Source organism: Paenarthrobacter sp. NPDC091711 (assembly GCF_044756605.1).
GTDB lineage: Bacteria > Actinomycetota > Actinomycetes > Actinomycetales > Micrococcaceae > Arthrobacter.
On sequence record NZ_JBIVTF010000011.1, the window covers coordinates 56558 to 112735 of the forward strand.

55 protein-coding genes (2 of these 55 only partly in view) are annotated in these 56178 nt (G+C 62.7%); 31 read left to right on the forward strand and 24 right to left on the reverse strand.

The genetic code is table 11. The annotated features are described in order from the left end of the window. From ACIQH5_RS16110 to ACIQH5_RS16135, 6 genes are all read left to right on the forward strand, one after another. Nucleotides 1–119, forward strand: the final stretch of a protein-coding gene (locus ACIQH5_RS16110) for a saccharopine dehydrogenase (RefSeq protein WP_400405169.1). The gene continues 928 nt to the left of window position 1, outside the view; only the last 119 of its 1047 coding nucleotides appear in the window; its start codon lies beyond the left edge, outside the window; the stop codon is at nt 117–119. Next, nucleotides 116–715: a TetR family transcriptional regulator gene (locus tag ACIQH5_RS16115; protein WP_400405171.1), complete on the forward strand. Its 600-nt coding sequence runs from the start codon at nt 116–118 to the stop codon at nt 713–715. The genes ACIQH5_RS16110 and ACIQH5_RS16115 overlap by 4 nt, the downstream gene beginning before the upstream one ends. An 11-nt stretch (nt 716–726) precedes the next feature. Then, on the forward strand, nt 727–1980 hold the full coding sequence (locus ACIQH5_RS16120; protein WP_400405174.1) for an alpha-L-fucosidase: 1254 nt from the start codon (nt 727–729) through the stop codon (nt 1978–1980). A 98-nt stretch (nt 1981–2078) separates the two neighbouring features. Further along, entirely contained in the window at nt 2079–3623 is a 1545-nt protein-coding gene (locus ACIQH5_RS16125; protein WP_400405176.1) for an HNH endonuclease, read from the forward strand. A gap of 344 nt (nt 3624–3967) precedes the next feature. Next, a complete protein-coding gene (locus ACIQH5_RS16130; protein WP_400405340.1) occupies nt 3968–4522 on the forward strand; it encodes an RNA polymerase sigma factor in 555 nt (184 codons plus the stop codon). Next, nucleotides 4519–5415 carry a hypothetical protein gene (locus ACIQH5_RS16135; RefSeq protein WP_400405179.1) on the forward strand — a complete coding sequence of 299 codons (897 nt, stop codon included), beginning with the start codon at nt 4519–4521 and terminating at the stop codon, nt 5413–5415. Before ACIQH5_RS16130 ends, ACIQH5_RS16135 begins: the two co-directional genes overlap by 4 nt. Before the next feature lie 19 nt (nt 5416–5434). Here the strand turns inward: ACIQH5_RS16135 and ACIQH5_RS16140 are convergent, their stop codons facing one another. Genes ACIQH5_RS16140 through acs form a run of 4 tightly spaced genes read right to left on the reverse strand, consistent with a single transcriptional unit; the run spans nt 5435 to nt 10588 of the window. Next, nucleotides 5435–5929: a CoA-binding protein gene (locus tag ACIQH5_RS16140; protein WP_090824563.1), complete on the reverse strand. Its 495-nt coding sequence runs from the start codon at nt 5927–5929 to the stop codon at nt 5435–5437. Next, a complete protein-coding gene (locus ACIQH5_RS16145) occupies nt 5926–7284 on the reverse strand; it encodes an O-acetylhomoserine aminocarboxypropyltransferase/cysteine synthase family protein (protein ID WP_400405182.1) in 1359 nt (452 codons plus the stop codon). The genes ACIQH5_RS16140 and ACIQH5_RS16145 overlap by 4 nt, the downstream gene beginning before the upstream one ends. Beyond that, nucleotides 7284–8474 carry a dimethylsulfone monooxygenase SfnG gene (sfnG, locus tag ACIQH5_RS16150; protein WP_400405185.1) on the reverse strand — a complete coding sequence of 397 codons (1191 nt, stop codon included), beginning with the start codon at nt 8472–8474 and terminating at the stop codon, nt 7284–7286. The genes ACIQH5_RS16145 and sfnG overlap by 1 nt, the downstream gene beginning before the upstream one ends. After that, nucleotides 8471–10588: an acetate--CoA ligase gene (gene acs / locus ACIQH5_RS16155; RefSeq protein WP_400405187.1), complete on the reverse strand. Its 2118-nt coding sequence runs from the start codon at nt 10586–10588 to the stop codon at nt 8471–8473. The genes sfnG and acs overlap by 4 nt, the downstream gene beginning before the upstream one ends. A gap of 218 nt (nt 10589–10806) precedes the next feature. Between acs and ACIQH5_RS16160 the strand changes: the two genes are divergently transcribed. From ACIQH5_RS16160 to ACIQH5_RS16170, 3 genes are all read left to right on the forward strand, one after another. After that, nucleotides 10807–11232 (forward strand): CoA-binding protein, encoded by a 426-nt coding sequence (locus ACIQH5_RS16160; RefSeq protein WP_400405189.1) that lies wholly within the window; start codon nt 10807–10809, stop codon nt 11230–11232. 140 nt (nt 11233–11372) lie between these two features. Beyond that, nucleotides 11373–12173 (forward strand): polysaccharide deacetylase family protein, encoded by an 801-nt coding sequence (locus ACIQH5_RS16165; RefSeq protein WP_400405192.1) that lies wholly within the window; start codon nt 11373–11375, stop codon nt 12171–12173. Nucleotides 12174–12211: 38 nt separating this feature from the next. Continuing rightward, a complete protein-coding gene (locus ACIQH5_RS16170) occupies nt 12212–12622 on the forward strand; it encodes an MmcQ/YjbR family DNA-binding protein (protein ID WP_400405194.1) in 411 nt (136 codons plus the stop codon). A gap of 31 nt (nt 12623–12653) precedes the next feature. Here the strand turns inward: ACIQH5_RS16170 and ACIQH5_RS16175 are convergent, their stop codons facing one another. After that, nucleotides 12654–13736 (reverse strand): acyltransferase family protein, encoded by a 1083-nt coding sequence (locus ACIQH5_RS16175; RefSeq protein WP_400405196.1) that lies wholly within the window; start codon nt 13734–13736, stop codon nt 12654–12656. Between the two features lie 506 nt (nt 13737–14242). Between ACIQH5_RS16175 and ngcE the strand changes: the two genes are divergently transcribed. The 4 genes from ngcE (at nt 14243) to ACIQH5_RS16195 (ending at nt 18004) form a co-directional block, all read left to right on the forward strand. Next, on the forward strand, nt 14243–15652 hold the full coding sequence (ngcE, locus tag ACIQH5_RS16180) for an N-acetylglucosamine/diacetylchitobiose ABC transporter substrate-binding protein (protein WP_400405198.1): 1410 nt from the start codon (nt 14243–14245) through the stop codon (nt 15650–15652). A gap of 5 nt (nt 15653–15657) precedes the next feature. Next, a complete protein-coding gene (locus ACIQH5_RS16185; protein ID WP_400405200.1) occupies nt 15658–16674 on the forward strand; it encodes a carbohydrate ABC transporter permease in 1017 nt (338 codons plus the stop codon). Beyond that, nucleotides 16674–17567: a carbohydrate ABC transporter permease gene (locus ACIQH5_RS16190; RefSeq protein ID WP_024819417.1), complete on the forward strand. Its 894-nt coding sequence runs from the start codon at nt 16674–16676 to the stop codon at nt 17565–17567. Before ACIQH5_RS16185 ends, ACIQH5_RS16190 begins: the two co-directional genes overlap by 1 nt. A gap of 116 nt (nt 17568–17683) precedes the next feature. After that, entirely contained in the window at nt 17684–18004 is a 321-nt protein-coding gene (locus tag ACIQH5_RS16195) for a putative quinol monooxygenase (RefSeq protein ID WP_400405202.1), read from the forward strand. 17 nt (nt 18005–18021) lie between these two features. Here the strand turns inward: ACIQH5_RS16195 and ACIQH5_RS16200 are convergent, their stop codons facing one another. The 6 genes from ACIQH5_RS16200 to ACIQH5_RS16225 are packed head-to-tail and all read right to left on the reverse strand — an operon-like array spanning nt 18022 to nt 23238. Next, nucleotides 18022–18546 (reverse strand): flavin reductase family protein, encoded by a 525-nt coding sequence (locus tag ACIQH5_RS16200; RefSeq protein ID WP_105693877.1) that lies wholly within the window; start codon nt 18544–18546, stop codon nt 18022–18024. A gap of 1 nt (nt 18547) precedes the next feature. After that, nucleotides 18548–18919, reverse strand: coding sequence for a cupin domain-containing protein (locus tag ACIQH5_RS16205; protein WP_400405204.1), 372 nt, complete (start codon nt 18917–18919; stop codon nt 18548–18550). 2 nt (nt 18920–18921) lie between these two features. Next, complete coding sequence (locus tag ACIQH5_RS16210) at nt 18922–20394, reverse strand: 4-hydroxyphenylacetate 3-hydroxylase family protein (protein ID WP_400405206.1); 1473 nt, start codon at nt 20392–20394, stop codon at nt 18922–18924. Next, entirely contained in the window at nt 20391–21077 is a 687-nt protein-coding gene (locus tag ACIQH5_RS16215) for a DUF2848 family protein (protein ID WP_400405208.1), read from the reverse strand. The genes ACIQH5_RS16210 and ACIQH5_RS16215 overlap by 4 nt, the downstream gene beginning before the upstream one ends. An 8-nt stretch (nt 21078–21085) precedes the next feature. Continuing rightward, the gene (locus ACIQH5_RS16220; protein ID WP_400405211.1) at nt 21086–21880 is read right to left on the reverse strand and encodes a carbon-nitrogen family hydrolase; all 795 of its coding nucleotides are present in this window, start codon (nt 21878–21880) and stop codon (nt 21086–21088) included. Further along, the gene (locus ACIQH5_RS16225) at nt 21877–23238 is read right to left on the reverse strand and encodes an MFS transporter (RefSeq protein ID WP_400405214.1); all 1362 of its coding nucleotides are present in this window, start codon (nt 23236–23238) and stop codon (nt 21877–21879) included. The genes ACIQH5_RS16220 and ACIQH5_RS16225 overlap by 4 nt, the downstream gene beginning before the upstream one ends. Before the next feature lie 221 nt (nt 23239–23459). Between ACIQH5_RS16225 and ACIQH5_RS16230 the strand changes: the two genes are divergently transcribed. Further along, nucleotides 23460–24101 (forward strand): GntR family transcriptional regulator, encoded by a 642-nt coding sequence (locus ACIQH5_RS16230; protein ID WP_400405217.1) that lies wholly within the window; start codon nt 23460–23462, stop codon nt 24099–24101. Here ACIQH5_RS16230 and ACIQH5_RS16235 read toward each other — a convergent pair. Further along, nucleotides 24098–24391, reverse strand: coding sequence for a DUF503 domain-containing protein (locus tag ACIQH5_RS16235; RefSeq protein WP_400405219.1), 294 nt, complete (start codon nt 24389–24391; stop codon nt 24098–24100). The two genes, ACIQH5_RS16230 and ACIQH5_RS16235, sit on opposite strands and share 4 nt — an antisense overlap. A gap of 161 nt (nt 24392–24552) precedes the next feature. Between ACIQH5_RS16235 and ACIQH5_RS16240 the strand changes: the two genes are divergently transcribed. The 6 genes from ACIQH5_RS16240 (at nt 24553) to ACIQH5_RS16265 (ending at nt 32937) form a co-directional block, all read left to right on the forward strand. Next, nucleotides 24553–26610 (forward strand): cellulose biosynthesis cyclic di-GMP-binding regulatory protein BcsB, encoded by a 2058-nt coding sequence (locus ACIQH5_RS16240; protein WP_400405220.1) that lies wholly within the window; start codon nt 24553–24555, stop codon nt 26608–26610. Continuing rightward, nucleotides 26600–28294, forward strand: a complete 1695-nt coding sequence (locus ACIQH5_RS16245) for an ArnT family glycosyltransferase (RefSeq protein ID WP_400405223.1) — start codon at nt 26600–26602, stop codon at nt 28292–28294. The genes ACIQH5_RS16240 and ACIQH5_RS16245 overlap by 11 nt, the downstream gene beginning before the upstream one ends. Then, nucleotides 28291–30249 carry a glycosyltransferase gene (locus ACIQH5_RS16250; RefSeq protein WP_400405225.1) on the forward strand — a complete coding sequence of 653 codons (1959 nt, stop codon included), beginning with the start codon at nt 28291–28293 and terminating at the stop codon, nt 30247–30249. The genes ACIQH5_RS16245 and ACIQH5_RS16250 overlap by 4 nt, the downstream gene beginning before the upstream one ends. 150 nt (nt 30250–30399) lie before the next feature. Next, nucleotides 30400–31824, forward strand: coding sequence for a glycosyltransferase (locus tag ACIQH5_RS16255; protein WP_400405228.1), 1425 nt, complete (start codon nt 30400–30402; stop codon nt 31822–31824). Between the two features lie 41 nt (nt 31825–31865). Then, nucleotides 31866–32546, forward strand: coding sequence for a hypothetical protein (locus tag ACIQH5_RS16260; protein WP_400405230.1), 681 nt, complete (start codon nt 31866–31868; stop codon nt 32544–32546). A 10-nt stretch (nt 32547–32556) separates the two neighbouring features. Continuing rightward, nucleotides 32557–32937 (forward strand): response regulator transcription factor, encoded by a 381-nt coding sequence (locus tag ACIQH5_RS16265; protein ID WP_400405233.1) that lies wholly within the window; start codon nt 32557–32559, stop codon nt 32935–32937. Here the strand turns inward: ACIQH5_RS16265 and ACIQH5_RS16270 are convergent. Beyond that, nucleotides 32926–33741 (reverse strand): response regulator transcription factor, encoded by an 816-nt coding sequence (locus tag ACIQH5_RS16270; protein ID WP_400405236.1) that lies wholly within the window; start codon nt 33739–33741, stop codon nt 32926–32928. The genes ACIQH5_RS16265 and ACIQH5_RS16270 overlap by 12 nt on opposite strands. Nucleotides 33742–33979: 238 nt before the next feature. Between ACIQH5_RS16270 and ACIQH5_RS16275 the strand changes: the two genes are divergently transcribed. Genes ACIQH5_RS16275 through ACIQH5_RS16285 form a run of 3 tightly spaced genes read left to right on the forward strand, consistent with a single transcriptional unit; the run spans nt 33980 to nt 37088 of the window. After that, nucleotides 33980–35158, forward strand: a complete 1179-nt coding sequence (locus tag ACIQH5_RS16275; protein WP_400405239.1) for a GGDEF domain-containing protein — start codon at nt 33980–33982, stop codon at nt 35156–35158. Continuing rightward, on the forward strand, nt 35155–35658 hold the full coding sequence (locus ACIQH5_RS16280) for a hypothetical protein (protein ID WP_024819424.1): 504 nt from the start codon (nt 35155–35157) through the stop codon (nt 35656–35658). The genes ACIQH5_RS16275 and ACIQH5_RS16280 overlap by 4 nt, the downstream gene beginning before the upstream one ends. Further along, on the forward strand, nt 35655–37088 hold the full coding sequence (locus tag ACIQH5_RS16285; RefSeq protein ID WP_400405241.1) for a putative bifunctional diguanylate cyclase/phosphodiesterase: 1434 nt from the start codon (nt 35655–35657) through the stop codon (nt 37086–37088). Before ACIQH5_RS16280 ends, ACIQH5_RS16285 begins: the two co-directional genes overlap by 4 nt. 67 nt (nt 37089–37155) lie before the next feature. Here the strand turns inward: ACIQH5_RS16285 and purL are convergent, their stop codons facing one another. Genes purL through purS form a run of 3 tightly spaced genes read right to left on the reverse strand, consistent with a single transcriptional unit; the run spans nt 37156 to nt 40485 of the window. Beyond that, nucleotides 37156–39465, reverse strand: coding sequence for a phosphoribosylformylglycinamidine synthase subunit PurL (purL, locus tag ACIQH5_RS16290; RefSeq protein WP_400405244.1), 2310 nt, complete (start codon nt 39463–39465; stop codon nt 37156–37158). Then, on the reverse strand, nt 39462–40232 hold the full coding sequence (purQ, locus tag ACIQH5_RS16295) for a phosphoribosylformylglycinamidine synthase subunit PurQ (RefSeq protein WP_400405247.1): 771 nt from the start codon (nt 40230–40232) through the stop codon (nt 39462–39464). Before purQ ends, purL begins: the two co-directional genes overlap by 4 nt. A 1-nt stretch (nt 40233) precedes the next feature. After that, nucleotides 40234–40485 (reverse strand): phosphoribosylformylglycinamidine synthase subunit PurS, encoded by a 252-nt coding sequence (gene purS / locus ACIQH5_RS16300; protein ID WP_011773385.1) that lies wholly within the window; start codon nt 40483–40485, stop codon nt 40234–40236. A 306-nt stretch (nt 40486–40791) separates the two neighbouring features. On the opposite strand from purS, the gene ACIQH5_RS16305 reads away from it, so the two are divergent. Further along, nucleotides 40792–40974, forward strand: coding sequence for a hypothetical protein (locus tag ACIQH5_RS16305; protein WP_024819428.1), 183 nt, complete (start codon nt 40792–40794; stop codon nt 40972–40974). 165 nt (nt 40975–41139) lie between these two features. Then, nucleotides 41140–41430, forward strand: coding sequence for a DUF1540 domain-containing protein (locus ACIQH5_RS16310; protein WP_054808888.1), 291 nt, complete (start codon nt 41140–41142; stop codon nt 41428–41430). A 62-nt stretch (nt 41431–41492) separates the two neighbouring features. On the opposite strand, the gene ACIQH5_RS16315 is transcribed toward ACIQH5_RS16310, so the two are convergent. Both ACIQH5_RS16315 and ACIQH5_RS16320 read right to left on the reverse strand, forming a co-directional pair. Further along, entirely contained in the window at nt 41493–42461 is a 969-nt protein-coding gene (locus tag ACIQH5_RS16315; RefSeq protein ID WP_400405250.1) for a manganese catalase family protein, read from the reverse strand. Between the two features lie 144 nt (nt 42462–42605). Further along, entirely contained in the window at nt 42606–43544 is a 939-nt protein-coding gene (locus tag ACIQH5_RS16320; protein ID WP_400405253.1) for a phosphoglycerate dehydrogenase, read from the reverse strand. A 182-nt stretch (nt 43545–43726) separates the two neighbouring features. Here ACIQH5_RS16320 and ACIQH5_RS16325 point away from each other — a divergent pair, with 182 nt between their 5' ends. The 3 genes from ACIQH5_RS16325 (at nt 43727) to ACIQH5_RS16335 (ending at nt 50252) form a co-directional block, all read left to right on the forward strand. Beyond that, nucleotides 43727–46318, forward strand: coding sequence for an exo-alpha-sialidase (locus ACIQH5_RS16325; protein ID WP_400405256.1), 2592 nt, complete (start codon nt 43727–43729; stop codon nt 46316–46318). 281 nt (nt 46319–46599) lie between these two features. Further along, on the forward strand, nt 46600–49686 hold the full coding sequence (locus tag ACIQH5_RS16330; protein ID WP_400405342.1) for a S8 family serine peptidase: 3087 nt from the start codon (nt 46600–46602) through the stop codon (nt 49684–49686). Between the two features lie 143 nt (nt 49687–49829). Beyond that, on the forward strand, nt 49830–50252 hold the full coding sequence (locus ACIQH5_RS16335) for a hypothetical protein (protein WP_400405258.1): 423 nt from the start codon (nt 49830–49832) through the stop codon (nt 50250–50252). A gap of 3 nt (nt 50253–50255) precedes the next feature. Here the strand turns inward: ACIQH5_RS16335 and ACIQH5_RS16340 are convergent, their stop codons facing one another. From ACIQH5_RS16340 to ACIQH5_RS16355, 4 genes are all read right to left on the reverse strand, one after another. Beyond that, nucleotides 50256–50690 carry a serine protease inhibitor gene (locus ACIQH5_RS16340; RefSeq protein WP_400405261.1) on the reverse strand — a complete coding sequence of 145 codons (435 nt, stop codon included), beginning with the start codon at nt 50688–50690 and terminating at the stop codon, nt 50256–50258. Between the two features lie 30 nt (nt 50691–50720). Next, nucleotides 50721–51659, reverse strand: coding sequence for a 3-methyladenine DNA glycosylase (locus ACIQH5_RS16345; protein ID WP_400405263.1), 939 nt, complete (start codon nt 51657–51659; stop codon nt 50721–50723). Continuing rightward, on the reverse strand, nt 51646–52182 hold the full coding sequence (locus ACIQH5_RS16350; protein ID WP_400405266.1) for an SSI family serine proteinase inhibitor: 537 nt from the start codon (nt 52180–52182) through the stop codon (nt 51646–51648). Before ACIQH5_RS16350 ends, ACIQH5_RS16345 begins: the two co-directional genes overlap by 14 nt. A 110-nt stretch (nt 52183–52292) precedes the next feature. Further along, nucleotides 52293–52760, reverse strand: a complete 468-nt coding sequence (locus ACIQH5_RS16355; RefSeq protein ID WP_400405268.1) for a MarR family winged helix-turn-helix transcriptional regulator — start codon at nt 52758–52760, stop codon at nt 52293–52295. Nucleotides 52761–52876: 116 nt separating this feature from the next. Here ACIQH5_RS16355 and ACIQH5_RS16360 point away from each other — a divergent pair, with 116 nt between their 5' ends. The 3 genes from ACIQH5_RS16360 (at nt 52877) to ACIQH5_RS16370 (ending at nt 53981) form a co-directional block, all read left to right on the forward strand. Continuing rightward, nucleotides 52877–53101 carry a hypothetical protein gene (locus ACIQH5_RS16360; protein ID WP_024819442.1) on the forward strand — a complete coding sequence of 75 codons (225 nt, stop codon included), beginning with the start codon at nt 52877–52879 and terminating at the stop codon, nt 53099–53101. 100 nt (nt 53102–53201) lie between these two features. Further along, nucleotides 53202–53432, forward strand: coding sequence for a hypothetical protein (locus ACIQH5_RS16365; protein WP_400405270.1), 231 nt, complete (start codon nt 53202–53204; stop codon nt 53430–53432). Nucleotides 53433–53603: 171 nt separating this feature from the next. Further along, a complete protein-coding gene (locus ACIQH5_RS16370) occupies nt 53604–53981 on the forward strand; it encodes a lipopolysaccharide assembly LapA domain-containing protein (RefSeq protein WP_400405273.1) in 378 nt (125 codons plus the stop codon). A 104-nt stretch (nt 53982–54085) separates the two neighbouring features. On the opposite strand, the gene ACIQH5_RS16375 is transcribed toward ACIQH5_RS16370, so the two are convergent. Together ACIQH5_RS16375 and ACIQH5_RS16380 are read right to left on the reverse strand one after the other, a co-directional pair. Continuing rightward, nucleotides 54086–54385 carry a DUF4193 domain-containing protein gene (locus ACIQH5_RS16375; protein ID WP_011773410.1) on the reverse strand — a complete coding sequence of 100 codons (300 nt, stop codon included), beginning with the start codon at nt 54383–54385 and terminating at the stop codon, nt 54086–54088. 156 nt (nt 54386–54541) lie between these two features. Then, on the reverse strand, nt 54542–56178 hold the 3' portion of the coding sequence (locus tag ACIQH5_RS16380; RefSeq protein ID WP_400405275.1) for a beta-glucosidase. It continues 859 nt past the right edge of the window; the window shows 1637 of its 2496 coding nt (coding positions 860–2496); its start codon lies off the right edge, out of view — the gene reads right to left on this strand; its stop codon occupies nt 54542–54544.

Consider the following 56178-nt stretch of genomic DNA (forward strand, 5'->3'; position numbering starts at 1 on the left):
TGCACACCGTCCTCGGAGCAGCAGCTGAGCCCGGCGTTTCCTTTCCCGAATCCACACCGGCGTTGGGCTCGATGGTAGCGAAACTCGAATCACACGGTGTGACAATATTGAGGTCATGACCGAAAGCAAGGGCGCCCTGAGGAAGGCGGCGCTCCTTGACGCCGCTGAAGAAGTACTGGTCACCAAGGGCAACGCAAACGCCGCGATGCGGGATTTCGCCGCGGCCGCAGGCGTACGTATCGGGCACCTGCAGCACTACTTTCCTACGCGGGCGGACCTGATCCGGGCCGTCCTGGAAAGGACGCTTGACCGCTCATTGCAACGGCTCGCGGAGGTGGCAGGGCTCGACCTCGAACCCGAGGCGGCGGGCGAGCTGACCCGGGACGATTCCCACCGGCTTCTCACCGCGCTGCTCCAGGAGCACTCGGACCTCGAGGACGTAAAAATGCACCTTGAGATCTGGGCGCTGGCGTCCTCGGACGAGCAGGCGGCCTCCGCGCTGCGGTCCTTTTACGCACAGTATGCAGCCCATGTACAGGGTGTGGTTCGGCGGGGGAGGACTGACCTCCACGACTCGACCGCAGCTGGTATCGCGGCCGCGATCGTGAGTCTCTTCGAGGGCGCTGCTGTGACACGCTCGTCCATCGCGGGCCTGAGAACAGAACCCGGAGACCAAGCCATCATCCGCACGGCCCAGTGGTTGATCCACGGTTAGGAACCATCTCAGTGACCCAGCTTGTTCCAACTCCAGCCCAGTTCCGCTGGCAGCAGCTCGAATTCGGTGTGTTCATCCACTTTGGCATCAACACGTTTGCCGGCAAGGAATGGAGCGATGGCACCATACGGGCGTCGAGATTTAACCCCACAGAACTCGACGCCGGCAGCTGGGTCCGCGCGGCGAAGGACGCCGGCGCCCGGTACTTGATCCTGACGGCCAAGCACCACGACGGTTTTTGTCTCTGGCCGACGGACACCACGGACTACTCCGTCGCGTCATCGCCGTGGCGGGGCGGGAAGGGAGACGTTGTCAGGGACGTTGCCGAAGCCTGTGCGGACAACGGGATTGGGCTGGGTCTCTACCTGTCCCCGTGGGACCGCAACGCTGACTGCTACAGCGATCCCGCGGCCTACGACGACTTCTACGTCCGGCAACTCACCGAGCTCTGCACAGGATACGGACCCCTGATGGAGCTGTGGTTCGACGGCGCGGGTTCGGTGGGCCGTGAGTACAACTGGGACAAGATCATCGCTGTTGTTAAGGAACACCAGCCAGACGCCATGATCTTCAACATGGGCCAGCCCACCATACGCTGGGTGGGAAACGAAAATGGACTGGCTACGGACCCCGTCAACTACGTTGTGGACCGCACATCCGACACCCAGTACACCGATTCCAGCTCCGGGCTGCACGCCGAACACTACTTACCGCCGGAGTGCGACGTCTCCATCCGGCGCGGCTGGTTCTGGCATCCGGACGACGAACCGAAATCCGTGGAGCACCTCCTTGCCATCTATTACCAATCGGTGGGAATGGGCGCGAACCTCCTCCTGAACCTGCCGCCAGACACCCGCGGGTTGATTCCTGATGAGGACGTCCGTGTTCTCGCCTTGTGGAAAGCGGAGTTGGATCGTCGCCTCTCCGGGGCAGTTGAGGCCTCCGTGGAACATGACGACGGCGGTGCGACCCTGAGTTTTCCGGCCGCGGTCGCTTTCAACCATCTGGAGTTGGTGGAGGACCTCAGCTCGGGGCAGCGAATTACCCGCCATGTGGTGTCTAACGAAGGCGTGAACCTTCTTGAGGGGATGACGGTGGGCAGCCGGCGTATCCACCAACTGCCCGTCACCACGGCAACAGAATTGCGCGTGACGTTGGCAGGGGGCGGTCGTCTGGTTTCGGCGCGGGTCTACACCGGTGCCCTGGACGCTCATGTTCCTGTGATCCCCGACGGATATGAAGCCCCCACGGACGCTCCGGAGTAGCTCTTTCGGCACCTTCCTAGGCGCGAGCTAATAATGTCGGTGGCTGCTGACATGGTTAGTTCATGGAGCAGGTTCGGGAAAGTCGAGTGGGTACGGGGATGTCTCGTGCGCTTGTTCCTGTCGCTCCTGCGAACGTTTTGCTCGCGGCTCCGTCCAGCACCGTTAGTAGTGATTTGATCGAGCAATTGCGGGTGTTGGAGGAGATGAAGTCGGCTATCACTGCGTTGCAGGCGCGGGTTGCTGTGGCTTTTGATCTAGCCCAGCGCGCCGAGCAAGCTGAGGCTGGTGTTCCTGCGTCCGAGCGTGGCCAGGGGGTGGGCGCTCAGGTGGCGTTGGCGAGGCGGGAGTCCCCGAATCGTGGGTCACGGTTGCTTGGCTTGGCGAAGGCGCTTGTTGTGGAGATGCCCCACACTTTGGCTGCGTTGCAGTCCGGGCTCTTGAATGAGTGGCGCGCCACCCTTCTTGTGAAGGAAACCGCGTGTCTCTCTGTTGAGGACCGAGCTGCGGTGGATGAGGAACTCGCACCCGATACCGGGACGTTTGATGGGAAGGGCGATAAGGCGATTGTTGCGGCGGTGAAGGCTGCTGCGTATCGTCGTGATCCGCGCTCGGTGGCGGGTCGTGCCAGTCGTGCCGCGGCGGAACGGACCGTGAGCCTGCGTCCGGCGCCGGACACCATGACCTACCTGACCGCGCTGTTGCCGGTGGCTCAGGGTGTGGCTGTTTATGCGGCGTTGACCCGGGCCGCTGACTCGGCCCGTTCCACCGGCGGCACCGGATCGGGCGGTGCTTCCGGTCCGAGTGTTGTCCCGACCCGCGGCCAAGTCATGGCCGACACTTTGGTCGAGCGGGTGACGGGGACCGCGGGCGGGTTCTCGGGGATCAACCTGGACCTGGTCATGACCGACCGGACCCTGTTTCAGGGAGACAGTGAACCGGCGCGGCTGAGGGGTTACGGGATCGTCCCGGCCGAGTGGGGAAGGGAGCTCCTGGGGTTGGGGCAAGCCGCAAACTCAAGGCCGGCGAACTCCGGACAGGCGAACTCCGGACGGGCCACCTCTGGACCGGCAAACCCCGGACGGGCCACCTCTGGGCGGACGAACACCGGGCGGGCGAAATCCGGACGGGCAAACACCGTCTCAGGGCCAGTGAACCCTAGTCACCTACAGACAGCACAGGAGCCGAGCAGGGCAGGTCAGGAAGTGCCCGAAGCACCGGAAGCCCCGGATCCGGAGCTCACCGTCTGGCTGCGACGGCTCTACACAGCACCGGGCACGGGAGAACTCCTGGCCACAGATTCCAAGGCCCGGCTGTTTACCGGTCGGCTCAGGCGATTCATCGAAACCCGTGACGACACCTGCCGCACCCCGTACTGCGACGCGCCCATCCGGCACATTGACCATGTGGTTTCCTGGCAGTCCGGCGGAAAAACGAACCTCACCAACGGCGCAGGACTATGCGAAGCGTGCAACCACACTAAAGAACACCCCGGCTGGACCACCAGAACACTCCACGGTGAGACTCATGGGGGCACCCACGGGGGCGCATACGGTGTGCACACCCTGGAAGTCACCACCCCCACAGGCCACACCTACCAATCCAAAGCCCCACCCCTGCCAGGACACCACCCCGCCAGGACGTAGCTGTTGAGAGGCTTCTTTCTGGCTCGAACGCGCCTGGTGAAAAGTTTTTCAAAAAGTTCGTACCCCCGCGTAACCCTTTGGGGTGCCGTGACGATTACGTCTTTGAAAGGGCCGAGCTGGAATTTGTCCCCCATCATGTTCCAGCTCGGCTCTTCTTTGTCCCGAGGAGTTTGGTCTCGGGTGGTTTGGTCCCGAGGGTGTTTGTTAGGTTGTTTGTTGGGCCTGCGGGTCCTCCTTTGGAAGGCCGGGCAGAGCAGTTACCCTTGGTGGGGTCGTCCGTTGGTGACATGGCGGATGTCCAGGTCCAGGCAACGGACCTGCCGCCGATCGAAAGCCTCATTCCTGTGACCGACGCATTGACCGATGAAGCGCTACATGCACTCAAGGGCAATAACGCGGAACTGTTCGGCGCCGTCTACCAGGCTTACGCCGGTCAGGTTCTCGGTTATCTGACGGCCAAGGGTGTGTCAGATCCGGAAGCAGTCACGCAGGACGTGTTCCTCGCCGTCCTGCCCCGGCTGGATGACATCAGCGGCGGAGTTCATGGCCTCCGGACCTTCATTTTCTCCGTGGCTCATGCCCGCATGGTGGATGAGCATCGGAAGCAAAGCAGGTCGCCGGAACAGCAGGAGTTTGAGCCGGACCGGGACACCCGGGAAGTGAGTTCCGCAGAGACGGAAGCTATGGGACTCTTGGCACCCAAGGAGGTCATGAGACTCCTGGACTACCTCGGCGACGAGCAGCGGGAGGTCTTAACCCTTCGCATCGTGGCAGGCCTGACCGTTGAACAGGTTGCCGACATCATGGGGAAATCCGCCGGGGCAGTGAAACAGCTGCAGCGGCGGGCACTCATTACGCTCCGTGAGCATTCGGCAGTAAAGGAATACGTGGCGCCATGACATCCAGAGATAGCGAACGCGAAGCGACGGTGGACGAGCTACTGCTCGACGCCGATGCCGCCGACTCGTCTGAACTCCGGCTTGCTCTCCTCTCCATGGGATCCCTCGCCAACCTTGCGGCCCCAACACCGGGTGCGGAGCTTTCCGCCATGCTGGCCGGCCCGCATGACGAAGTCAGCAAACGCCGTTGGAGGCACAAACACCGCACCGCCGTAATAGGCGTGGCCGTGGTGGCAGCCATGGGCCTGGGCGTCAGTGGAGTTGCTGCCTCAAGCTCCGGGTTCACCCGGAACCCGTCCTTCATAGATGAACTTCTGGGCAACGTCCGGCCGCAGCCGGCGGCCGCCGCACCCGCACTGCCGATTCCCGACGCCCCGCGCGTCATCACGGAACCCGCCCCGGTGGTAGATCCAGCCGCGATTCCGACGGATCCGCCCGCTGGCTCCATACCGGTGCCCGGCAATGTTGCACCTGTCGAAACTCCCGCGCTGGCGCAGGCACAGGCCCAGACGCACGCACATGCGCAGGCGCAGTCACAGCCGCAGGCGCCGGTTGTGGTTCAAGCGCCAGCCGCGGCCCCCGAGCAGCCATCCGCTGGTACCGCCCATAACAGCAGCACACCGGGCGGCGCCCCACAGCCACAGCCCAACACTTTGCCGAATCCAGCCCCGAACCTGCAGGCAAAGCCCGGCTCGGGCAAGGAGGAGAAGCAGCAAGCTGCCCGGCCTGATGCTTCGCTGCAGGGCGCCGGTAAACCAGCAAAGACTGTGCCCGGGGCGGATGGAGCCAAACCCGGACACCTGCCTCCCGGACTCGGCAACGAGCGAGCAGAAGAGCAGTTAAAGGACGCCGCGAATAAGTGGAAGCAGTGGCTTAAACGCGGCGACCACTAAACGCGGTGACCACTAAAAGCTAGGCGAGCACCTGGCGCTTGGAAGAGATCACGCCGGTGTCGAAGCCGGCCAGGTGGAGCCCGCCATGGAAGCGGGCGTGCTCGATCTTCACGCAGCGGTCCATCACCACGTTCAGGCCCGCCGTCTCGGCGTCGCGGGCAACGTCCTCATGCCACGAACCAAGCTGCAGCCACAAGGTCTTGGCCCCTGCGGCGACGGCTTCGTCCAGCACTCCGGGGAGATCGTCGTGCTTGCGAAACACGTCCACGATGTCCGGAGACTCGGGCAGATCGGCCAGTGAAGCGTACGTCGGCTGGCCCAGGATTTCCTTGACCACAGGGTTCACGAAGTACACCTTGTAGCGCGTTGACGACTGCAAGTAGGTGGCCACGAAGTAGCTGGCCCGGGACGGTTTGTCTGAGGCCCCAACAATGGCGATGGATTTGGCCTCGCGCAGGAGCGCCAGGCGTTCCGGAGCAGATGGGCCGTCCCAAGTGCGTTCTGCGGTGCTCATGCCTTCGCTCCTACAGTCTGGGTGCCAACAGTGCAGGCATCCGCGGGTTCTTCATCAACCAAGGAAACAGCCGATTGGGCCTCGGTCAGCGCCTGGTCCAGGTCCCAAAGAATGTCCTCCAAGTCCTCCAGGCCCACCGAAATGCGGACCAGGTCCTCGGGGACACCTGCGGACTCGAGCTGTTCGGCACTGAGCTGCTGGTGCGTGGTGGAGCCGGGGTGGATGACCAGGGTGCGCGAATCGCCCACGTTGGCGAGGTGCGAGGCCAGCTGCAAGGATTCGATGAATTTTTGGCCGGCCGCGCGTCCACCGGCAACGCCGAACGAGAACACCGAACCCGGACCCTTGGGCAGGTACTTTTGTGCTCGTTCGAAGTGCGGGTGTGAGGGCAAACCTGAGTAGTTCACGTAGGCCACACGAGGATCGGCGTCGAGCCATTCGGCCACGGCCTGTGCGTTCTTCAGGTGTTCGTCCAGGCGCTGGGGGAGTGTTTCAACGCCCTGCAGCAGCTGGAAGGCGGACAGTGGCGAGAGGGCCGGGCCAATGTCGCGCAAGTGTTCGCAGCGCAGCTTGGTGAGGAAGCCGTACTCGCCGAAGTTGCCCCACCAGGACACGTTTCCGTAGGAGGGCACGGGCTCGGTCATCATGGGGAACTTGCCGTTGCCCCAGTTGAAGCGCCCGCTCTCCACGATCACGCCGCCCAGGGTGGTGCCGTGTCCGCCCAGGAACTTCGTGGCTGAATGGATCACGATGTCGGCGCCGTGCTCGAACGGCCGCACGAGGTAAGGCGTGCTCAAGGTGGCGTCAACCACCAGGGGGATACCGGCGTCGTGAGCTACCTTGGCCAGCCCCGCGAGGTCCTGGACTTCCGACGACGGGTTGGCCACCACCTCGACGAACAGCGCCTTGGTGTTCTCCTGAAAGGCGGCTGCGTAGTCGGCTGGATCCGTTCCGGGCACGAACGTGGTGTCCACGCCGAAGCGGCGAAGGGACACGTCCAGCTGCGTGACCGTGCCGCCGTAGAGCTGGGAAGCCGCCACGATATGGTCGCCGGACTGGGTCAGCGCGGCGAAAGTAATGAACTCGGCGGCCATGCCCGACGACGTTGCTACCGCCCCGATCCCGCCTTCAAGGGAGGCGATGCGCTCTTCGAAAGCCGCGACAGTGGGGTTGCCGATGCGCGAGTAGATGTTGCCGTATTTCTGCAGCGCGAAGAGGTTGGCGGCATCATTGGTGTCTTTGAAGACGAAGGACGTCGTCTGGTAGATCGGTACCGCGCGGGCGCCGTGCTCGGCGTCGGGAGTGCCGCCGGCGTGCAGGGCGCGGGTCCGGAACCCGAAGGTGCGGTCAGCCATTAGACGGCCACCGACTCGGCGACGGGCGTGTTGGAGAGATCCAGTTCGGTACCGTTCTTACGGGCGAGGTCGGCCTCGAGTTCGCGGACGATCGGCAGGATGTCCTGGCCGAAGGCAGCCACTTCTTCCTGGAAGTGCAGGTAACCGGTGAGGAACAGGTTCACACCGATCTTCTTGTACTCCACGATCCTCTCGGCAATCTGCTCCGGTGTGCCGATCAGTTGGGTCTTGAAACCGTCGTTGTACTGGACCAAGTCCTCGAACGTGGAGTCCGCCCACATGCCCTTGCCATCCTTGGTGGACGGTCCGGCTTCCTGTACGGCATCCCGGAAACCCTGGACTGCGGGCTTGTGTGCCTTCTCCACGATCTCACGAAGAGTGTCGCGGGCTTCCTTCTCCGAACCGCGGGCAAGCACGAAGCCGTTGAGGCCGAACTTCGGCAAGGACAGTGCGCCCTCGGTGCCCCGCTTCGTCTCGCCGGATGCTGCCACAACGCCGGCGATGTTCTCCTTGAAGCCCTCAAGGTCCTTGCCGTTGGAGAAGTACCAGTCGGCGACGCGGCCGGCGGTGGCCTGTGCCGCCGTCGAGTTTCCACCGAAGAAGACTTCCGGATGGGCTCGGCCGGGAACGTTAACGGGCGCCGGGTTCAGCGTGAAGTCGGTGATGTTGTAGTACTTGCCGCCCTGGCTGTAGCCCTGCTCGGTCCACAGGCCGCGGAGCACCTTGATGAATTCCTCGGTGCGGACGTAGCGCTCATCGTGTTCCAGCCATTCGAGGCCGAAGTTGGTGAACTCGCTCTTGAGCCAGCCCGAGACGATGTTAACGGCGGCGCGGCCGTTGGAGATGTGGTCCGCGGTGATGATGTACTTCGCCAGGACGCCGGGGTGCCACATGCCCGGGTGGACGGCGGCGATGACCTTGAGGCGCTCGGTCGCAGCCAGCAGTGCCAGGCTGAAGGACGTGGCCTCGTGCTGCTTGTCTGCGCCATAGGAAGCGGCATAACGGGTCTGTGTGAGGGCGTATTCGAAGCCGGAGTTCTCCGCGATCTGCGCCAGTTTCTTGTTGTAGTCGAAGTCCCAACCGGTGCGCTGCTCGATGGTGGACACCACCAAACCGCCGGACACGTTGGGAACCCAATAGGCAAACTTGAGCGGTTCGGAGAGCCGGGCGACGTTGCTGATCTCAGTCATGAATTTTCCTTTACTAGGGCCCGCTCGCGCAGGACGTCCTGGATTCCGGCAATTGCCGGTTCGTTCTGGAGTGAGGTGGTATCGCCCAGGGCGGTCCCCTCAAAGAGTTGGGTCAGCAGCCGGCGCATGATTTTGCCGCTGCGGGTCTTGGGTACGTCAGCCACCACGACGACGTCGCGCGGCTTGGCGATGGGGCCGATCTCCTTGGCAACGTGGTTGCGCAAGTTCGCGGCGACTTGGGCGGGAGCGTCGCCTGAGGTGTCGCTGCGAAGCACGACGAACGCGACCACTGCGTGCCCGGTGGTGGGATCGGCCACCGGACAGACCCCGGCCTCCACCACCTCCGGATGTGACACCAGGGCGGACTCGATCTCGATGGTGGACAGCAAGTGCCCGGAGACGTTGAGGGTGTCGTCCACCCGCCCGAGGATCCAAATGTCGCCGTCGGAATCGTATTTTGCGCCGTCCCCGGCAAGGAACCAACCTTGCTCCGCGTACTGGCTCCAATAGGAGTCGAAGTAGCGGCGCGGGTTGCCCCACACGGTCCGGGCGATGGCTGGGCCTGGGCGGTCCACCACGATGAAGCCTTGGACGCCGGGCTCCGAAAGGGCTCCGGACTCATCAACGACCCGTGTGCTCACACCGGGAAGTGGCCGTGCGGCACAACCGGGTTTGAAGTCTGTGTCCGTGGGAGCGGGGGACATGATGGTGGCGCCTGTTTCGGACTGCCACCACGTGTCCACCATGGGAGCCGTACCGCCGCCGATGTTGTCGCGGAGCCAGCGCCAGGCCTCGGGGTTCACCGCTTCTCCCACGGTTCCCAAAACACGGATGGAGGAGAAATCGTAGCTTTCCGGCACACCGTCCGGGAACCAGCCCATGAGGGAACGGACCAGCGTGGGCGCCGTGTAGTACTGGGTGACCTTGTAGCGTTCGATGATCTCGAAATGCCGGCCGGGATGCGGGGTGTTGGGCGTGCCCTCGAAGATCACCTGGGTGACGCCGTTGGAAAGTGGCCCGTAGATCTCGTAGGTGTGGGCGGTGACCCAGGCAAGGTCAGCAGTGCACCAGTGAACGTCTGTTTCCCGCAAAGACGGGTCCGGGTTGCTGAACAGATACTCGAAACTCCAGGATGCCTGGGTGAGGTAGCCACCCGAAGTATGGACCAGGCCCTTGGGCTTTCCCGTGGTCCCGGAGGTGTACATGATGAACAGGGGAGTCTCGGCGTCGAAAGCGTCAGGCTCGTGGACGTCCGAGGCGGTGTCAACGACGTCGTGCCACCACACGTCGCGGCCTTCCTGCATGTTGACGGTGGCCAGGTCCGCAGCCGAAGTGGTCCGATTGATGACCAACACATGCTCGATGGCGTTGTCACCGGCTACGGCGGCATCGGCATTCGCCTTGACCGGCACAGCCACCCCGCGACGGTACTGACCATCCGTGGTCACCAACAACTTCGCCTGTGTGTCCTCCACGCGGAAACGCAGCGCTTCCGCGGAGAAACCGCCGAAAACCAGCGAGTGGATGGCTCCGATGCGGGCTACCGCCAGAGTGATGATCACCGTCTCGGGAATCACGGGAAGGTAAATCACCACGCGGTCACCCTTGGTGATGCCAAGCTTCAGGAGCGCGTTCGCCGCCTTGGATACCTCGCGCTGCAGCTCCGCGTAGGTGATGGCGCGGCGGTCACCGGGTTCACCTTCGAAGTACAGGGCCACCTTGTCACCCCTGCCGGCAAGCACGTGCCGGTCCACGCAGTTGTACGCAACGTTGAGTTTGCCGCCGTCGAACCACTTGATGTCAGGACCCAGGCCCGCTTCCACGTCCGTGGGTTTCCAACTGTGGGCGGTGTGCCACGGCTGATCCCAGTGCAGGCGGTGTGCCTGCTCTTCCCAGAAAGCGACTGCTGAACCGCTGTCATCAAAACCGCTGGCATCAAAACCGCGTTGACGCGCCCGCTCGCCGGAGTCAGCGCCGTGCACTGCGCCGTCCGTGGGCTCAGTCGAGGACCATCCCGATGAGCCGTGAAGGGAGCCGGGCGCGTCAAGCAGCCCTGCTTCAGAGGCCGTCGCGTCCGAAGTGGTGTGTGAAATTTTGGGTACGGCAGACGTCATGGGAAATCTCCATGCCTGGAGTCGGCGCAGTGCGAACGAAAGGGATGGTCGCCCTTTGTGTCGCCGGGATGGTCGTTCTCCACTAAAGCCGATCGTTCATTTGACTCATAATCGTGCGGTCGCTCTGCGTAATATTCACTGATCGGGCCACGAAAGCGACCAAAGATGCAGAATATTCGGCAAAGTTGCTCGGAGGGGGCCGGGAGTAAGCTTGGGTGATGATGCATGTCAACGATCCGGCCGTCGTGGACCGGTTGATGCGAACAAAGGGCACCTGGGCGATAGTCGGCCTCAGCACCAATCAGTGGCGCTCCGCCTATGACGTCTCGCTCTACGTCCGGGACAAGATGGGCATGGAGATCATCCCGGTCAATCTCAAGGGCGAGGATGTGCACGGAGAAAAGGGGTACAAAACCCTGGCTGACATCCCCGCCGCGAAGCACCCGATTGATGTGGTGGATTGCTTCGTCAACTCCCAGCGGGTTGGGGCCGTCATTGACCAGGCGATTGCCATTGGTGCCAAGGCCGTGTGGCTGCAGCTGGGCGTGTTCGATGACGAGGCCACACAGCGTGCCAAGGACGCGGGACTCGACGTCGTGGTGAACTCCTGCCCGGCACGCGAGGGCTGGCATTACGGCTTGTAATTCGCCGGACGTTTTCCTCTGCTAGATTTCAGCTGAATCATTTTTTCAGTCTTTGGGGGACAACCATGTTCGGCGACCATTCTCCGGTGCTCTCTTCGGCTCCCTCCAGACGGGCCGTCTTCAGTGTTTTAGGGGCGTCCATGGTGGCCGGCCTGACGGCGTGCAGTACCGCTGAAACCTCGACGCCGGTGCAGACGCCCACTAGCGCTGGCGCGTCGCCTGACGTTCCGGGTCCCAACGGTGCGCTGGCCGTGGGAGACGAGGTTCCGACGTCGTCCGCTTCTCCGACTCCCACCCCCACCAAGCGCATCCGGCGCACGTTCATCCCGGACTATCAACTGCCGCCGATTGTGGGCGGGTTGGCGCCGGTGATCACCAAGATTGAAACCAAGCATCCGGTGGTATTCCTGACCATCGATGACGGCAACATCAAAACGCCTGAATCGATCAAACTCATGGCGGAGTACGACTATCCGGCCTCGCTGTTCCTGACCAAGGACACAGTGGCGGACAACCCGGCGTTCTTCAACGCGTTCAAAGCGCAGGGCAGCTTGGTGGAAAACCACACGGTCACGCACAACATCAACATGGTCCGGCAATGGGGCTACCAGCAGCAGTTGAACGACATGGTGGGAATGCAGGAGTACTCGTTCCAACACTACGGCCGCCGCCCTACCCTCTTCCGGCCCCCGGGAGGCGCGTACTCCAACGTGATGCGCCAAGCTGTGGCTGATGCAGGGATGAAGGCCATAGTGACGTGGGAGGCCAAGGCGAACGCCGGGAAGATGGACTACCAGGTGGGCAACTCACTGCGTCCGGGCGATATTGTGCTCATGCACTTCCGGGCTGAGTTTGCAGCTGACCTGGCCGCCTTCCGCGCTGCCCAATTGGCCGCGGGACTTGAAGTGGTGTTGCTGGAGGACTTCCTGGGCGTCGCGTAGGCGTGGCCCAGGCAGGGAGTGAACAGTAGGCTCTCCTCATGGACGTTCCCACCCTTCGCGAGATTTGCCTCAGCTTTCCCGGCGCGTTCGAAGACTTCCCGTTCGGCCCCGAGACCTCCGTGTTCAAGGTGCGGTCCGCCGTCGCGGGTGGGGCCCGGCACGAGGCCAAAATGTTCGCGCTGTCCTCCATGGATCCGGACGACTGGTCCGTGAGCCTCAAATGCGAGCCGGCGTTGGCTGAGCAACTACGGGCAGCAAATCCGGAGATCACCGGCGCCTGGCACATGAACAAGACCCATTGGAACGGAGTCCGCCTGGACGGGGCCCTGTCCGATGCCATGATCCGGGACATGGTGGAGGACTCCTATGACCTGGTGGTGGCCACGCTGAGCCGCAAACAACAGGAGCAACTGGGCTGGGCAAGGCTCGCAAAACCGCAGGGTGCCTGACACGCCCGTGGTGGCCTGCTGATCAGCCCTGCTAATTTGTACCGCTAGCCGGAGTTGCCATGCGGTTGCGAGTAGCAGTAAGCGATTTCCCCCGCCGAATAAGAGGTTGTTCAATGACGCGCGCCATGATTTCCGCGACGCCGAATGACAGTAAGGCCGCGAGAACCAGGCGTAGGAGGGCCATGCCTAAGTTTTCCTGGCCGGGCGGTATCACCAAATTCACGCCGTCGATGCAAAACAGATGGAAGAGATAGATGGCGTAGGTCCTGGTCCCAATGAAGGTGATGGGCTTAAGGGCCAGCACTCCCGTCAGGGCGGACGTTCCCAGAATGATGGAGGGGAACAGTAACGCCACAGCGTATGAGAAGACCACGTGTGCGTGACCACTGCCGTCTCCTCCGGGGAGGACAGGATCCAGAATGAACGCGATGATGGCCAGGGGTATGAGTGCCATGGCAATCCGTGGACGGGATAGCGCTGCCATGGCCGTGAAGCCCCGATTTGAATGCATGAGCAGGGCTACTACGCAGCCCGCAAGAATGGCGGTGTAGGTGCCGAAATAGCGTAGGCCATCCACGTAACTGAACACTGATGAGCAGACCAGAAGAATGCCGGCTACCGTAAGGCGGTGCTTCTTGAACAGAGGGATGGCGAACATGAGGAACGGCCAAATGACGTAGAACTTTTCCTCGATGCCCAAGGACCAGCTGTGTACGAAAGTCCCGCCACCGGCGAGGTCGCCATTGAACGTTGCAAGCAGCGGTAGCCGCTGCGCGAAATTGCCGGCACCTGCCCCCAGGCCGAAAGCGAAGACTCCAACCGCCGCGATTGATAGGGCGATGTAGTAGAGGGGCAGAATTCGGAAGGCCCGCCTGATGTAGAACCTGGAAATCGAGATCCGGCCACTGCGCCGTTCTTCCCTGATCAGGAGTGAGGTGATGAGGAATCCGCTGATCACAAAGAAGAGGGTCACACCCAGGCCACCGTTGAGGAAGCCCCAAACGCCGGGGTCGCTCATGTGCGAGATCAGGACGAGAGCAATGCTGACTGTCCGCAGCCCGTCCAATTGCGGCCAGTACCGTGCCGTCAGGAATGATGACTCAAATTTTTCCACAGTTCCCCTAGAAGATGTTGGCTCTGGAGCCGTCGCCCTACCCTCCCATCCCTGGCCTGCACCCCCGTATTGGGGTAGTACGCATGTCCCATGCCAACTACTCTCCCCATGGCGCTGACATGGGACTAGATTGATAGTGAATAGCTGGATGATTGCTTTGCGCGAAGGCGTCGGCTCGTTTCCGCGGGGTAAAAGGCGGCTCACCATGGCCTTGGCGGAGTTCCGCTTGGCCCAAGAATGCGCGGTACCACTGGGAACTGAGCGGCAAAGGGTTGTAGCCCGGCATGCCATCACAGAGTGCGGAAAGGCCCTCGCAGATGGCCCGTAGAAAGATCACGCTTTGACAAATGTTGATCGAAACTAGCAAGAAAGATTGATTTTCGATCATTCCTGGTGAATTATGTCACAGAAGGTTGGTGCTGCCAGAGCGCCAACCCAGACTGTCTGACTGAACGGCTATCCCGCCGCAACAGTCCTGACACTACGAGTCACTGGAGGGTTTAGAAATGAACGTTCAGCACCAGTCCGTCGGCCGCCGTGGATTCCTGCGCGGAGCACTCGCAGCAGCCGTGCTCGTGCCCATGGGGGGAACCATTGCTTCTTGCGCCGCAGGCGGAGGCACCACTACAACCGGCCCCACAGGCACCGTTTCGGACACCAACCCGTTCGGCATGGCTGACAAGGCCGCTCTCGATGCCGTGATCTTCAAGGGTGGCTACGGCATCGATTACGTCGAATTCGCCGGCAAGATCTTCGAAAAGACGCATGAGGGCTCCACCGCCAAGATTTCTCCGTCCACGGACATCGCGCAGGAACTTCAGCCGCGCTTCGTCGGTGGCAACCCGCCGGACCTGATCGATAACTCCGGCGCGAAGGCGATCGGCTTCAGCACCATCCTTGCCCAGCTTGAAGACCTCACCAGCGTTGTGGAGGCCAAGAACCTTGAGGGCAAGGTCATCAAGGACACCCTGTACACCGGCGTACTGGCTCCAGGCACCTTCGACGGCAAGCTTGCCGCCTTGAACTACGTGCTGACCGTCTTCGCCGTGTGGTATTCGGACTCCCTGCTCAAGGAAAACGGCTGGACCGTTCCCAAGACCTGGGATGAAATGTACGCCTTGGGCGAGCAGGCAAAAGCCAAGGGCAAGTACCTCTTCGTCTGGGGCAAGGAAGCAGCCACCTACTACCAGGAACTGGCCATCGCCTCCGCCATCAAGGAAGGTGGCGACGAAGTCCGTATCGCCTTGGAGAACCTCACGGCAGATTGCTGGTCCCACCCGGCCATCCAATCCGTCTTCGCTGCACTGGATAAGATCGTCAAGGCCGGCTTCTTCAAGCCGGGTGGTTCCGGCACCCAGTTCACCGCAGCCCAGGCACAGTGGAGCAACGCTCAGGAAGCCGTGTTCTACCCGTCGGGTTCCTGGATCGAGAACGAAATGAAGGACCAAACCAAGGCAGGCTTCAACATGATGGGTGCTCCGGCCCCGTCAGTCAGCGCCAGCCCCAAGATGCCGCAGACCGCACTTCACAGTGCTGCCGGCGAGCCCTTCATTGTTCCGTCACAGGGCAAGAACGCAGCCGGTGGCAAGGAACTGCTGCGCATCATGCTGTCCAAGGAATCTGCAACCAACTTCGCCAAGACCAAGCTCGCACCCACCATCGTCAAGGACACAGTCCCGGCCGACGGTTTCGGTTCCACGGCCCTGGTTTCGCAAACGAAGATGCTCAGCGATGCCGGCGATGACATCTACACCTGGAACTTCATTGACCTCTATGGAACCAACAAGGACCAGCTGGTTGTCTGGAACACCTTCCTGGACGGCAAGTCCGACGTCGCCACCCTCACCTCCGCACTGCAGAACATCTCGGACAAGGTCCGCAACGACAGCTCGGTCAAGAAGATCGAAGTGAAGTGACCTCAGTGAAAACTCAGCAGAGCCGGAACGACGACGGCCTGGCCGCCGTCGTTCCGGCGAAAGCCCCACCGCAAGTGATAAGGCGGCGGCGTAAGCCATTGACATGGGACAAGGTCAGTTTCTTTGCGGTGTTCCTCGGGCTGCCGTTGGCGATCTACCTGTTGTTCGTGATTTGGCCTTTTATCCAGGCCTTCGGATACTCGCTGACGGACTGGTCCGGTTTCTCGCCCACCCAGAACTTCATCGGCCTCGAAAACTACGTGAAGATCTTTACCGACGACATCTTCATGAAAGCCATGGGGAACAACATTCTCCTGGTCATTTTCCTCCCCGTCATCACCATCATCCTGAGCCTTGTGCTTGCCTCGCTGGTGACCGTAGGCGGGAGCAGCAAAGGCCAGATCAAGGGTTTGCGCAATTCCAGCTTCTACCGCGTGGTTTCGTTCTTCCCCTACACCATCCCCGCAGTCGCCATCGGCATCATGTGGGGCCAGATCTACGATCCCTCCGGTGGGCTGCTGAACGGCATCCTGACCGGGCTGGGCATGGACCAGTTCAAGGACTTTGCCTGGTTGGGTGATAAGAACACCGCCATGATCGCCACCATGTTCGTCATTGTGTGGGGCTTCGTTGGCTTCTACATGGTTCTCTTCGTTGCCGGCATCAAAGGCATTCCGGCCGAGCTTTTCGAGGCCGCAAGGATTGACGGCGCAGGTCGCTTCCGTACCGCCGTGTCCATCACCATCCCGCTGATCCGCGACAACATCCAGACCGCCTACATCTACATGGGCATCCTGGCCTTGGACGCCTTCGTCTATATGGCGGCATTGAACTCTGGCGGTGGTCCTGACAACTCGACGCTGGTCATGGCGCAGCAGTTGTTCTTCACGGCATTCAGCAAGGGCCAGTTCGGACTCGCAAGCGCCATGGGCGTTGTGCTGGCCATCGCAACGCTGATCTTCTCCGGCTTGGTGTTCGTGGTCAACCGGCTCACCGGCGGAGATAAGGATGTGAGTCTGTAATGACAACCAAAGTCTCAACCCCGGAAAGGAAGTCACTGCACTTCCAACCGCGGACGCCGGCAACCACACCTGGTGACAAAGTGGTGGGAGCGGTGTCCCACACCGCGCTGACCATCTGGACGCTCATCGTCATCCTTCCACTCCTGTGGACCTTCATGTCCTCCTTCAAGACGTCCAGCGAGATCTTCGCTTCGCCGTTCGCCTTGCCGGGTGAATGGAAGCTGGATAACTACATCAAGGCCTGGAGCGAAGCCGGCATCGGCAGCGCCTTCCTGAACTCGATCATCGTGGTCGCAGTGGCACTGGTGATCGTGATGGTCCTGGGGGCCATGTGTGCCTACGTCCTGGCCCGGTACACTTTCCCGGGCAGCCGGGCCATCTACTACCTGATGCTGGCCGGCCTGACGTTCCCGATCTTCCTGGCCATGGTGCCGTTGTTCTTCGTCCTGAAGAACATGGGACTGCTGAACACCTTGCCGGGACTCATCCTGGTGTACGTGGGCTTCGCGCTTCCGTTCACGGTGTTCTTCCTGTTCTCCTTCTTCAAGTCGCTGCCTCACGAAATCACTGAAGCAGCGGCGCTCGACGGGGCAGGGGAGTGGCGGACGTTCTTCCAGGTCATGCTGCCGATGGCCAAGCCGGGCCTCGCCTCGGTTGCCATTTTCAACTTCCTGGGCCTGTGGAACCAGTTCCTGATTCCGGTGTCCATCAACGCTGCCGGTCCGCGCGTCCTTTCCCAGGAACTCGCGGCCTTCGCCGGCCAGATGGGCTACGCCGTGGACTATGGCGCGCTGTTTGCAGCCGTCAGCGTCACCGTCATTCCGGTACTCATTGTGTACATCATCTTCCAGCGCCAGCTGCAGGGCTCCGTGTCACAAGGCACCTCGAAGTAGTACAAGCACGCTAAAACAGCGTTCGACGGCGGTCCGCACCTTTTGGTGCGGGCCGCCGTCGAGGTTTAAGTCTGAAAGACTGGAACAGATTCCGTAGTGCAACGAAAGGCAGTCCCGTGATCTTTATTGTGGTCAAGTTCAACGTCAAGCCCGAGTGGTCCGAGCATTGGCTGGATCTGGTGGCCGACTTCACCAAGGCCACCCGCGAAGAGCCCGGCAACCTGTGGTTCGACTGGTCCCGCAGTGTGGAGAACCCCCACGAGTTCGTGCTGGTGGAAGCCTTCCAGGATGATGCTGCTGAGGCGCACGTCAACAGCGAGCACTTCAAGAAGGCCATGGCAGACATGCCTCAGGCGCTCGTGGAGACTCCCCACATCATCAGCCGCCAGTTCGAAGGCAGCGGCTGGGACCGCATGGGTGAGCTGACCATCGCTTAAGCACTAGGCAGCTCTCCTCAGAACATCCACGGGATTTCTGCGTGGCCGAAGTCGCTGAACGAGCCGAAGCGGCCTGCCTTGAATGCCAGCACCTCGCCGTCCCGGTCCCGGCAGGTGGTGACCTGACCGAAGAAGACCTGGTGATCGCCGACGTCGTACTGCTGTACTACGGTGCAGTCCGCCTGGGCGAGGGCGCCCTTGATCACCGGTAGCCCACTGTCTGTGATGTCGAAGTCGCCGTCGCCGAAGCGGTCCCCACCGCGGACAGCGAACCGCCGGGCCACTGATTCCTGCTTCGCGCCCAGAATGGATACCGCAAACTTGCCGCTCTCCATCAGTGCCTCTCCGGTCCGGGTGCCGAAGTTCAGCGAGATCATGAGGATGGGCGGCTCCAGGCTGATGGAGGTCAGCGAACTGATGGTCATCCCATACTGCTCATCCTGATGCTGGGTGGTGACCACGGCGACGCCGGTGAGGAATCGGCCCATGGCGCGGCGCATCCCCATGGCATCGGGGATGGTGAAGGCTGGTGCCAGGCTCATGTCAGTTGCTCCGCTCCGCTGGTGCCGGTTCCGTGTAGTACCGGACTTCGAACATCCTGGCGCCGTTTTCCGAGACCCACGGTCCGTGTTCCATGCCCGGCGGGCGGGTGGCCCAGTCGCCGGCTTTGAAGGTTTTGCCGAGGCGCTGGTCCACGAACGAGCCCTCAAAAATGAAGACTTCTTCCCAGAAATCATGGGTGAGGACGCCGTTGGGGGTGGTGTCAGTGCCGGGCTCGAACTTCAGGATCCGGGTGACGCTGTCATTGTCCGAATCCCGGGCGAGGATGGCCTCGGACAAGCCCTCGATGTGCGGGTTACAGGGTGCGAAGTCCACCGAGGAAACAGGGGTGAACTCGAATTCGGGCTTTGCCATGGTTAGATTCCCTCCGAATCGGTGGTGCTCTGGATGCTGTAGGAACCGAGGAACGTGTCCAGTTCCGCTACCAGGGCGTCGTAGCCGTAATTCCTGTAGGTGTAGGCGCCGCGGACAACGAACGGTGCACCGGCGTAGAACATTTCGTACTGCTGATGACGGCCGGCGAACTCGGAACCGATGATGTCCCAGGCCAACTTGAAGAGCTTCACCCGTTCCTCGCTGGCGACGCCGGGGGACTGGACGTACCGCTCCATGTCCGGGCGGGTGACGCTGCTGGTCATGTCCGCAATGCTGGAGGGCAATTGCAGAACGCCGCCACCCACCAGGTCGCGGAGGATGGAGATGACGCGAGGGTAGGTCTCGGACTGCAGGCCCATGGCCCCGTACAGGGCGCTCTTCCCAGGAATCCGCATGCCGGCGTCGTCCGTTGTTGCGGTGTACTCCGCGGCGAGGACGGCCGATTCAACGGACTGCACAATTGCGGCGAGCTCGCCGAGCTTCTCCTGGACTCCGGGGATCTTGTCCGTGCCGTTCACCTGGGTGACCTTGCGGGCCACGGAGGCGATGAACTTCAGCTTGGTGGAGAACCGGATCTGGGCTTGCCAGTTGCCCAGGGCGTGGGCGCCGGTGTCGAAGAACTGGCGGCGCAGGGTGTCGATGTTCCGGTTGATGAACACGCGGTCCCACGGGATGAGGACGTCGTCGAAGACCACCAGGGCGTCCGGCTCGTCGTAGTGGCTGGTCAGCGGGTAGTCGAAGTCGCTGGTGGCGGCGGGTGCGAACGGTCGGCGACAGTAGAGCTTCAGGCCGTCGGTGGCTACCGGGATGGCGAAGCTGACGGCGAAGTCAACGTCGTCCGGCCCCAGCGGTTTGATGCAGGTGACAAAGACTTCGTCGGCGATCGCGGCACCGGTGGCGAGCATCTGCGAACCGCGGACAATGATTCCTTCCTCGGTTTCGCGCACGACGCCCACCTGCAGGTATTCGCCTTCCCACCCGGACGCTGTGGTTGCGCGGGAGACCTGTGGGGGAATGATTGCGTAGGACAGGTACAGGTTCTCGGACAGGATCTTCTTGTAGTACCGCTCCACGTTGCCGGCGAAGTCGCGTTCCTCGTTCTTGAAGACGTCCGGGTGGGAGCCGAACGCGGCGAAGAACGTACCAACGTGGTCCGGGCTCCGGCCCACCCAGCCGTGGGTGTGCTTGGCCCACTTCTCGATCGCCTGGCGGCGCAACACCAGTTCCTCCTGGGTGCGGGGAGCGGCGAAGGTGCGGTTAGCGGGTCCGTCGATTTCCTCGGAATGGAACTGCATGCCGTTGGCGGGATCGGCTGCGATGTCGAACAGCTCTGACATGGTCTGGGCAACCTTCGCGAACGCCGGGTGTTCCAGGACGTTGCCGACCACCTCGCCGTCGAGGATCACTGTCCGACCGTCGTTCAGGGACTTCAAATACTGCTTACCGGTTCTCATCGAAGTGAGCCTTTCTTGATTTTGTAGTTATGTTCAATGGTGGTCCCATTCGGGAAGGAGAGCTCCAACTTCCAGGAAGTTCCATTCACGAACTTCCCGTCCAGCAGCGGCAGGGTGCCGCCGAGGCACATGAAATCGGCGTCACCGATGTCGGTACGGGCCAGGAGGCGCTCGACGACGTCGGCCGGCTTGCGCAGGCCGCTCAGCGAACCCTCCTGGTACAGTTCCCCGTCCACCCAGGAGCGCGCGGTGCACTGATCGAGGTCCAGGTCCTCCAAGGATTCGACGGCGATGACCTCACCGGCGATCGGCTTGGGACAGGCCCGCTTGGAGTCCCCGATATCCCGGGCCTCGATGTCACGGTCTGTGTGGTCCGAGCCGATGCCCAGGTAGTACCGGCCCTCGTGGCGAAGGTAGAGGGGCTCGATCTCACCGGAGGTCAGATTCTCCGACGTGTCATGCTCGCCGGAGGTTTCGAACAGGTCCGAGTCCATGCGGTAGAACATGGGAACCTCCGGCGGGGGAGCTACCCCGATGGCTGCCAGTTCGTCGATGTGGTGCTGGACTGCCTTAGGATCCCGGCCCGTGTAGCCGGCCACTACTCCGTGGAAATCCGAGACCACAATTGTCTTGTCCGTGCCCACCACCCTGAAGGTGAGTGGGACTTGCCTTGTTGTTTCCATGTTCTTCCTTAGACGGTCAATGTTTGGTAGTTGCTGAGACGGTCATTGATCACCGGAAATTCGGTGCGGACTGCGTGGACCTGGCCGGGATCGATGTCCACCATGAGCACTGACTCCCCGGCATCTGCTTCGGCTATGACGTTGCCCGCCGGATCCACCACCCTGCTGTGTCCGCCGAGTTCCACGCCTTCCTGGGTGCCGGCGGCGTTGCAGGCAATCACGAAGATTTGGTGTTCCACCGCCCGGGCTGTTGTGAGGAGGCGCCAGTGTTCGCGTCTCGCAGCGGGCCAGGCTGCCGGAACAATCACGATTTCCGCGCCACGGGTGCTCAGTTCCATCCACAACCCGGGAAAACGGAGGTCGTAGCAGGTGATGCCCGCGACTGCCCCGAAGGGCAGCTGGGCCACGGGGAGTGCGGAGCCTGCCGTGAGAAGGCTGGCCTCCTTGGACTTGTACCCGAACACGTGGATCTTCCGGTAGGTGTGGACCACGCTGCCATCCGGTCCCAGCAGGATGGAGGTGTTGCTGAGCTGCCCGTCCTCGCCGGCTTCAATGATGCTGCCGAGGTGGATGTGAACGCCCAGGTCTGCTGCCACCCGCGAGCACATGGAGACAGTGGGGCCGTCCAGTGTTTCCGCGAGAGTTTCGTAGTTATCGAAGTGGAAGTAGCCGGCGCTCCAGAGTTCCGGGAGGACGATCAGATCGGCGCCGGTGATCCCGCGCAGAATCGCTTCGATGCGGTTGATCCGGTCCTCACGGGTTTCAGGGTCCGGGCTGGCCACCTGGACGAGTGCGATTTTCATGCTTGTTCCTTCTCTTTGCTGGTCGGCTCGTCCAGGTCACTGAGGCGCAGCCCCTTGGTTTCCTTGGCAAACATCACCGAGACCATGGAGATCAGGCCCATGGCCGCCAGGTAGATGCCGATTGCATAGCCGGTGCCGAAGGCGCTGTAGAGGGCCAGGGCAATGATCGGTGACAGGGAGCCGGCGATCAGTGAGGCCAGGTTGTAGGACACGGAAGTGCCGCTGTACCGCACGTCCGTGGGGAAGAGCTCGGAGAAGAAGGCTCCGATCACCGAGCTGTACGCAGCGAAGATCAACAGGCCACCAACGGCGGCGGCGATGATGCCCCACAACTGGCCGGTATTCAGCAGGAAGAAGAAGGCGAAGGCCCACACCATGGTGGCGATTGAGGCGCCGATCAGGATGGGCTTGCGGCCTACCTTGTCCGCGTAGAGCGCCAGGATGGGAATGGCGAGGACGGCCACGCCCTGCCCGATCATGACGGCCGTGAGTCCGGTCTGCCTCTGCAGTCCCATGATTTGGGTGACGTAGGTGATGATGAACAGCGAGTAGATGTAGAAGCCTGCGTTCTCGCCCATCCGGCTGCCGGTTGCGATGAGGATTTCACGCCAGTTGCGGCGGAACAGGATGGTCAGCGGCATCTTCCGTTCCTTGTTGCCTTCGGCTTCGCGCTTCCGCTGTGCTTCCTTGAACAGCGGGGTCTCCTGAACGTAGAGCCGCAGGATGAGGCCAATGACCACCAGGAGGGCAGACAATCCGAACGCAATCCGCCAGCCCCATGCCAGGAACTCGCTCTCCGGCATGGTGGCGGCCAGTACGGCCAGCACACCAGCTGCCATCAGGTTGCCCAGGGGCGGGCCCATGTTGGGCCACGAGGCCCAGAAGGCGCGCCGGGCACTTTCATTGCTGTGTTCGGACACGAGGAGGACGGCCCCGCCCCACTCGCCACCGAGGGCAAATCCCTGGATCAGGCGAAGCAGCAAAAGCAGCAAGGGCGCGGCTATGCCGATCGCAGCGTAGGAGGGGATGAAGGCGATCAGGGTGGTGGCGACACCCATGAGCATCAGGCTGGCCACCAGCGTGGCGCGGCGTCCGTGCTTATCGCCGAGGTGGCCAAGGACGATTGCCCCGATCGGGCGGGCCAGGAAACCGGCCGCGAACGTTCCGAGCGCCAGCATGGTGCCCACGAGGGGATCGTCGGTGGGGAAGTAGAGCTTGTTGAATACCAGCGCGGCGGCGGTGCCGTAGAGAAAGAAGTCATACCATTCCACCGCGGTGCCAGCCAGGCTCGAAGCAGCCACCACGGGCAGGCTTGAGTGCTTTTGCTGCCTCAGTTCTGCTTTCTTCAAATCGGTCATTCTGGGGATCCTTTGCGATGGGGAGCCGTGGGCTTCCGGTGAGACAGGTGGCCGGGGCTCCCAGGAAATTGGGGTCTTTCCGATGCGTGAGCGGAGTCACTGAACTTCACTGTAGACGGGTTGTATACAACCTGTCTATATTTGAGGGAGAAGTTTTTCCGGACGTCCGGAACATCCTGAATGCAACTCGTATACTGTGGGCTTCGCGAGAAAGGCTCTGCATGATCCAGATGACCCCCGCTGCACAGTCGCAGCCAGAAGTGGCCTACCAGTGGATGAAAAGCTACATCGCAGCCCTGCCCCGGGAGGAAGAGACCTTCCTGAACGAGGCAGTCCTGGCCAAGACCACGGGTACGTCACGTACGCCCGTGCGCGAGGCCTTGCTGCGCCTCGAAGCCGAAGGGTTCGTCAAGCGAATCCCCCACAAAGGTGCCTACGTGCCGCCCATCTCCGACCCCGACGTCCGCGCCATCCTGCAGGCCAGGTCTGTGGTGGAGAAGTGGGCCGTCTCCGCACTGGAGAGCATGGTGGACGCCCAGATCGATGCGTTCCAGCGAGTCATTGACCAGCAGCAGGAAGCCAAGGATGATCCAGCCCGGTTCATCGAGTTGGACACCGAGTTCCACACCCTCATGGTCCGTGCCGGAGGGAATCCGGTGCTGGCCGATTTCTACGCTTCGCTCCGGCAAAAGCAACTCAGGATCGGCGTCAAGGCAGTAAGCCAGGGAACGGACCGCGCAGGGGACGTCCTCAGGGAACATCAGCTCATTGTGGACGCACTGCGCAGCCGCAGCCTGGACGCCGCCCACCAAGCGATCGACGCCCACCTGGACTCAACGCGCTTGGCCGTCATCGGCTACTAGTCCTCGCTGTGCAGCTCCCGCTGCCGTGCGCTCAGCAGCTCAAACTCAGGCCGGGCCGCCACGAACCGTTCAACGGCGTCGAGCACTTGCTGGAGGTGGGCGTGATCCGGGGCCACCAGTGCCGCGCCAACCAGTGCTCTCCGGTGCTGGTCTTGCATACCTGTTTCGGCAGCAGAAACATCGAAGCGCCGCTTCAGCTCGGCCACCAAGGGCCGAATCAGCGAGCGCTTCTCCTTGAGACCATGGACGTCGCCCAAAAGGACGTCGAACTCAATCCAGCCGATCCACATTATTCATTATCACCGCAGGTCAGCAGCCCGGGGGAACAACGTCTTGAGTGAATCTTGAGCCAACGCAGCAAGTCTCCTTGAGTTCCGTTCGGCAGTGTCTATGAGGTTGGCCTAAAACGGCTGACGGACTCATTCGCTGCTAGTTACTCAGGACTGACATCGTGCCCCAAACCCCTGCCGGAAAACGCACCCGGCGCCATGCCCGGACCCGATCGCATGCTGCGGCCATCGTCGTCGCCTGTGCCGCATCCTTGGCACTGACCATCACAGCCGCCCCGGGAGCCTCGGCTTCGCCTCCCCAAGGGCCGGCCGTCCAAACGTCGTCCAGCGTATCGGCGCTCGCTGGCCAGGAAGAGCAGACACTGGTGGTGCCGGTTGCCGCTGGGCTGGAGCCTACCCGGATCCAAGGAATCATCGCAGTGTCCGGTAAGCCCGAAAGCACAGGCAAGCTGGACGGCACTGGGAAGCTGGACGGCATGGTGCGGGCCACCGTGAACGGCCGGGTGGTCCTCGAAACCAGCGCAGCAGCAAGCATTGCCCTTGACGCTGCGGTATCCGCCGCGGACGTTACAGCCCAGCAGCTGACGGTGGGGCTGCAGTTCGTCCCGGCAACCCAAACCATGTGTGTTGTCTCCAACGCCACGGCCACCCTCAATAACGTGGTGGTGGATTTCAGCGGAACGGCCAAGGCTCCCACCACGGTAGGCGAGTTCTTCCCGGCGTCCGTGCCCGCCGTCGTGCTTCCCGTCCCGGCGGCGCCCGGTGCGGACGTTTCGGCTGCGATCATGACCGCTTCCGCCGCCATGTCCCACCGCTACCCGGCCGCTGCCGTCAGCGTGGTTCCGGACGCCGAACTTGAAGCGCGCGCCGCAACCCTCCCGGCGGGCAGCCGCATCCTCAGCGTCGTAGCGGACCAAGGCGAAACCGGCACCCGGCTCGCCACCGCAGCCGGCCTGCCGCAACTCATCCTCAGCGGCCACGACGAACAACTCCGCACCGCCGCGCGGGCGCTCGCCAGCGACAAGACCGCGCTCGCCGTGACGTCCTCGGTGACCGGGCTGACCTCGGCATTGTCCGCTTCGCCCGGCCTGACCCAGAGCCTCAAGGACCTCGGCAGCTCTACCCTCAAGCTGTCCGGCTATGGCACCCCGGAATCGTATGTGGGCATCACCCAGTCACAGTTCGGCGGCCCCGTTTCTTCCGTGAAAGTCCAGCTCAAGGGCACGCACACAGCCGTACCGGACAATGCCCAAGCCCAGCTTTCCGTCTTTTGGAACGACTACCTGCTGAGTTCGAGAAACCTCGACGGCGGTGACACCTTCACGGTGGACGCGGACGTCCCGGCCGGGCAGCTTCAGGCGAAGAACGGCCTGCGGATTCGCCTCGCGGCCCTTCCTGCCGGCGGAGATTGCACCGGACCGGCGGGCGTCATGCCCATGGAGGTCACCTTGGACACGGCGGGCAGCACCCTGACCGCCGTCCGCGGCGGTTCCACGAAAGCCGGATTCGCCCGCTTCCCGCAGGCCTTTGGCCAGAGCGTTCCGGTGGCCTTCGGTGCCGGCGACGCCCAGGCGAACACCGTCAACGCTGCCACTCTCATTGCGTCCCTGCAGCGAGACAGTGCCTCCTTGCTGGACACCCGGGTGGTGGGCCTGGATACCCTTGCGGGCTCCAGTGAGTCCGGGGTGGTAGTTGGAGCCACCGCCGAGGCAGCCAACAAGCTATCGGCACCGCTGCGTTTGGCGGAGTTCCGCACCATCTCACCGGACGACGTCGAATATGGCGTGGGTGCCTCAGCCCCGTTCGGTGTGTTGGAGGCTTTTGAACAGGGCGGCCGAGATCTGTTGCTGCTGGGTGCGTGGGCGCCCGAAGGTGACCTGACCGCTGCGTCGGCGCTTCAGGCATCGCTGGCCTCCCATGTCAGTGGCGTTGAAGGAGGCTGGGCGTCGCTGTCCCGGAACCTCCTGGTCACGCAGCCCTCAGGGACTCCCGTGCTGTTGGAAAGCAACGCCCTGGTTCCCCAGAAGGCCGTTACAGACGACTACCGCCCCTATGCCTGGTGGATCGGCGGGGCCGTGCTGGCGCTGGGCCTCGCGTTCGCCGTGCGTACCTTGCTGATGAGGCGCCGTGCCAAGGAAGCGCGGGCGTATGTGGATGCTGAAGAGACGGCGAGCGAACCGGACTCCGCTGGAGCGCCGGAACCGGGTCATGGCAACTAACGTAGCCACGCCACGCCGGGCTGCCCACAGGCGGCCGGCGGTCCCCGCTGCGTTTGCCGTGGTGATGCGGGGCTGGGAACGGCTCGGCGCCCCGGTAGTGGGCCGCAAGGTTCCCGGCACCAGGATCGTCGCCGTTCTTGCTGCGATGGTGGGCTACCTCGCGTGCTTGTACACGATTGGTCACGGCACCAATCTGGATTACTCCGACGCCCAAAGCCACCTGACCATCGCGCGCCGCATCTTTGACAGCAAGGCCCCTGGCTTCGAACAGCTGGGTACCGTATGGCTGCCCATGCCACACCTGCTGCTGGCACCGTTCGTGCTGAACATGTGGCTGTTCAGCACGGGCTGGGCCGCCGGACTGCTGGGCATTCTGGCGCTGTCCGCCACGACCACCGGGTTGTATCTCATTGCTGCCCGCCTCGGTTTGGGCCGTGCCGGCCGGCTGGCCACCACCTTGGTGGTCCTCGCGAACCCGGCAATCCTCTACGTCTACACCACGGCACTGACCGAGCCCGTGCTCATCATGTGCATAGTGGGCGGCATGGCGGGCCTGGCACACTGGGCTACCAGCCGCCGTCGAATGAGTGCCGGAGAACTTGCCGTCTTCGCCGGTATTCCTTCAGCAGCTGCAGTTCTCTCGCGGTACGAAGGCTGGGCCTTGGTGATGACCGGAACGCTGTTCGTGGTGATCGTTTCCAAGCGTCGAACCGGCAATTGGCGCGAGGCCCTCATCATGGCCGGGGGTTACGTGATGATTCCTGCGGCGGCGGTGCTCTGGTGGATTTCCTATAACTGGGCGATCTACGGCAACCCGTTGGAGTTCATGTTCGGGCAATACTCGGCTTACGCGCAGCAGAAAAACATCACCGACGGCGGCCTGTTGCCTACCAAGGGCAACGCCGGGCTCACGCTGACTACTTTCCATTGGTCGCTGTTGGAGACAGTGGGCGTGGCGGTCCTCGCGCTGGCGGCGTGCGGCGCCGTCGTGCTGGTCTTCAGGCGAGGCTTCGCCAACAGCACCTTGCTGGTGGCGGTGACCGGCAGCGCCTATGCGTTCGCGCTCCTGAGCCTCTTCCTCGGCCAAACGGCCATCAACAACGATCATTCGCTGCCATCCACCTGGTGGAACAACCGTTTTGCGCTGACGGCGCTACCGTTGGTGGCCGTTCTGGTGGCAGTGTTCGTGCATGAGCTGGTAGGCCGCAGACAGTTGAGGCCTTGGGTGACGGGTGCCCTGCTGGCGGGGTTGGTGCTGCAGAACGCGTGGTGGAACGAGGATCCCACAGGGCGGCTGGCCGTGCTGGCTGAAGGCAGGATGTCCGCTGAATCCACCACCAACTCAACTGCTGCCGCACGCTGGCTCAACCAGCACTATCAGTCCGGCGGAATCCTGATGGACGAAAGTGCCCGCGGTAATGCCGTGCTGCCGGTGATGGGCATTCCGCTCAAGGAAATCTACAACCGCGCCTCGGGCGACTACTTTGGACCCGCCTTGGAGGACCCGGCGAAGTACGCCAAATGGGTGTTCGTTAACGTTGAAGCGGGAACCGGGGCCCGCGACTCCGGCCCCACGGACCTGGTGTACCAAGCCATGGTCAAGAGCCCCTCCTTCACTGTCCGCTATTCGCTGGCGTTCTCCACGCCAACCCATCGGATCTATGAAAGGTCCTCCGACTCATGACACCTTCTTCACCGTCCGTAGCCGGGCAGCTCAACCGGCAATCGATCGGCCAGACGCTCCTTGCCGCCGGGTTGGTCACCCCGGAACAGCTGGAGCGTGCGCTGGACCGTGCCGCGAGCGAAGGCGGGTTGCTGGGCCGGCACCTCATCCTGGAAGCCGGCCTGGACCGCCGTCGGGTTTATGAAGTCCTTGCCCGTCAGTGGGATGCCCCGCTGGTTGACCTCATGGCGGAACCGCCCGCCGACGCTCTCATGGAGAAGCTCGGCTACAGCGAGCTGGGGGAGCCTCAGTGGCTGCCATGGCGGATGGACGGCGACGTGCTGGTGGTGGCAAGTGCGGTGGCTCCGTCGGCCGAAATAGTTGAGGAAGCAACGCGCCGCTTCGGTGCGGCGGGGGTGGAGTTCCGCACCACCACGGATTGGGACATCAACCAGTCCATCCAGCGTTCCTTCCGCCGTCACCTCCTCTACGAATCAGCTGAGCGCCTCGCCGAGGAACGGCCGGGGGAGTCAGCGCGCATTGCCCTGACGCAGTGGCAGCGTTACCTTCCGGTGGTCCTCGTGGCGGGAGTCATGCTGGCGTTCGTGATCTCGCCTCTGACAGCCATCATTGTGTTGCTGGCGGCGGCCAACATCGTTTTCCTGGTGAGTATCGGCTTCAAATCGCTGGCCAGCCTGCGGTATCCCTTCGACCAACTGCACGAGTCCGCCGTGGCGAAGGCACGGGATAGGGAGCGAGCACGGCGTGGCCTTCCGCCGGTGGCTCAAGAGCGGGCTCCAGACGCCGAGCTGCCCGTGTACACCATCCTGGTTCCGGTGTTCCGTGAGGCGAACATCATCGACAAACTGCTGACCAACCTGGGTCAGCTGGACTACCCCAGGTCCAAGCTTGATGTGCTTGTCCTGCTCGAAGAAGATGACGCGGAGACGATCGCTGCCGCGAAGGCCTCACGGCCCCCGGAGTACGTCCGCATCCTGGTGGTGCCCAGGGGAGACCCCCAAACCAAACCCCGGGCCTGCAACTATGGCTTGACCTTTGCCCGCGGCGAATACGTGGTGATCTACGATGCCGAGGACCGTCCGGAGCCGGGCCAACTCAGGGCATCCATCGCAGCCTTCAAGCAGGACGAGTTCGAGCGGGAGCATCTCAACCCCAAGCGCAAGCCGCTGATCTGCGTCCAAGCCGCCCTCAACTACTTCAATGCCGACCAAAACGTTCTCACCCGCATGTTCACCATCGAATACACGCACTGGTTCGACTCCATGCTGCCGGGCTTGGACAACTCGGGCATCCCGTTGCCGTTGGGCGGTACGTCCAACCACTTTGTCACCTCCCTGCTGAAGGAAGTAGGTGCGTGGGATCCCTGGAACGTCACCGAGGATGCGGACCTGGGGCTGCGGGCAGCCGTGGACGGGTACCGTGTGGGCGTCATCAACTCCACCACCTGGGAAGAAGCGTGCTCGCAGGTGCCGGCATGGATCAAGCAGCGCACCCGGTGGATCAAGGGCTACATGATCACCTCAGCGGTGAATACCCGGAACTCCCTGCGCTACATGAAGAGCACAGGTGTTGCCGGAACCATTGGGTTCCTCGGCCTGATCCTGGGCACACCACTGGCTTTCCTGGCCTACCCGCTGGTGGTGGGATTCACCGTGGTGACCTACATCGGCTACGACATCGTGGGGTTGGTCCTGCCGTCCTGGCTGCTGGTGGGCGGGGTGGTGTCCATGCTGTTCGGCAACGCCATGATGATCATCGTCTCCGGCCTGGCCACCTTGCGTCGCCACGGATGGCGGATTGCGATCTTCGCGTTGCTCAACCCGTTCTACTGGGTGTTGCACTCAGTGGCTGCCTGGCGTGCCGCCTGGCAGATGCTCACGAGCCCGCACAAATGGGAGAAGACACCTCACGGACTGGAGGCGGAATATCACGACGACGGCCACTGGGTTGGGTGACAGGCTGCCAGCATTCTTTCAGCAGGGCTTAATGAAACGCTAAGCGCCTTTCTGAATCCATTGGCAATCCTTAGCACGGCACACGGTTGAACCTTGAGATTGTTTTTCCAGACTGGTTCCAACAGTCAAACGAACACCGGAGAACCAATCATGACCGTCGTTTCCGACCATCAAAATGAAACCCCCTACTTGTCAGTCCTGCGCGGTGCAGCGGCGGAGCAGAGCACGTCACGGGCCACCATTGCCTGCGTCATTCCGGCGTACAACGAGGAAGACACTATTGCGGAGGTCCTCACCGCCCTGCTGAACCAGAGCAGGCTGCCCGATGTCATCCATGTGGTCATTAACAATTCCGACGATGAGACGTTCTTCGTGGCCCGCGACTTCGCCGGGCCCCACGAGCGAACCTACCGTGATCTGACTCAACTCACGGAAGTTTTCGTCCACGATATCGGCGTGAACAAGGACAAGAAGGTGGGTGCCCTCAACTACGGCTTTGCCCAGGTCTGCGACGACTTCGATTACTTCCTGGGCGTGGACGGTGACACGGTGGTGGACCAGTACGCCGTGGAGCACCTGGAGAAAGAAATCCTGAGCGACCCACGCATCGGCGGTATCTCCGCGATCTACACCGTGGCCGAGATGGAGAAGAAAGGAATCACCTCCAAGTTCCTGACCGCCGGACAGCGGGCCCAGTTCGCCGCCTTCAACATGGACAACCTGCTCCGAGGACGGAACATGGCAGTCTTGGGCGGACAGTGCTCGCTCCTGTCCATGGAGGCGCTGAAGAACGTCATGGTGGACAACCGGCAAGCAACGCCGTGGGTGAAGGACTCTGAGGTGGAGGACTCCCTGCTGTCCCTGCAGATCAAGAACCTTGGCTACGCCACCAAGATCTCAGCCCGGGCCCGGGCCTCGGTGGGTGGCATGACCACGCTCCGATCGCTGGACGGGCAGCAGGTCAAATGGAACTACGGTGCCATCGACCTCATGTGGCCGGGACAGCGCAGCAACACGCCGGGCCAACCCCTCCACCCGAATCTGAGGCTGCGGTGGAGCGAGAACATTTCCATGGTCTTCAACATCCTCACCCGGATCTCCTTCCTGATGCTGCTGGCGGCATCCTTGAGCATCAACGCCTACGTGTTCTATCCCGTGTGGCTGATCCCTCCGGTAGTTGCCATCATCCTGAACCTGCGCATCGCACTGTCCATCAAGGGCAAGACGGGCCGTGACATTGCTTTCGCCTTGTTGGCGTTCCCGGCAGAGGCCTACCTCTGGCTTCGGATGGGGCACTTCGTGCGGGCCTGGTCAAAATTCTTCGCTCGAAACGAGACCGATAACTGGGCCGCCCAGGCCCGGGCTGAACGGGGTGCCGGCTCAGCCCACCTCATGCCCGCGATCGTCCTGGCCGTCATTGCCGGCGGCGTGGTCTTCGCTTGGCTCAACATGCCGGTGAATGTGCAGTCCGCCATCCTGTCGGTTGGCTGGCCGGTTCTGTACATCACCACCATGGTCCAAACGGTCTTCATGCTCCGCAAGGCGCTTCGCGGACACCGCGGTTTCCACGCCTGAAGCCAGACCACCTCACGCTGCTACTTCTGAAGGACGAAACAATGGGCTCTTCCCACACCCCGAAGCACCGGGCCGCGAGGCCTCGCAAGGTAGTCGCATCAGCGATCACTGCACTTTCTGTCGCGACCGTGCTGGCACTTACCGGCTGCTCAATACCGGGGCTTCCCGGGCCCACCGGCGCACCGGAAGTGGAACAGGCTGCGGCCATCGCTCCCACCGCTACCGAAACCCAGGCGGCACCTGCAGCAGCGGCGGTCCCGGTGCAACCCACCATCACAGGAGAGATGGCCAAGGGTTCGGTGTCCCACAAACTTGGGGCCGCGGAGAACCAGCTGGCCATTGACTACTGGACCACCCAGAACACTGCCAGCTGGACCCCGGATACGTCACCGATCATTCGGCTCAGCGCCAGCGTTGCCGGGACGGAGAAGAAAGTCATCAAGGTCACCCGCTTCAATGCCCGCGTCGATTCGACCGGCACCATCTTGGCCAATGACACCGGAGATTTCGCCGTCGATGCACCGCATTCCTACTCATCCAGTGTTGTTGTGCCGGGTGATGCGGCAGCGGTGAAGACCAGGCTCATCTTCACCATGGACCTGCTCACGGAAACAGCGCCCGGGTCCGGTGTCTACACCCGCCAAACCATCACGGATGACCTGGTTCTCGAATTCGCCCTGCCAGCGGTACCCGTTTCCCTCCCCGCGGCAGCACAGAACTAGGGGCTTGGCCATGGATATCCGCCGCGCGGTGGTCATTGAAGACGATCCCGACATCAGCTTCCTGATCAGCACCCTCCTGCAGGCAATGAACTACACCGTTAGCACCGCTGAGACCGGGCCCGCCGGGATTCTGGCCATCCGCGATGTGCAGCCCTCGCTCATCACTACGGATCTGGGATTGCCGGACCTCGAAGGCGTCGATGTCATCAGGGAGGCCCGGAAGAACACCACAGCACCAATTCTGGTGATCAGCGCAAGAGCCGACATTGCCGGCGTCGAGAATGCCATGGCGGCGGGAGCCAGCGGCTACCTGGCCAAGCCGTTCCGGCCGAGAATCCTGCAGGAGATTGTTGCGGCCCTCCAGGTTAGCGCTGAATCATCAGCGGGATAGCGCCAACCGGTACCCGACTCCACGGACCGTTTCCACCCAGAAGGGGGAAGTCGCCGAGTCGCCGAGCTTTCGCCGAAGGTTGGTGATGTGGACATGAATGGCTTTCGCGTCGGCATCGCTCCAGAAACCGTCCGGAGAAGCCTGGGTGCCGCGGAGGACCTGCGCAAGAGCGTCTTTGGTGAGCACAGTGCGCCCGGCCCTCAGCAGGGCATGAAGAAGGTCGAACTCCGACCGGGTCAACGCAAGCTCGGCTCCGGCCAGTTCCACAGTCCGGGCCTGCACGCTGAGGCGCAAGCCGTTGTGTTCCAGGACCTCATCGCCCGCCGGCAGCTCCCGGGCCTCTGCCGGGGCGGGTGAGCTTGCGAAATCAACGGCCAGTAGTTGCGCGGTTATGGGGGAACCATTCCTGCCACGCGGACGGCGGAGCAACGCTTCCACGCGGTACCTGAGTTCCCGCGGGCGGAACGGCTTGGTGACGTAATCGTCGGCGCCCGCTTCCAAACCAAGCAAGGTGTCCAGCTCTTGGGTGCGGGCGGAGAGAATCACAATATAGGCATCACTGAATTGACGGACTTGCCGCGCCACTTCGAATCCATCAATGTCCGCCAGCCCAAGGTCCAGTGTCACCACGTCCGGCTGGCGGCTCCGCACGCCTTCCACGCCTTCGAGGCCACTCTCAAACGCATGGACCGTAAAGCCGGCCTCCTTGAAAATGCCGATCAAGGCCATGCGGATATCGGCTTCGTCTTCAATGATGACAGCGGTCCGTGATCCCGGTGCGGGTGCTTGTGCGGAAACTTCCATGGTGACCCCCAAGGTTGAAACAATGTTCCTCGCTTGGTCAGCACGGTAGCACCGGATTCCCCCGAAATTCAGGCGCCTTAGTTTCTTGATGGACTCTTGACGTGCTGCAGCAGCAAATCTTGAGGATTGACGCACCGCCACTGATCTTGAGCCAATCTTGAGCAAACCCAGCATTGAGGTTGAGGAAGCCCCGGGACACTGAACTCAAAGCGAAGGATGACCAGCTGAGGGGGTTGGCATGGAGCTCGATGCATTCTCAGTGAGAGTTGCCCTGGGCGTGGTCACCGTGACGCTCCTGACGCTGTTCTGTACTTCCTTCCACCGCACACGCTCGCCGTACGCTGGCTGGTGGAGCCTGGCTTTGCTCGAGTTCATGGTGGGCAACGCCGCCTTCCTCCTCAATGGAACCCCGCACCAGATGTGGGCAAACCCCGTAGGCAACGTCCTCGTGGTGGCAGGTGCTTTCAGCGTTTGGGCCGGAGCTAAGACCCTCCGGGACCGGAAAGCCGCGCCGTGGCAGCTGGCCGTTGGTCCAGGCGTTACGGCCATCGCATCCTTTCTGGAAAGCCCGGGGAACAACGTCTGGTCCGGTGGCTTCGTCTATCTGGCCATGATGACCGTGGGCATAGCATTGGCCGCCTACGATCTCTGGTTCATCAAGTCCTCGCACTCACAGGTCCACAAAGCATTGTCCCTGGCTGCAGGCCTTCTGGCCGCCTACTACCTGGGCCGCTGGATGGTTTATGCCTTCGAAGGGCCGGCCAGCCACACGTTCCGAACCTACTTTGGGCCCGGACCTTCCGCACTGATATCCATGGTCCTTCTGGTCACCGTTTCCTTCAGCATGACAGCGTTGACCAGCGACCAACTCATCAAAGGCCTCCGCGAACGTGCCACCCGCGATCACCTGACGGGGCTCCTCAACCGTGGAGCCTTCCTGGACCTTGCCACCACTGAGCTGGACCGCCTGCACTCCACAGGATCCGGCGCAGCCGTGGTCCTGGCGGACCTGGACCACTTCAAAGCCGTCAACGATGAACACGGCCACGGGGCAGGGGATGTGGCCTTGCGCGCTTTTGCTGAAGCCTGCGTCTCCTCGGTCCGGTCCACGGACCTGATCGGACGGTATGGAGGGGAAGAATTCATTCTCTTCCTTCCGGGGGCAACGCTGGACCGGGCAGAGGACATCGCCACTGAAATCAGCCGGCGGATGGCAGCAATGCCCACCCCCGACGGCGTGGTGTTCCCCACCGTCAGCTACGGAGTGACATCAAGCATTCCCGCGTCCGCCGACCTCAATTTCATGATCGAGGTAGCTGATGCAGCCCTTTACAGCGCTAAGGCGCAGGGCAGAAACAGGATTGTAGGAGCCGACCGCCCGGAGGCGGCCACTATAGCGGATGAGGCAAGATCATGACCTTCAACGAACTGACCACCCGGATCCAGATCCAGCACACCCAGGAACTGTCCGCGTTCCGCCAGGACATCACCAGCGCACCCTACAAAGCAGGAACAGCCACCACGCTGAACGCTGATCGCCGCTCAGTCCGGATGGGTCCGGTTCAATCGGTGGAGGACAGCAACGCGAACCTGACCATAGTGGCCGACGTCGAAGGCCTCGCCTGGTTCACGGCGGACAAAGGCCTCCTGGGCAGCTGCATCACGGTGTCAATCGCCGGCCACCGCAGGAACACCGGCACCCGCGTTCATCTTCCCCTCGCAGAATGCGATGCCTGGATTGAGGCAATCCTCGGAGGGGCTTGGATCACCCACGTGTACCGCGCTGGCAACAAGGTGGAGCCGGGTGGCAGGTTGGACATCGCCTCCTACCGGCTTTTCCTGGACGAACGCCGCAACCCCGTCTCCAAGCCCCAGGCTGTTGCCGACTCAACGCTCCGACGCCTGGAAGAGTCGTGAGCGCCTCAAGGCCTCATGGACTGATTCCCGCTGATTCACGGATCGAAAAATCACGGGTCGAAAAACTGGAGCGGCACGTTCAGGCACTCATGCAGGAACTTCACCAGGCACGCTATGAGCAGCGCCGTGAGGCCCTCACGGACGCCCTCACCGGACTCGGCAACCGCCTCGCATTGGTGGACGCCTTTATCGAAGCCCGGGAAGCCACGGCCAACGGCGCCGTCCCGCCGGCACTCCTCCTCCTGAACCTGGACGGTTTCAGGGCCCTGAAGAACTCCGCCGGCCATGCCGCGGCGGACCAGATTCTGATCACGGTTGCCATGCGCATCCGGTCGGCCGTCCGGGAGAACGACGTCGTCACGCGCCTGGGCGGCGACGAATTCGCTGTGCTGTTGCCCGCCACCCCGCAAAACCGGGCCGCCGCCGTCGGAAACCGCATCCTGGCAGCGCTGGAACCAAACATCGACCTTGGGAACAACAGCATCCGCTGCGGTGCAAGCATTGGCCTGCGCACTGCGGAACCGCACCACAGCATTGAGGACCTTCTCCAAGAGGCCGATCTTGCCATGGAAGAGTCCAAGAACGAGGGCCGGAACAAACTCAAGGTGTTCGACCCCGCAACGCTGCACGCGCGCCTGCTGCAGCGGCAGATCGTGGGGGAACTCCGCGAAGCCATCCGTTCGGACCAGTTGGTCCTTTACTACCAGCCAATCGTGGAGCTCGCCACCGGAAGGATCGAAGGCTGCGAGGCCTTGGTCAGGTGGAAACACCCTGTGCATGGCCTGATCATGCCGGACCAGTTCATCCCCGTTGCCGAGGCTACCGGCCTGATCGCGGAATTGGGCAGATGGGTCCTGCGCACGGCCGCGGGGCAATTGCGGCGTTGGCGGAACGCCCCGGACACCGCACATCAGATCTTCTCCATGAGGATCAACGTCTCGGCTGCCGATCTTCAAAGCCTGGAGTTCGTGGATGACGTGAGCGAAGCTCTGGCGGAAGAAGGCCTGGCCCCTGAATCACTGGTGCTGGAGCTCACTGAGAGCGCCATCATCCACAACAACGAGCTGGACCGTTACACCTTGGCGAGCCTGCACAGGCTTGGTGTGGGGCTTGAGATCGACGACTTCGGTGCCGGCTATTCGTCCATGGGGTACCTGCGGAAACTGCCCGTGGACCGGGTAAAAGTGGACCGGCAATTCGTGAAGGACCTGGGCAAGGATCCTTCCCAGTTGGACTTCCTGGCCGCGATCCAGCAAGTCATCCGCTCCTGCGGACTGGAGGGTGTTTGGGAAGGGATCGAGACCGCCGAACAAGCAGAAGCCCTCCGAAGCATTGGCTGCGCGAGCGGCCAAGGCTACTACTTCGGCAGGCCGCTACCGGCGGCCGAGTTCACTGAACAGTTGGCACGGCTGCGGACCTGGCCGGCGTAAGCCCCCTCGGGCACGCGCAAGGCCCCGGCACTCTCCGAGCGCCGGGGCCTTGCGACGTTAGCTGTCCTTAGCCGAAGTACTTGGGCAGGGTAGCTTCGTGTGCTTCGCGGAGAGCGTCCAGGGAGAGCTCGTCCACGCCGTTGATCTCCAGCTTCCCACCGGCAGCGTCAACAACGCCGATCCGGAGGTGGGGGAAGCCGCGGGCGGTGCACATGTCCTTGAAACGGACTTCCTCGGAGCGCGGCACGGAAACGATGGCCCGGGCCTGCGTCTCGGAGAAGAGGGCCGTGAACAGGTCCACGCCGTCGCGCTCCATGAGTTCCTCAAGGGCGATGCGGGCACCCACGCCGTAGCGCAGCGAGGACTCCACCAAGGCAGCCGCGAGGCCACCTTCGGAGAGGTCGTGTGCTGCGTCAACCATGCCGTCGCGGGAAGCATTGATCAGGATCTCGCCCAAAGCGCGCTCTGCTGCGAGGTCAACCTTCGGCGGCAAGCCACCGAGGTGTCCGCGGAGGTTGGACCATTCCGAACCATCCAGCTCTGCTGCGGTGGTGCCCAGCAGGTAGATGGCCTGGCCATCCTCACGCCAGCCCGACGGCGTGCGGCGGGCGACGTCGTCGAGCTTGCCCAGAACAGCCACCACAGGGGAGGGGTGGATCGGCGTGGTGCCGGTCTGGTTGTAGAGCGAGACGTTGCCGCCGGTCACCGGGATGCCGAGTTCCATGCAGGCGTCGGACAGGCCACGGATGGCTTCGGCCAGCTGCCACATGACATCCGGATCCTCGGGGGAACCGAAGTTCAGGCAGTCGCTGACGGCCATCGGAACGGCGCCGGAGGTGGCCACGTTGCGGTAGGCCTCAGCCAGCGCGAGCTGTGCACCCTGGTAGGGCTCGAGGTAGGTGTAGCGGCCGTTGGCGTCGGTAGCCAAGGCAACGCCCAAGCCGGTTTCCTCGTCAACGCGGACCACGCCGGCGTCGTCCGGGAACGCCATGGCAGTGTTGCCGCCAACGTAGCGGTCGTACTGCTTGGTGATCCAGGCCTTGCTGCACATGTTCGGTGATGCAACCAGTTCGGTGACGGCTGCAGCCAGCTCGGTGGGAGCCGACGGACGGCCTGCGTCCTCCACGGAACCGGTGAAGGAGTTGGCCTGCACCGAGTCCTGCCACTCCGGGCGGGCAAACGGACGGTCGTAGACCGGGCCGTCGTGCGCAACGGTGCGGGGATCGACGTCGACGATTACTTCGCCTTCCCAGGTGATGATGAGGCGACCGGTGTCGGTAACTTCACCCAACCAGGAGTACTCCACGGCCCACTTGTCCATCACAGCTTCGAATGCGGCGATGTTCTCCGGGGTGACCACGGCCATCATGCGTTCCTGCGACTCGGACATGAGGATCTCGCCCGGGGTCAGCGTGGGGTCGCGGAGCAGGACCGAAGTCAGCTCCACTTCCATGCCGCCATCACCGTTGGACGCGAGCTCGGACGTAGCGCAGGAAATGCCTGCAGCGCCGAGGTCCTGGATGCCTTCAACCAGCGAGCCCTTGAAGAGCTCCAAGCAGCACTCAATGAGGACCTTCTCAGCGAAGGGGTCGCCCACCTGGACGGCCGGACGCTTGGACGGCTTGGTGTCATCGAAGGACTCGGACGCGAGCACCGAAGCGCCGCCAATGCCGTCGCCGCCGGTGCGTGCGCCGAACAGGACAACCTTGTTGCCCTTGCCGGAGGCGTTGGCCAGGCGGATGTCCTCGTGGCGCATGACGCCCACAGCCAGTGCGTTCACCAGCGGGTTGCCCTGGTAAACGGAGTCGAACACCATTTCGCCGCCGATGTTCGGCAGGCCCAGGCAGTTTCCGTAGCCACCGATGCCGGCAACAGCACCGTGCATGACGCGAGCGGTGTCCGGGTGGTCGATCGCACCGAAGCGCAACGGGTCCATCACGGCTACCGGGCGGGCACCCATGGAGATGATGTCGCGGACAATGCCGCCGATGCCGGTAGCGGCACCCTGGTACGGCTCAACGAACGACGGCGAGTTGTGGGACTCGATCTTGAACGTCACGGCCCAGCCGTCGCCCAAGTTGGTGACGCCGGCGTTCTCGCCGATGCCAACCAGCATGTCCTTCTTCATTTCCTCGGTGACCTTCTCGCCGAACTGGCGGAGGTGGTTCTTGGAGGACTTGTAGGAGCAGTGCTCGCTCCACATGACGGAGTACATGGCCAGCTCGGCGCCGGTGGGGCGGCGGCCGAGGACCTTGACGATCTCGTCGAATTCGTTCTGCTTCAGGCCCAGCTCAGCCCACGGGAGTTCTGTGTCCGGGGTCTTGGCAGCGTGCTCAACGGTGTCGATGTTGAACTTCTTGGTGGTTTCCGTGGTCACTTGTCGCCTCCCACAATCTTGGTCAAAACGGAGGTGAAGAAACCGAGGCCGTCGGTGTCGCGGGGAGCACCATCAAGAGACTCCGGGCCGAAGCCGGTTTCCACAGCGTGCTCGGGGTGCGGCATGAGGCCCACCACGTTGCCCGCGGCGTTGGAGATGCCCGCGATGTCGCGGCGGGAGCCGTTCGGGTTGAAGCCCACGTAGCGGAACACCACGCGGCCCTCAGCCTCAAGGGCATCCAGGGTCTTCTCGTCGGCGATGTACTGGCCGTCCTGGTTCTTCAACGGCACAATGATTTCCTGGCCGTCGGTGTAGTCCACGGTCCACGCAGTGTTGGCGTTTTCCACGCGCAACGTCTGGTCGCGGCAAATGAACTTCAGGTGGTCGTTCTTGATCATGGAGCCGGGCAGCAGGTGCGACTCGGTCAGGATCTGGAAACCATTGCAAATACCCAAAACGGGGAGCTTTGCGTCGGAGTTCGCGGCATCGATGATCTTGGACATCAACGGAGCGAAGCGCGAGATGGCACCGGCGCGGAGGTAGTCACCGTAGGAGAAACCGCCCGGGATGATGACAGCGTCAACATCGCCCAGTTCGGTGTCGGCATGCCAGAGCGGCACCGCCGTGGCGCCTGCAAGCCGCACTGCACGGGCGGCGTCGCGGTCGTCCAAGGTGCCGGGGAAGGTGACGACGCCGATCTTGGCGCCTGCCAAGCGGGGTTCTGCGGCGACGGCTACAGCCTCGCCAATCAGGGGGATCGACGTCATATCAGGCCTCGACGACCTCGACGTTGACAACATCCTCGATCACCGGGTTGGACAGGAGGGTCTCGGCAGCTTCGCGGGCCTGGGCCAGGATAGCGTCGGTCACCTCGCCGTCGACGGTCAGTTCGAAACGCTTGCCCTGGCGGACTGCGCTGAAGCTGTTGAAGCCGAGGCGGGGCAGTGCACCCACGATGGCCTTCCCCTGGGGGTCCAGAATCTCGGGCTTGGGCATGACGTCAACGACGATCCGGGGCATCCGGTAACTCCTGTGCGTGAGTTGGGTGAACCTTAAATAAGGCTGCCGCGGAGGTGCCGTCTCACGCCGTTCAGCCGCATTCAAACAGCGTCTTGAACACAGGGTTAAACACGGTGGTGAACTGCAATGTTTGAACGGCATGGGGGGCGCTCCGCGAGCTTGCACACCTATTCTACCGGGAGCGGCGCACATACCCTATTCAGCCGGATTGCGCGAGGACACCCCGCCGCGGCGGAGGAAATTGGACCAGATGAGGGCCCGACGGCGGTACTTTCGCCGGGTGGTTCGCGTCACTAGGATTGCGGCATGGCTGAGAAACCGAAATCGATGGTGCTGGGCGTTGTGGCTGCAGCCGTTTTTGCTGGTTTGGGCCGAATGGTCATCCAGAAGGTCCTGGCGGACCGGGCCGCGCGCAACAGCCGGGTGACCGTTCCCTTGGATGCTGAAACGCGTGCCAAAATCAGTGACGCCTTGCGCACCCCAAAGTAAGGGAAACCTCAGCTAATAACCTCCGTTTTTCGGCGTAATGCCGCGGATTAGAGCACATACAAATGCGCTATTCAAAGGGGTTAAATGGCAGCATTCCGGCGTAGTTTGGGTAGTACACGAGGGGCTCAGCCCCAGTACTATTCAGGATCCACACCAGGAGGAACAATGACCGAACACATTGCCGAAGTATCCGCCTGTAGCGTTGGCACGTGCGGATTTAACCACAACGGTTGCACCGCATTCGGAATCACCATCGGTGGCAGCCAGGACCACGCTTCCTGCGCCACGTTCATTGACACCAATGCCATGGGTGGCCTTCCGAAGGTCCTCGCCCACGTTGGTGCCTGCCAGCGCTCCGAGTGCGTCCACAACAACAACCTCATGTGCGAGGCACATGACGTCAAGGTGGGTCCCGGCCGCGAAGCTGCAGACTGCCTGACGTACGAGCACTCCTGATCTCTACCACCTACCAAAAGGGTCCCCGCCTCGGTTGAGGCGGGGACCCTTTTTGTGGTTCGTTATTTCTTCTTGGCCGGCGTGGACTTGGCTTCCTTGGGGCTGTCCGCGTCCTTCATTTCCTGTTCTGCCGTGGCCTGGATCAATGCCAGCAACTCCGGATCCAACCCAGGCGCAAATTCTTCCTTGCGTTCGGGGGAAATGGTGATGGGGAAACCGTCGGGCATGACGTCGGTACTGAGTTCCGTCCCATCATTGGAGGGCGAGGCCCCGCGGTAAAGCTTGCCTGCTTCGCTCAGGTTGTCTGCGCTGAACGTGTACTGGATGCTCTGCAGGCCCTTGTCCAAGAGCTTCTTCACCTCGGGGAACTGCTCGGCGTTGGTTTTGGGAATGGGGAGGACTTTGCCCCAGTTCACGCCCAAACTCTCCAATGCCTTGGCATAAGCATTCTCGTGCGCCTGGTCGCGGACAATCAGGTACGCGATGGTGGAACGCGCGGTCTTGTTGTCCGTCATTTCGTAGATGCGGCACTTTTGCAGCCTGCCCGTTGACTCCAGCATCAGGTTGTAGAGCAGGTCAAGGACCAAGTTGCCGCTGTTGTAGACGTACGATCCACTCCACGGGTTACCGGCGGCATCCACAGGCAAGGCACCTTGGGCGCCCACCAAGTAGTGGTGGATGTTGCTGGTGTCCAGCGCGATCTTCAGGGGAGTAGCTCCCCCTGCGCCCGGCTGGTCCACAGGATCGGACTTCTTGCCCTGATAGCGGGGTGAGCCGTCAAGGAGCTGGGAAATGGTGGTTCCGATGAGCTCCACATGGCTGATCTCTTCGGTGCCGATGCCCTGCAGTAGGTCCTTGTACGGTTTCGAGGCAGCATCACCCCGGAAATTCATGCTCTGGAACAGGTATTGCATCATGGTGCGCATCTCGCCGAACTGTCCGCCCAGACCTTCCTGGAGGGCATTGGCGGCTGCGGGATCCGGCTCGTCGGCGGCGATTTCATTGATGAGAAGCTGGGTGTGCAAGTACATACGTTTCCTCACGTTGTCTCATGCTCTGTGTGGGATGGAAACCCTCTGCTGGCCACCCCGGACCCACCTACCATAAGCATGCTTACTATTCGGGGGCAATGAAATTCTGTGAGGAACTGGATCCCTTGGGGAAAGGGGCGGGATCTAGCCGGCCACTTGGTTGGTGAGCGGCTTGCCTTCCTTGAGTGCTGTGACGTTCTCCGTGACCAGGCGCGCCGAGCCTTTGGGTCGGTTGCCTGCAACGTGCGGCGTGATGATCAGGTTAGGGGCGGCCCACAGCTTCGAATCGGCCGGCAGGGGTTCTACCTTGGTCACGTCCAATGCCGCTACGCGCAGGCGGCCCTCGGTAAGGGCTTCAAGAAGTGCGTCTTCGTCAACCGTGGCGCCGCGGCCCACGTTCACAAAGATTGCCGTGGACGGCAGGGCGGCGAGGACCTCTTTGTTCAGTGAGTCGGCGGTTTCCGGGGTGGCGGGCAGGATGGAGATCAGGACGTCCGTGGTCCTGAGGACGTCAGGCAGCTCTTCGGTTGAGACCACCGGGAAGCCGTAGCGCTCACCTGCAGAATTGGCGACGCCGGTGACCTCTGCCCCCAAGGCGGCCAGCAGGGGAGCGAGCCGCCCCGCAATGGAGCCGAAGCCCCAGATGGTGACCTTGGCGCCGTCGAGCGTGTAGAGCTGTTCGGTGGCGGGGTTGGACTGTTCGGCGTTGTACGACTGGTTCCAGGTGGCAGCTTTTTGGGACTCCTGCAGGACGTCCAGGCGGCGCACGGCTGCCAAAACCAGCGCCAGTGCGTGTTCGGCCACGGGGCCGTCATGGAGCGAGCGGCCTGAGGTAATGGCCACGGTGTCCGCGAAGCCGGCGGCGAGCACGGAGTCCGGGCCGGCCGCGAGCGTCTGGACCAGCCTGAGGTGGGGCATGGAGCGGGCGGCGTCGGCCAGGTTGTCGGAAGTGTTCCGCCAGACAACCAGGACGTCGGCGTCGCGGTGTTCTGCGGGGATCGGCTGGTCCACCTGATAGACGAAGACCTGGTCCTCAAGGGTGGAGAGGTCCAGCTCGATGGTGTCCGGGACGAGGATTTTCACGGCAACTCCAGTGCTCAAGGGTGTGTGGTTTCGAATGTGAGGCTACCGCTTCGCCCATCCGCCAGGTTCATTCCGGCTTCATCTCTGGCAATGTGACGCTGAACACCTTAGGGTATGAGGACGTCCCTAGGTTGTAGGACGTTCGACGTAGCACGTAGCACCCACTCGAAAGGACCCTCGATTTGAGATCTTCATCCTTTGCGCGAACAGCAGCGGTCGGCGCCCTCAGCGCCGCGCTCCTGGCTGGGCTCGGCCTTCCGGCCACGGCCGCCCCGATTCCCCCCAACAACCCCGCCGCAGCCCCGGGCACGTTCACCGAGGCCAACATCGGCGCGGATCGCACGGCAGCAAACTTCTTCTACCGGATTCCCGCCCTGACCTACCTGGGCAACAATGTGGTGCTCGCCGCCTGGGACGGACGTCCGGATTCAGCGGCGGACGCCCCCAACCCCAACTCGATCGTGCAGCGTCGCAGCACCGATGGCGGCCAGACGTGGGGGCCCGTCACGGTCATAGCGGCCGGACACGTTGGCGATGCCAGCGGCCCCAAGTATGGGTACAGCGACCCCTCCTACATTTACGACGCCGAGGCCGGCAAGGTTTTCGCCTTCTTCGTCTATTCCAAGGACCAAGGTTTCGGCGGCAGCCAGTTTGGCAACAACGACGCCGACAGGACAGTGATTTCCTCGGCAGTCATCGAATCCTCGGATGGAGGCGTCACCTGGAGCCAGCCGCGTCTCATCACCAACGTCACCAAGCCTGGAACCAGCAAGACCGGCCCCGTAGCCGGCGATGTCCGTTCCAACTTCGCGTCCTCCGGAGAGGGTATCCAGCTCAAGTACGGGCAGTACAAAGGCCGCCTGATCCAGCAGTACGCCGGGGACATCCGGCAGGCGGACGGCACCAACAAGATTCAGGCTTACAGCGTCTACTCCGATGACCACGGCGCCACCTGGCACAAGGGAGCCAACGTCGGGGACCGCATGGACGAGAACAAGACCGTTGAACTCTCCGATGGACGCGTGCTCCTGAACTCCCGGGACAACGCCAACCAGGGCTACCGCAAGGTTGCGATCTCCACGGACGGCGGCGCTACGTACGGCCCGGTCACTCAGGACACTGAGCTCCCGGATCCCGCCAACAACGGTGCCATCGCGCGCATGTTCCCGAACGCGGCGCAAGGCTCAGCTGATGCAAAGAAGCTGATTTTCACCAACGCCAACTCCAAAACCGGCCGCGAAAACGTCTCCGCCCGCGTCTCCTGCGACGACGGCGCCACCTGGCCCGGTGTCCGCACCATCCGTTCCGGCTTCTCCGCGTACTCCACGGTGACCCGCTTGGAAGAAGGCAAATTCGGCGTCCTCTACGAGGGCAATTACACGGACAACATGCCGTTCGCAAAGTTCGATGACGCCTGGCTGAACTACGCCTGCGCCCCGCTGTCTGTCCCGGCCGTCACCACTGCGCCCGGTGCTACGCAGCAGGTGCCCGTGACCGTCACCAACCAGGAAGCCAGCACCCTGTCCGGCGCAACTGCCACTGTCTACACGCCCTCTGGCTGGTCGGCCACCACGGTGCCGGTTCCCGACGTCGCGCCCGGCGCCTCGGCCACCGTCAACGTGGCGTTGACGGCGCCGGCCAACGCCAGCGGACCGCAAAATCTGAATGCGGCGTTCACCACCGCGAATGGCAGGGTTTCGCAGTTCACCTTCACCGCCACCGTGCCCGTGGCTCCGCAGGTGGGCCTGACCATCACGGGGACTGCGCCGGCCCGGGATGTCGTGGCCAGCCCCTACCAAGCAGGCGACGTCCTCAGCTACTCGCTCAACGTTAAGAGCACCGCCAACGTCACGGCCAACGCGGTACCGGTTTCCGGGAGCTTTGACTCCGGGTTCCTTCCGCCGTCGGCCCCCAACTGCCGGTACAACAACCTGGCTGCAGGTGCGAATTACACCTGCACCACGGCCAAACACGTGATCACGGCGGCAGACATTGAGCGCGGCTACTTTGTGCCGGAGGCGAGCTTCAGCATCACGGCCAGCGCGACGCCGTCACTCACTAAAACCGTCCCGTTCACCGGCGCTGCGGTGGCCCTGCGTGACGGACTGCTGACGGCGGAGATCAGCGGGGCGCGTGCCGACGTCGGGCGTGATCTGGCCACCCAGCCATACGCCGCCGGTGACTTGGTCCCGTATACCTTCACCGTGAAGAACACGAGCCCGCTGGTTGAAAAGATTGTCCCGACTGCCGGCAACTTCAGCCCCTTCCTTCCGGAGGGGCCGGGCAACTGCCGCTACAGCGTGCTGCCGTCCGGCCAGAGCTACCAGTGCACCACCCCGCGGCACACGGTGACTGCGGAAGAAGCTGCGCGGGGGTTCTTCGTCCCAACCAGCACCTGGGAAGTCAGTGCGGCGGGGCAGAGCAGCAAAACCATCACCGTGAATGGTGACCCGGTGGAGCTGAGGACCAAGCCGTCCTCTGAACCGGCCGTGACGCGCCAGAACCTGGGGACACCGCCCATTGACCTGGGCACCGCGGACAAGTACCGGGCCGGCCAGGAAGTGGTCCTGAACGGCCTTGACCAGGGTCAGTGGTACTACGTGTACCTGAACAAAACGGGGTACCGCCTCGGCTGGAACTTTCCAGGCGCGGATAACACGGTGAAGTTCATCCTTCCCGCGGATGTGAAGAACGGCCGTGACGACGTGGTGGTGCTGGATCAGGCCGGCGCCCAGGTGTCCTTCGACCGGCTTCAGGTGACGCCCAAGGGGTGAAGAATCGCTAGTGCTGTGACAAGACAAATTTCCTGAAATGTGCTCTATGTCATATTCGTCTCTCACTAGGTACTCTGTGACTCGGCTGGTTGCGCGGCTTTGACAAGAACTGTCAAAGGTTCAACCAACTAAAAGTTGACAGGCCCGGGCGATGGAGCCTTGGCCTCCCTCAGTGAAAGGTGCAACCACTCGTGAAATCACAAGGAAAGAGCTTCGTCAGAAGCGGGGGGCTTCGGAAGGCCGCGGCGCTCGCCGTCGGACTGCCGTTGCTGCTCTCTTCGATGGCGATGCCGGCCCAGGCCGCTCCCGCCCCGGAGACGCCCGGGAATGTTGCAGGCGTGGCCAAGAAGAACCTTGACCCCAGCGCCTACAAGGACGGCCGCTACATGGTGGTCCTTGCCGAGAAGCCTGCGGCTACTTACGACGGCGGGACGGCAGGACTCGCGCCCACCAAGCCGGAGGAGGGCAAAAAGCTCGACGGCGACAGCGCCGAGGTGAAGGAATACCAGCAGCACCTCCAGCAGAAGCAGCAGGAAGTGGCCACGCAGGAAAACATCACCATCGAGCGTGACTTCACCACAGCAGTCAACGGGTTCAGTGCCAACCTGACGGCAGACCAGGCCATCAACCTGGCCAAGGATCCCAAGGTCCTCATGGTGGCGCCGGACACGCAGTACGCCCCGGACTACTCAACCACCGACTTCCTCAAGCTCAGCGGCCCCAACGGTACCTGGGCCACGCAGTACGGTGGGCAGGACAACGCCGGCAAGGGCACCGTTGTTGGTGTGATCGACACCGGCTACACCCCCTCCAACCCGTTCTTTGCAGGAGAGCCGGTCGGTCCGCTGGTGGGCAACCCCCAGGTAGGCGTTCCCTACCGCACCGCTGACGGCAAGATCGCCATGCTGAAGGCCGATGGCGATACGTTCATCGGCGAATGCCAGGCCGGTACCGATACCGGCGCTGACTACGACGGCAGCGCCTGTAACTCCAAAGTCCTCAGCACCCACTACTTCGCCGACGCCTTCCTTGAAACAGTGCCGCCGGAAAACCGCGCCCCGGAAGAGGTCATCTCTCCCGTTGACGTGGACAGCCACGGCACCCACACGGCCAGCACCGCGGCGGGCAACGCCAACGTTGACGCCGTAGTGGACGGCCGCAGCTTCGGAACCACCAGCGGCATTGCACCCGCCGCCAAGCTCTCCGTGTACAAGGTCTGCTGGGAAGACACCGATCCCGCCACGGGTGGCTGCTACGGCTCAGCTTCCGTGGACGCTATTGAGCAGGCCATTCTGGACGGCGTGGACGTCCTGAACTACTCCATCTCAGGCTCCACCACGTCCACCACGGATCCCGTATCCCTGGCGTTCCTCTCGGCAGCTTCGGCAGGCATCTTCGTGGCAACCTCGGCAGGCAACTCCGGACCGACCGCCAGCACCGTGAACCACGGCGCTCCGTGGCTGACCACGGTTGCCGCTACCTCGTTCTCCCAGGAACTCCAAGGCACCGTTGAGTTCTCCGATGGCAGCAAATTCCGCGGAGCGTCCATCATGAACCGCGAAGTTCGCGGGGCCGGCGTCGTGCTGTCCACCAACGCTGGAAGCGGAGAAGGCAACGCGGCACTCTGTGCTCCCGGGTCCCTGGATCCGGCCAAGGTGGCCGGCAAGGTTGTGGTCTGTGACCGCGGCGTGGTTGACCGTACCGCCAAGAGCGCCGAAGTTCTGCGTGGCGGTGGCGTGGGCATGATCCTGGTGAACCTGACGGATTCTTCGCTGGACACGGACAAGCACGTTATTCCCACCGTTCACGTGAACCCGCCTGCAACGCAGACCATCAAGGACAAGGTCACGGCCAACCCGGCCATCACTGTGTCCCTGCTGAACCGCGACACCACGGGCTTGCCTGCTGAAGCGCAGCCGCAGATCGCTGGATTCTCCTCCCGCGGACCGCTGCTCGCTACCGACTCGGATCTGTTGAAGCCGGACGTATCCGCTCCCGGCGTCGCCATCCTCGCGGGTGTTTCGCCGATCGGAACAGGCGGAGACAACTTCGGTTTCCTCTCCGGAACGTCCATGGCCTCACCGCACGTGGCCGGTTTCGGCGCGCTGATCCTGGGCAAGAACCCGCAATGGTCCCCGGCTACCGTGAAGTCCGCCATGATGACCACGGCAGGCCCGGTCAAGCTGGCCAACGGCGCCATCAACAAGGACGTCTTCGCAACAGGTGCCGGACAGGTTGACCCTGCAAAGGTTCTCTCGCCGGGCCTCGTGTACGACGCCACCACGGAGGACTACCTCAAGTTCATCCAGGGCACCGGCATGGACCTGGGCATCGACGGACTCGGTACCACCGCTGCCCGTGACATGAACGTACCTTCCTTCGCGCTGGGCAACCTGGCCGGCAAGATCGAGGTCACCCGCACCGTCACCGCACTGACCCCGGGCCTGTACCGCGCCACGGTCAACGTCCCCGGCGTCAACGTCAAGGTCACCCCGTCCGTCCTGAACTTCGGGGCAGCCGGAGAGAAGAAGACGTTCAAGGTGCAGTTCGAGAACAACAATGCCGCCCTGGGCAAGTTCGCCATGGGTTCGCTGAGCTGGCAGGGTGCCAACAAGACAGTCACCTCGCCCATCGCCGTCCGGCCGCAGTCCGTCATTGCGGACAAGGCCCTGGCGTTCACGGGAACGGGGCCCAACGGCTCCGCCACCATCAACATCACCTCCGGCACCAACCTGCCGGTAGGTGTCACCGTTGATGGCCTGTCCAAGGCTGATTCCTCGGCAGTGGAACTGGTTCCGGGTCCCTTCGCAGGCGAGACCAACGCGTCCAATTATGTGAAGAAGGTGACCGTTGGTGAGGGCAGCGCCCTTGCCAAGTTCTCGGTGATCTCCTCCAACGAAGCCGCGGACTTCGACATGCTGGTCCTCACGCCTTCAGGCCAGCAGCTGCCGGCCGCGACGGCCTCGGCCAGTGAGACACTGTCTGTTCCCAACCCGGCACCCGGCGACTACTACGTGTTCGCCAACCTCTACGCCAGCCCCAACAACCAGCCCACCAAGGCCACTGTTGATGCTGCCGTCCTGGGTGCCAACCAAGGCAACGCCACCGTGACGCCGAATCCGATCCGCCTGGCCAATGGCAAGACGGGCCAGATCACGCTGAACTGGAAGAACCTGACCCCGGGTTCCTACATCGGCCGCCTGACCTTCGCAGGGACCAGCGAGCCGAGCTTCGTCACCGTCCTGGTCAACCCGGGCGGAGCCGTTGTGGTTCCGGACGAGGAAGACCCCAAGAAGGATAAGAAGGACAAGAAGCCGCGCGGCAAGATCCGCGCAGACGAGCCGACACAGAGCAACAACGCCGGCTAAGGCTTTCTTGATGTAGTAACTGATCCAATGACGGCAGTGGCCGGTGGGGATTCCCGCCGGCCACTGCTGTTCACGCAGTCACCGCGAGCCCGATGGTAGGTTCGAAGCAGTTCCCACACGATGATTCGCAACGAAAGGCCGGCATGTCCCAGCCAGGATCCGAACCGCAACCCGAGCACCAGCTGGACGGGCAGCACGCCTTCGCCGGCCAGCCTTACCCGCAGCCTTACCCTCAGGGATATCCGCAGCAGCAGTACGGCCAGCAGCGCTACCCGCAGCAGCCGTACGGCGAGCAGGACGGTCCGCCGTTCTACTTCCCGGACCTTGAGGGTGCCAACTTCAAGTCCAAAGCCACCACGTACGCCGTCATCGGGATCTTTTTCCTCGGCATCGTCTTTGGGCCCCTGGCCATCCGCAATGCAAACCGGGCAGAGGCCAACGGCGTACCGGCCACCTTTGGCAAGGTGGCCGGCTGGATTGTCACGGTGTTGTCAATCATCAACATCGTGTTCTGGGCAGCGATCCTTATTTTTGGAGCGGTCTACGGCAGCATGGGAGGAAGCTAGTCCCTACACGGCGCCCGTTGAGCCCCCAACGTTGCCCAGCAGCGACGCCATTGCCTTCCAGCGTGCGATCTCGCAGCCATCAGTCCTGCTGAACTGGCTGTGAACCTTCCGTCCCCGGAACCATCCCTTGACCACGGCTACCTGCGGGCCGCCATACTGCTGCGTGCAGATCCGGTCCGGGCGGGGCTCCGGGAAGAAGACTTCCTCGCCGAACTGCTCGACGGCGGCCATCGCCGACTGCGCGTCCGGCAAGTTTGAATCCACCGTGTCAGGGTCAGGCGACAGGATGCCCGCGGACGAACGTAGATGGAACACCCGGCTTTCAGCGCCAGGTTCCTCTGTCAGCGTGACCGTCAGGTCGATGTCGTACTCGCTCTTGGCTGTGTCGCTCTTGGCTGTGTCGCTGTTGCCAGTGTCGCTGTTCTCTGCGGAAACCATGGTGACCTTTCGCTGGTGGCGTGGGGGTGCTCAGGCAGCCAAGCCGCTCAGCTCGTCCAAGAGCGGCCCTAGTGCCTGGAGCACACGGGCCCGCAGCTCCTGGGATTCGGCCGCGAAAGCCCGCTGGTATTCAACGTACTCGGACTTGCCCTGCGGTGTCTCAATCCTGATGGGCGGGTAACCCCATTCTTCAAGATCGTAGGGTGACGCCTGCATATCCATCGCCCGGATGCGCCACGACAACTCGAAAGCGTCCATCACCAGCTCACTCGGCAAGGCAGGGGTTAACTTGTACGCCCATTTATAGAGGTCCATGTTGGCGTGCAGGCACCCCGTCTGTTCCATGGTCCGCTGGTTTTCGCGGGTGGGCGTGAGCTCATTCAGCGGGGTAGCGTCCGGTGTGTAGAAGCGGAAAGCATCAAAGTGCGAGCACCGGATGCGGTTCTCTTCAACCACGGTGTCCGTGCCCTCGCCGCCGAGCCTCAGCTTCAGGTATTCATGGCGCAGCTCAAACTTTTCCTGCCGGTACACCATGGCCCACTCGTGCAGCCCAAAGCACCCGAATTGGGCAGGCCGCTTGGCGGTGCCTGCGAGGATGATTCCGGCAAAACGCACGGCCTCGGCGCGGTCGGCCAGAAAGCCGTCCCGGTCAAAGGTGACCGCGGGCGTTCCTGGAGGCAGCCCCACTAAGGCGAGTTCGCCGTCATCGAGCGTTCGGTAGAACTTCCACGCGACGCGTTCCATAGCCCGTTCACCGATGAGGACCACACCGTGGCCGGGATGCCAACGCTGCAACTGGCCGGGCTTCTGCGTGTAATACGTGAAGAGGAAGTCCTCCACGGGGTGCTTCTTACCGGCCGAGCGCCGGGCCAGATACGGATCTGCATACTGCGCGACGCGCGCGTGGTGGGCTGCCTCCAGCCCGAGCCATTGCTCCTGGGGGAGGTGCCGCAGCCTAGAGGCCGCCATCTGATCCGAGGACGCTCTTCGCGGCGTCCCACAAGGCGATCTGGCAGCCGTCCGTGCGGTTGAAGGACGCGCTGACTTCTTTGCCGTCCACCGAACCGGTCACCTTGGCCGTAGCCGGGCCGCCGTACTGCATGGTGCAGGCCTGGTCCGTCCGGGTGGGGGCCGGGCTCAAGAGGGTGGGGCTGTTCTTGAGTGCGCTGCACGCTTCTGCGGCGGACGGGTGCTTGCTTTCGGCCGCGGGCGTGCCGCCTGTGCAGACGAGGGTGAAGGTCTGGGGCGAGGCTTCCGCAGTCTCAAGGAGCGTGATGGAGAGCTCGGCATTGCCTGCGCCGGTGGCTCCGGACGCGCTGGGCGCCGCTGACGTGCTGGGGCTGCTGCTTGAGGGAGCGCTGCTTGAAGAAGCGGACGACGACGGCGCCTGGGATGCGGTGTCCGTGGAACCTGGTGTGGGGGAGCCTGAGCATGCGGCGAGGCCAACGACGGCCAGTACTGCCAGTAAGGGCCGAACAAATCGCAGGTGCATGGAATCTCCTAGGTTGCGTCCATTTTACGTGGCACTTGTGGTGCCTGTTTCTCTGTTCGCTTCAAGGAGACCACTGGGCCAGTGTGCTTGGCTAGGGCCACGCCGGTTTGTTAGAGCGAGGTGTGACGCTGGGTGGCAGCGATTAGCCCGGTCATGGCCTGGTGGAGTTCAGCCACTTCCTCGCGGCTGAGCTGCAGGCGATCACGGATCTCGCCGGGGACAGCTGTTGCCTGTTCGCGGAGGGCAGCACCTTTCTCCGTCAGCTTGACCGCCAATGCCCGTTCGTTGCCGGGTACGCGCTCGCGGGTAATGAGCTCGGCTTCCTCGAGGCGACGCAGCAGCGGAGAGAGGGTGGCCGGTTCGTGGAGAAGGCTGTCGCTGATGTCCTTCAACGTGCGGGGGCTTCGTTCCCAGAGGGCCAGCATCACCAAATATTGGGGGTGGGTGAGCCCGAGCCGCTCCAGCACTGGCTTGTACACGCCCACAACGCTGCGCGAGGCCACGGTCAGGGCAAAGCACAGTTGGCGTTCCAAGAGGAGGTCATCGGCCTCCTGGGGGGATTCATCAATGGCTGTCATGGCTGCCTCCTGTGCTTGCTGCCAGATCTATTAGCGCACACTCTTCAATTAGTTAGTGCACTAATGATTAGCGTACTATGGACTCATTGAACCGCCTAAAAGAGGAGTCGATCCGCGTGGCCAAGGAGTCCTACACACGGAAATTCATGCGCGCCACTGGGAAGTTCAGGGTCATTTTCGGTCCTGCGCACAGCAGTTCCCTCGACCATGAGATGACCGAGGCAAACCGGAAGCTGCTCGCCCAACGCCAGGCTGAGACGCAGCAATGGGAAACCCTCCGCCGTCCCGATGGCAGCACCTACGTGGTGCCCCGGAATCCGGACGACAAGTCCCTGCGGTAGGTAGCCCTTTTTCCGTCTGTCGGGCGTAAAATTGCCTCACTGAACGGCGCGCACCAGCCCGGCCGCTTTTCTCTCTCCGGTAAGGAAGGAGGTGGAAAACATGGGACGCAGAATGGAAGGCTTCGTCCATGTGACCGAGCGGCTGCAGTCCGTTTTTGGACCGGCAACCCACGGCGATACGGACAGCCCGGTGGTGCACAGGCATGATGAATTCGAGACCGCTTCCGAGGCGGACCTGAAGAACTTCGACGTCGAGACCGACTCTCAGGGCCATCACTACGCAGTCCGGAACAATGATCCCGGACCGACCTCAACTGACTACAGCGTCTAAGTGGGGCGCTCGATACCGAAGGGCCGGAACGCGAACGCCGGCCCTTCCTTGCGTGCTGACCGGCTTACCACCTTGACCCTGGTCAGTTCACCGTGCAACTGTTGAGCAGCTAGTCAGCATGCTTATTATGTGAGTGGCATAGAAAGTGCTGGCGTACAAAGGGGGCTATCAATGAGTTTCCAAGACGATGCAGCAAAGGTTCCGGGGAGTGCCGCCGGCCCGGAGCCGGGTACTTCCCCTCAGCAGAGTGTGATTCCCCCGGAGCCAGGCCGCCACAGGCCAACCCGTACCGCCGCTTTGTGGGTGGCCGTAGCTGTTGGTTTGGTGGTCCTGGTGGTGTTGATCGCTTTCTTCGTCCAAAACCAGGACATGATCACGGTCCGGTTCTTTGGGCTGGAAGGGACCCTCGCCTTAGGCACCACACTCTTCATCGCCGCTGTAGGTGGAGGAGTGCTGGTTGCCCTCGCAGGTGGGGCCAGAATCCTTCAACTCAGGCTCTCGGACCATCGCCGCAAGAAGGCTGTTGGCGGGCCGGGCGGCGGCTACTAGCCTTAATTGCGGAAGGACCGGAGCGTGTGCTCCGGTCCTTCCGCAATTTAATCCCGACGGCGGCACTCCCTGACGATGTAAGTCCGCCGGGGTGGTGGGTCGTCTTAGCCTTCGCAGTCAGTGCAGTAGGCCACGCCATCTTTTTCGCGGGCAATCTGCGAACGGTGGCGGACCAGGAAGCAGGAGTGACAAGTGAACTCGTCGTTTGCCTGCGGGATGACCTGGATGACCAGTTCTTCAGCGACGATTTCGCCGCCGGGACCGTTGGCGTCGAGGCCATCGGTTTCGTCCAGTTCAAGCACGACACTCTTGGCCGTGGGAGCGCTGGCGGACTGGAGAGCCTGGAGGGACTGCTCCTGGTTCTCTTTTACATCGGTACGGAGTTCGTCGTAATCGGCTGCCACTTTTTTAATGCCTCTTCGTGTTAGGGGGTTACCGGGTATGCAACGTACAGCATGCCACGAAAATTCCATACCATACCCCAGTTCCACAGCTTGTGGCGAAAACCACGTGGGTGACGGGCAAAAAAACCCGCCACCCAGCGTCATTTTGCCTCTGTATTACCGAAGTTCAATGTCCAGCTCTTGGAAGTCGTCGGCCGCGTGGCGACCAACCAGCAACCGGAACGTGCCCTGCTCAAACTGCCAGCCGGCGTCGTAATGTGCAAACGCCTTGGCCGGGATGGTTATTTCCACACTCTCCGTCCCATTGGGGGCAAGGTGGGTTCCGGCGTAGCCGGCGAGCCAGCGCACAGGCCTTTCCACGGCGGATTCAGAGCGTTCCAGATAAACCTGGACTACTTCCCGTCCTGTGCGGGTACCGGTGTTCTTGACGGGGACGTGGACCACAACATCGTTCCCGGCGCTCACCACTTGGGGTGCGTGTGCCGCGCTGAGCTCGAACGTGGTGTATCCGAGGCCGTAACCGAAGGGGAGGGCCGGAGCCGCGCCGCCTTCGGCTTCCTGCTTCAGCCATGCCCGGTAGCCGATGTGGATTCCCTCCGAGTAGACCACCTTGCCGTCCACGGGTGTGGTGCTCAGGACGGGGACGTCCTCCAGCGCGGCGGGCCAGGTGGTGGGGAGGCGTCCTCCGGGTTCTTCGGCGCCCAACAGGATGTCCGCGATTGCGCTGCCGAACTCCTGGCCGCCGAACCAGCCCAGCAGGACCGCGTCCACGGTGTCCAGCCACGGCATGAGGACCGGCGATCCGGAGTTCACCACCACAACAGTGCGAGGGTTGGCTGCGGCCACCGCTTCCACCAACCGGTTTTGGTGGCCGGGAAGGTTCAGGTCCTTGCGATCGAAGCCCTCGGATTCGATGGCCGCGTTGGTGCCCACCACCACCACGGCTACATCGGAGGTACGGGCAGCTTCCACGGCGGCGTCGATCTCGGCCTGCGGATCCTCCACCACGGTCTCCTCGCCCAAGAGGATGGCCGTGAACGGAATGATTTGTTCCTTGGGCAGCTGGTACTCGGCCTCGATCCGGACGGTCTGACCAGCGGTGGTTTCCACGGGGTGGACAGTCTTGGGCGGATCGAACAGGGCGGCACCCAGGACTTCGGTGTCGTCCTCAAGCTCGCTGTTGAACACTTCAGTGCCGTCCAGGACAAAGCGGATCCGGCCCACGGTGCCGACGCCCAGGTGGTGAACGCCTGCTGTTTCGGCTGTCCAGTCCGCTTCCATGCGGATGGAGGCGGCGCCGTCGGGAATTCCGATGCCGAACCAGATCAGGTGCGACGCCAAGCGGTCTTCACCGGTGATCTCCGTGCCGTCTTCCGCCAGGAAAGTCACGCGGATTCCGGGGACGTCGGAGACCGGGTTGTGCAGCGAGGTGCGGGGGAACGGCTGAATGCCTTCGGCAACCTTGACGCCCCGCGCGTAGCTGACCTTGACGGCGCCGGGCAGTGCGTTCCTCAGGCCCTCCAGCGGCGAGACGGTGTACTTGGGCATCACGGTGGCGCTTCCGCCGCCCTGTGTGCGGGCCTCATCAGCGTTGTGGCCGATCACGGCAATGCTGCTGAGCGCCTTGGCGTCCAGCGGCAGGAGGCCCTTGTTGCGGACCAGCACGGCGCCGCGGACGGCTACTTCACGCGCGACGGCGGCACCGTCAAGTTGCGTGGGGAGCCGGGTCACAGCAGGTTCGAAGCCTTCGAGTGAACCGACGCGGGCTGCCAGGCGCAGGATTCGGGTGACCT

Coding starts and splice junctions, on each gene's coding strand:
- ACIQH5_RS16115 (WP_400405171.1), top strand. CDS start 116: ATGACCGAAAGCAAGGGCGCCCTGAGGAAGGCGGCGCTCCTTGACGCC.
- ACIQH5_RS16125 (WP_400405176.1), top strand. CDS start 2,079: ATGTCTCGTGCGCTTGTTCCTGTCGCTCCTGCGAACGTTTTGCTCGCG.
- ACIQH5_RS16135 (WP_400405179.1), top strand. CDS start 4,519: ATGACATCCAGAGATAGCGAACGCGAAGCGACGGTGGACGAGCTACTG.
- ACIQH5_RS16140 (WP_090824563.1), bottom strand. CDS start 5,929: ATGAGCACCGCAGAACGCACTTGGGACGGCCCATCTGCTCCGGAACGC.
- ACIQH5_RS16145 (WP_400405182.1), bottom strand. CDS start 7,284: ATGGCTGACCGCACCTTCGGGTTCCGGACCCGCGCCCTGCACGCCGGC.
- sfnG (WP_400405185.1), bottom strand. CDS start 8,474: ATGACTGAGATCAGCAACGTCGCCCGGCTCTCCGAACCGCTCAAGTTT.
- acs (WP_400405187.1), bottom strand. CDS start 10,588: ATGACGTCTGCCGTACCCAAAATTTCACACACCACTTCGGACGCGACG.
- ACIQH5_RS16160 (WP_400405189.1), top strand. CDS start 10,807: ATGATGCATGTCAACGATCCGGCCGTCGTGGACCGGTTGATGCGAACA.
- ACIQH5_RS16165 (WP_400405192.1), top strand. CDS start 11,373: ATGGTGGCCGGCCTGACGGCGTGCAGTACCGCTGAAACCTCGACGCCG.
- ACIQH5_RS16170 (WP_400405194.1), top strand. CDS start 12,212: ATGGACGTTCCCACCCTTCGCGAGATTTGCCTCAGCTTTCCCGGCGCG.
- ngcE (WP_400405198.1), top strand. CDS start 14,243: ATGAACGTTCAGCACCAGTCCGTCGGCCGCCGTGGATTCCTGCGCGGA.
- ACIQH5_RS16190 (WP_024819417.1), top strand. CDS start 16,674: ATGACAACCAAAGTCTCAACCCCGGAAAGGAAGTCACTGCACTTCCAA.
- ACIQH5_RS16200 (WP_105693877.1), bottom strand. CDS start 18,546: ATGAGCCTGGCACCAGCCTTCACCATCCCCGATGCCATGGGGATGCGC.
- ACIQH5_RS16205 (WP_400405204.1), bottom strand. CDS start 18,919: ATGGCAAAGCCCGAATTCGAGTTCACCCCTGTTTCCTCGGTGGACTTC.
- ACIQH5_RS16210 (WP_400405206.1), bottom strand. CDS start 20,394: ATGAGAACCGGTAAGCAGTATTTGAAGTCCCTGAACGACGGTCGGACA.
- ACIQH5_RS16215 (WP_400405208.1), bottom strand. CDS start 21,077: ATGGAAACAACAAGGCAAGTCCCACTCACCTTCAGGGTGGTGGGCACG.
- ACIQH5_RS16220 (WP_400405211.1), bottom strand. CDS start 21,880: ATGAAAATCGCACTCGTCCAGGTGGCCAGCCCGGACCCTGAAACCCGT.
- ACIQH5_RS16225 (WP_400405214.1), bottom strand. CDS start 23,238: ATGACCGATTTGAAGAAAGCAGAACTGAGGCAGCAAAAGCACTCAAGC.
- ACIQH5_RS16230 (WP_400405217.1), top strand. CDS start 23,460: ATGATCCAGATGACCCCCGCTGCACAGTCGCAGCCAGAAGTGGCCTAC.
- ACIQH5_RS16235 (WP_400405219.1), bottom strand. CDS start 24,391: ATGTGGATCGGCTGGATTGAGTTCGACGTCCTTTTGGGCGACGTCCAT.
- ACIQH5_RS16245 (WP_400405223.1), top strand. CDS start 26,600: ATGGCAACTAACGTAGCCACGCCACGCCGGGCTGCCCACAGGCGGCCG.
- ACIQH5_RS16250 (WP_400405225.1), top strand. CDS start 28,291: ATGACACCTTCTTCACCGTCCGTAGCCGGGCAGCTCAACCGGCAATCG.
- ACIQH5_RS16255 (WP_400405228.1), top strand. CDS start 30,400: ATGACCGTCGTTTCCGACCATCAAAATGAAACCCCCTACTTGTCAGTC.
- ACIQH5_RS16260 (WP_400405230.1), top strand. CDS start 31,866: ATGGGCTCTTCCCACACCCCGAAGCACCGGGCCGCGAGGCCTCGCAAG.
- ACIQH5_RS16265 (WP_400405233.1), top strand. CDS start 32,557: ATGGATATCCGCCGCGCGGTGGTCATTGAAGACGATCCCGACATCAGC.
- ACIQH5_RS16270 (WP_400405236.1), bottom strand. CDS start 33,741: ATGGAAGTTTCCGCACAAGCACCCGCACCGGGATCACGGACCGCTGTC.
- ACIQH5_RS16275 (WP_400405239.1), top strand. CDS start 33,980: ATGGAGCTCGATGCATTCTCAGTGAGAGTTGCCCTGGGCGTGGTCACC.
- ACIQH5_RS16280 (WP_024819424.1), top strand. CDS start 35,155: ATGACCTTCAACGAACTGACCACCCGGATCCAGATCCAGCACACCCAG.
- purQ (WP_400405247.1), bottom strand. CDS start 40,232: ATGACGTCGATCCCCCTGATTGGCGAGGCTGTAGCCGTCGCCGCAGAA.
- purS (WP_011773385.1), bottom strand. CDS start 40,485: ATGCCCCGGATCGTCGTTGACGTCATGCCCAAGCCCGAGATTCTGGAC.
- ACIQH5_RS16305 (WP_024819428.1), top strand. CDS start 40,792: ATGGCTGAGAAACCGAAATCGATGGTGCTGGGCGTTGTGGCTGCAGCC.
- ACIQH5_RS16310 (WP_054808888.1), top strand. CDS start 41,140: ATGACCGAACACATTGCCGAAGTATCCGCCTGTAGCGTTGGCACGTGC.
- ACIQH5_RS16315 (WP_400405250.1), bottom strand. CDS start 42,461: ATGTACTTGCACACCCAGCTTCTCATCAATGAAATCGCCGCCGACGAG.
- ACIQH5_RS16330 (WP_400405342.1), top strand. CDS start 46,600: ATGGCGATGCCGGCCCAGGCCGCTCCCGCCCCGGAGACGCCCGGGAAT.
- ACIQH5_RS16335 (WP_400405258.1), top strand. CDS start 49,830: ATGTCCCAGCCAGGATCCGAACCGCAACCCGAGCACCAGCTGGACGGG.
- ACIQH5_RS16340 (WP_400405261.1), bottom strand. CDS start 50,690: ATGGTTTCCGCAGAGAACAGCGACACTGGCAACAGCGACACAGCCAAG.
- ACIQH5_RS16345 (WP_400405263.1), bottom strand. CDS start 51,659: ATGGCGGCCTCTAGGCTGCGGCACCTCCCCCAGGAGCAATGGCTCGGG.
- ACIQH5_RS16350 (WP_400405266.1), bottom strand. CDS start 52,182: ATGCACCTGCGATTTGTTCGGCCCTTACTGGCAGTACTGGCCGTCGTT.
- ACIQH5_RS16355 (WP_400405268.1), bottom strand. CDS start 52,760: ATGACAGCCATTGATGAATCCCCCCAGGAGGCCGATGACCTCCTCTTG.
- ACIQH5_RS16365 (WP_400405270.1), top strand. CDS start 53,202: ATGGGACGCAGAATGGAAGGCTTCGTCCATGTGACCGAGCGGCTGCAG.
- ACIQH5_RS16370 (WP_400405273.1), top strand. CDS start 53,604: ATGAGTTTCCAAGACGATGCAGCAAAGGTTCCGGGGAGTGCCGCCGGC.